The sequence below is a fragment of the Roseateles sp. GW821-FHT09B06 genome (assembly GCF_059418245.1).
In genome coordinates this window covers 54,663-109,785 of record NZ_JBWKPM010000012.1, presented here as the reverse complement: position 1 = coordinate 109,785, position 55,123 = coordinate 54,663, and the positions used below count along the sequence as shown (strand labels likewise).

Genomic DNA, 55,123 nt, shown 5'->3' with positions numbered 1-55,123 from the left:
GTGGGCATCACGCTGACCTCGGTGGCCAATGTGCTGGTGACCATGTCGCTGGGACCGCTGCTGACCGCGCTGTTCTCCCGCGTCTTCCTGCACCACCGGCTGCCGGCGCGCACCTGGGGCGCGATCCTGCTGGGCAGTGCCGGCATCGCCTGGATGTTCGGCCACGAGATGCGGGGCGGGGCCGGTTCGCTGCTCGGCATGGGTGTGGCCTTCGCGGTGCCGCTGGCCGCGGCCACCAACTGGACCCTGCTGCAGCATGCGCACCGCAAGGCCGCGGATGCGCAGGACGGGGGCGACATGCTGGTCGCGGTGCTGCTGGGCGCGCTGATCTCGGCCGCCGCGACGCTGCCGCTGGCCTGGCCACTGCGGGCCGGTGCGCATGACCTGAGCCTGCTGGCCGGGCTGGGCCTGTTCCAGCTGGCCTTGCCCTGCCTGCTGGTGGTGCGGCTGACCCGCGTGCTGGCGGCGCCCGAGATCGCGCTGCTGGGCCTGCTGGAGGTGGTGTTCGGCGTGCTGTGGGCCTGGCTGGGTGCCGGGGAAGCCCCGTCTTCCGCCACCCTGACCGGGGGTGTTATGGTGCTGGCCGCCCTGGTGGGCAACGAGGTGCTGGGTCTGCACGCCCGCACCCGCACCGCATCACGAACCGATAGGTAAACAAGAAAGCATGACTTCTGGAGTTGGCATGTCGTCCGCCGCATCGATCCCCCCGCTGCAATCCGAAGGCCAGATTCTGGCCGAGGTCAATGGCTGCCTGGCCCTCATCACGCTGAACCGCCCCGGCGCGCTGAATGCGCTGTCGCTGGCCATGATCCGCGACATCACGACGCTGCTGCGGCACTGGGCCGGCACGCCGGCCGTGCAGGCCGTGGTGGTGCTGGGTGCGGGACGCGAGGGCAAGCCGGCGGCCTTCTGCGCCGGCGGCGACATCCGCTTTTTCCACCAGGCCGCGATGGCCGGCACGCCCGAGTCGCTGGCGGAGCTGGGCGCATTCTTTGCCGAGGAATACGCGCTCAACCACCTGATCCACAACTACCCCAAGCCCTATATCGCCCTGATGGACGGCGTGGTGATGGGCGGTGGCATGGGCATCAGCCAGGGCGCCCGCCTGCGCGTGCTGACCGAGCACAGCAAGCTCGCGATGCCCGAGACCCATATCGGCCTGTTCCCCGATGTGGGCGGCGGCTGGTTTCTGGCGCAATGTCCGGGCCGCATCGGCGAATGGCTGGCCCTGACCGGCCAGGTGATCGGCGCCGGCGACGCGATCGAGCTGGGCCTGGGCGATGTGTTCGTCAAGAGCAGCGAGCTGCCGGCCATCGTCGAGGCCTTCCGTCGCTGCACCCAGGCCAGCGCCGAGCATGTGGTGGCCGAGGTGATGGAACGCGCCGACCTGGCGCCCGCCCCCGATCATCTGGAGCTGCGCGAGCGCATCGACGCGCATTTTTCCAAGCCCACGGTGGCCGGCATCATGGCCTCGCTGGCCGCGGCCGACGACGACTGGGCGCGCCATACGCTGGCGGCCCTGCGCAAGCGCTCGCCGCTGATGCTGGCCGTCACCCTGGAGCAGTTGCGCCGCGCCCGCGCCATGAGCCTGGCCGAAGATCTGCGCATGGAGCTGGACCTGGTGCATCACTGCTTCCATCTGCGTCCCGGCGCGGCCTCGGAGACGGTGGAGGGCATCCGCGCGCTCGCGGTCGACAAGGACCATGCGCCGCGCTGGAACCCTGCCCGCATCGAGGACGTGACGCCGGCCCTGGTCGAAGCCTTCTTCGCCAGCCCCTGGACGCCCGCGAACCACCCGCTGCGCGAGCTGGCCTGACCCATATTCCCGCTGCGCAAGCTCCGCCGACAGGTGGAGCGCGAAGGGGGAGGCGTCCCTGATTGCCGATCTGCGCGGCCGCATCCGCGGCCCGGGGTCCGGCCATGTGGCATCCGGAGCTGTTTGCCGCCCGGTCCCGAGCGCATGTGGGGCAGCGTTCGGTCCTCCGCGAGAGGGTCGGTGCCGGTGTGGATGCCGGTTTGGATACGCCCCCTGGTGCTTAATACATTCTGTTAACCGATGCGCCGCGCCCGATACACCTGAGGCGCCCGAGGATTTGTAACATCGCCTTGCAGTCACCGATTTTCTCCGGCTGATTGCGCGATAGCCGCCGTCACGATCTGTCAATCTGACGGCGCTTTCGATTTTTGAACCACGATCTCTTCCCGACAAAGGCAAAGCCCGAGCAATTGGGCGGCGCAAAGCCACGGGTCCAGCCAAGGCTGGATAGCCGGGTTACCGAAGGAAGACCACAGCGCAACCCCGGTGCTGAAGGGCGGAGGTCTGGACCTGAACAGGACCCCAGATGTACCCCTGCGCCACTCACATTCCCACGCCCACCTCGAATCGATCGCTGCTGCGCAGCTGCTTGACCGCCCTCGTGCTCGGCCTCGCTGCGCTGGGGAGTCAGGCTGCGGGTCAAACGCCCGCAAGCCGCGCCACCGCTGCGGTCGAGGGAACGCTCGAAATCCAGGTTGAAGACCATCCCGGCGGCGGGCATGTCCGGCATTACCTGAAGACCGCCGACGCTCGCCTGGAACTGCGGGCCCAGGGCAAGGCGCTGGCCAAGCTGCGCAGCGGCACGCGGCTGCGGGTGCGCGGCCAGCTGAGCGGCAATGTGCTGGCGCTGAGCAGCACCGACAGCGGCGCGGTCACGGTCACCGCAAGTGCACCGCTCTCGAACACCTTGGGCGAGCAGAAGGTTGCGGTCCTCTTGGTCAACTTTGCCGACGACACCCGGCAGCCCTATACGCTGGCCCAGGCGCAGGACGTGGTTTTCAACCAGGTGAACGGCTTCATGCGCGAGAACTCGTTCCAGAAGACCTGGCTGTCGGGCAACGCCCATGGCTGGCTCACGCTGCCTATCGCCAAGACCTGCCTGACCACCGACATCGCCGACGCGGCCAAGCTCGCCGCGGCCAATGCCGGTATTGCGCTCGCCGGCTACAGCCGCGTGGTCTATGTCTTCCCGCGCAACGACAGCTGCGTGTGGTCGGGGGTCGGCACGGTGGGCGGCCTGCCCTCGAGCGCCTGGATCAACGGCCGGATGGACATCAAGGTCGTGTCCCATGAGCTGGGCCACAACCTCGGCCTGCAGCACTCGCATGCATCGGATTGCGACGCCACGCCCTTCGGCCCCAACTGCGTCGTGCAGGACTACGGCGATGTGGCCGACGTGATGGGCAACACGACGGCCTCGCACTTCAACACCTTCCAGAAGGAGTGGCTGGGCTGGCTGAACGGCAGCGCGCAGCCGACCATCACCACGGTGACGACGAGCGGCTCCTACACCATCGGTGCCTACGAGAGTACCACCGTCGAGCCCAAGGCTCTGAAGATCCTGAAATCCGTCGACCCGGTGAGCGGTGCCAGGTCCTGGTACTACGTCGAGTACCGGCGCCCGATCGGCTATGACAGCGCGCTGAGCACGGTCTATGCCTCCAACCTTGCCAATGGGCTGCTGGTGCGCACCGGCACGGACGGCGACGTGAACAGCAGCTTCCTGCTGGACATGACGCCCGGCACCGTGCCGACCTTCGACATGGGCGATGCCGCCCTGGTCTACGGGCAGGCCTTCAGCGACCCGCAGAGCGGCGTCATGGTGACGCTGGACGCCGCCGCCGAAACGAGCGCGCGCATCAGCGTGACGACAAGTGCGGCCGCCGCCTGCGTGCGGGCGGCGCCGGCCGTGAGCCTGAGCGGTGGCGGCACCGCGGTGAGCGCGGGCGCGTCGGTGGTCTACACCCTGTCGGTCGTCAACAAGGACAGCAGCACCTGCGCGTCGACCGGCATCACGCTGCAGTCGACCAAGCCCGCGGGCTGGAGCGGCACGTTCGCGAACCCCAGCCTGACGCTCGCGCCCGGTGCCACGGCCACGACCACCCTGACGGTCACCTCGCCGGCCACGGCGGTCGCCGGCAGCTATGCGATCACGGCCGGCGCGACCAATGCCGCGAGCACCAGCCTGGTCGGCACCGCGGGCGCCAGCTACACGATCGGCGCGAGCGCGATCAGCGCTGCGGCCGCGACGAACAAGAGCGTCTACGCGCGCAACGACACGGTGCGCATGACGGCGAACGTGAGTTCCGCCGGTCTGCCGCTGGCCAATGCGGCCGTGAGCTTCACCCTCGTCAAGGCCGATGGCACGCAGGTCACGCAGAATGCATCGACCGATGCCAGCGGCGTTGCCAGCTCGTCCTACCGCCTGAGCCGCAAGGACAGCGCCGGGGCCTGGCAGCTGCGCATCAATGCGAGCCGCGGCGGGGCGAGTGCCAGCGCGAGCAGCGGCTTCTCGGTCCAGTGAGCGAGCGCAAATAAAAAGGGCGGGGAGTGATCCCCGCCCTTGGCTTGATGCAGCAAACCGGCGTGCTTAACGCTTCCTGATCAGGCTGCTGCTGGTGGCGCCGGTCGAGGCCGGGCAAACGCCACCCGGGCAGGCGTCAGGCGAGCAGGTCGGGCAGAGCGTGCATTCGGCGGTGGCCGTGTCGGGCTGGACGACGAAGCCCAGCGGGGCCGTGCCGGTCGCGGTGACCGTGTCGCTGAAGCGCGCCAGACCCGGCACCAGCGTGCTCGTTCCCGGTTGCAGGCGGTTCTCCGCCGTCGACGGGAAGTACGAGGTGCTGAAGCTCTTGCATGCGCCCGCGGATCCCGGCAGCGTCAGCGTCTGTGGCGAGCCAAGCAGATTGCCCGCCACGTCGGTGTCGGTGACCGACACGTTCGACAGCACGGTGTCGCCGATGTTGCACACCGAGCCCTCCACCAGCACCTTGACGACCAAGTAAGGCGCGGCCTGGAACAGGGTCGTCGAGCAACTCTTGGTGACATCGAGCGCCGGCGAGAGCTGCAGGTTCGGGCAGTCGGCCCCGGCCTGGGCGGTGACGCTAGCACTGCCGGCGTTGGCCGTGGCGGTGATGGTGTCGTTCTCACCGTTCACCGGCGTCGTGAAGCTGGACTGGTAGCACACCGAAGTCAGCGGGTTCAGCGATCCGCCGAAGGAGATCGGGTTGCCCGTCGGCAGGCCACCGGCGTCGCAGTTGAAGTAAGACACCGGGCCGAGTGGTCGCGGCGCGTCGCTGAGCTGCAGATTGGTCACCGTGCCGAAGCCGGTGTTCTGCACCTGTCCGCGCACCGTGTAGCCGATGGTCGTGCTGGAGGCCAGGATCGGGTTGACGCATTGCTTGGTCACGGCGATGCCGCAGACCGGGAAGCTATGCAGCACGAAGTCCTTCAAGGTGGCGCTCACCGACGATGCGGCGCGCGTCTCGGCCATGAAGGTCGAGAAGCAGGGCGTGCTGCCCGCCCCCGCGGCCGCGAACACGTCGGTGATGTTGATGCCGATCTCGAAGAAGGTCGCGGCCGGGAAGGACGACGAACCGCCCTTGGACAGATAGGTCCAGGGCGGCGTTTCGCCGGCTGTGGTGTTGGTGATGCCGCAGAACAGGTCGTTGGTCAGGCCGCCCGCGCAGGTGGCCGACGTGCCGCCGGCGATGCCGGCGATGCGCTGCAGCGTGCCGTTGACATTGCCGCCGCTGCCGACCCACTTCAGCACCTCAATGTTGACGGTGGTGCCGCCGCCGGTGAAGTTGGCCAGCACCAGCACGTCGCCGACCGCATGCTGGCCGGTGAACGGGCCGGAGTTGCCGGAAACCGGGCCCAGGCCGACCTGGTTCTGGAAGAACCAGAAGCCCATGAACGCGTCGCCGCTGTTGTCGAAACGGTCGGCGCCCGCGTAGATCACCAGCTTGCCATTGACGTTGTAGGCCACGGCATAGGCGTTGGTGATGTCGTCCTTGTCCGGCACGGAGCCGTCCTTGTACTTCCATCCGCCGGCGCCGGACAGCGGGCCGTTGAGGTCCAGATCGTCCTTGGAGCCACCGCCGGTGAAGATGCTTTGAGGCGCCGGATCCGCGGCGACGCCGGTGCGCGCGAGGATGTTCGAGGACCCGCCGGTGGGATTGACGACCGTGGCCCAGTCGTCGCCGCCGCCCGCGGCATCGGCGACATTGCCGTCGAGTTCAAAGGTCAAGATGTCGTGAACGGACCAAGCGATTGGGATCACGAGCACGAAGCCGGCGAGCGCAAGGGCGCATGCGGTCGCCAAGCCGGTGATTGGCTTGCGCAACATAGGACCTCCTCATGGCTGAGGGAATTTTCGAACACAAGTGATCACATCGAGTCAAGCGGTTAAACCCGAATAAATATGAGCACGCGTTCAAAAGATACGACGCGCCCAATCGTTTACAAGCTGATACGCCCCCTACGGTAGGGGGTGGGGCGCGCCGGCGGCTAGGCCCGATCGAAGCGGCAGCGGCTGATGCGGATATCGCCGTTGTGCGAGCGCTGGTAGGTCACTTCGATCAGCCCCGACGAGCCATCGCTGCGCTCGCCGGAATTCAGCACCAGGGTCTCGACGGTCTTGCTGTCCGCACTGCGGCGGCTCAGCTCCAGCCCGACATGCCCCAGTTCCACATCGGCGATCTGCACGCCGTGCACGGCCCGCTCCGGCGTCTTGGCGCCCGCATCGTCGGATTCGACGCTGATTGCATCGCGCGTGCGTCCGAACCTGAACTGGCCTTGCGTGGCCGCGATGCGCAGCGAGCAGGTCTCGGCGCCCATGCCCATCCCGACATACTGTCCGGCCAGGCAATCGATGAGGCTCGGCGAGCGGTTCTCGCCCGTCTTCAGCACCCTGGAGACGCGCTGCATGCAGGAATGCGCCGGCTGGGCGACGGCAACGGCGTTAACGGCATTGGCGACGGTGGCGGCAGCGTTGACGGCGTTGACGGCTTTGGCGGCGTCGGCAGCCTTGGTAGCGGCGGTGGCAGCGGGCGCCGGAGCGGCCTGGGCTTCCCGCTCGCTGAGCTCGTCCATATCCTCGCCGCCGCCGCATGACAGGAGGGCGGCGATGCCGGCGAGCGCCGCGACGCGCGTCGGCCATGACGCGGCAAAAGAGGCGATTCCCTTGCATCGTGTGTCCATGGCGAACCTTCCACTGCAGCAGGCGCTGCAGAACAACTATCGGCCAGCCGCGGGGAAGCGCAAGCCGGGTGGACACCCTTCACCTAGGACTAGGGGCCGCGGGCCGGCCGTCGGCATCCGGCGCCGCTGGCGGCCAAGTCCTGGCATGCGGGCCGGAAACCGGGCTTTGCGATAATCGCCCCGTGCAAACCCCGATCACGACAAACCCCTGGCGCCTGTCGGTCGCGCCGATGCTGGACTGGACCGACCGGCATTGCCGCTATTTCCACCGCCTGCTGAGCCGCCGCACCCGCCTGTACACCGAGATGGTGACCACCGGTGCGCTGCTGCATGGCGACCGGCCGCGCCATCTGGACTTCAACGAGGAAGAGCATCCGGTGGCGCTGCAGCTGGGCGGCTCGGAACCGGCCGATCTGGCGGCCTGCGCCAGGCTGGCCGAGCAATGGGGCTACGACGAGGTCAACCTGAACTGCGGCTGCCCCAGCGAGCGGGTGCAGCGCGGCGCCTTCGGCGCCTGCCTGATGGCCGAGCCGGCCCTGGTGGCCGAGGGCATCAAGGCCATGAAGGATGCGGTGTCGCGCATCCCCGTCACGATCAAGCACCGCATCGGCATCGACAGGGTCGAAAGCTACGAGTTCGTGCGCGACTTCGTCGGCACCATCGCCGAGGCCGGCTGCGAGGTCTTCATCGTCCATGCCCGCAATGCCTGGCTGCAGGGCCTGAGCCCGAAGGACAACCGCGAGATCCCGCCGCTGCGCTACGCGCTGGTGCATCGCCTGAAGCGCGAGTTCCCGCAGCTCACCATCGTGATCAACGGCGGCCTGAAGGGCGACGCGGAGATCGCCGAGCAACTGCAGCATGTGGATGGCGTGATGATGGGCCGCCAGGCCTATCACGAGCCCTGGCAGATGGCCGGCTGGGATGCGCAGTTCTTCGATGCCGCGAACCCCGCCGATCCCGAGAACGGCCGCGAGCAGGTGGAAATGCAGTGGCTGCGCTATCTGGAGGCGCAGCTGGCGCAGGGCCGGCCCTGGTCGCAGGCGATGCGCCATGCGCTGGGCCTGTGGAACGGCGCGGCCGGGGCGCGGCGCTGGCGCCAGATCTGGTCCGACCACAAGCTCAAGCATCTGCCGCCGGCCGAGGTGGCCGCGCTGGCCACGCGCGCGCGCGCGGGCATCGCCCGGCATGTCGCGGAACATCAGGCCGAGCATGCCGCGGTGCTGACGGCGGCCTGAACGGCCATGTCCCCCGTTTTCTTCTTCCACTGCTACGAGACGCCGCTGGGCTGCTGCGGCATCGCCTGGAGCGAGCGCGGCATCGTCGGCTCGCAGCTGCCGGAAGAAAACGCCGGCGCCACGCGCGACCGCATGCGCGCGCGCTTCCCGGCCGCCCGCGAAGTGCCGGACCTGGAGGCCATCCCGGCCACCGTGCTGCACGCGATGCAGGGCGTGCGCGCCCTGCTGGCCGGTGAGCCGCGCGATCTGCTGGAGGTGGTGCTGGACGAGCGCGGCGTGCCCGAGTTCAACCGCCGCGTCCATGAACTGACGCGCCACATCCCCGTCGGCCAGACCCTCAGCTACGGCGAGGTGGCCGCGCGCCTGGGCCTGCCCGGCGGCGCGCGCGCGGTCGGCCAGGCCGAGGGGCACAATCCCTTTGCGCCCATCGTGCCCTGCCACCGCGTGCTGCCCACACCCGGCAGCGGCAGCCGTGGCGGCTTCTCGGCCCATGGCGGCCTGGCCACCAAGCAGCGTATCCTGGCCATCGAGGCGCGCGCCACCGGCCAGCTCGGCGGCGAGCAGGGCAGCCTGTTCGGCTGAACGCCTGGCGCTTACACCTTCTTTTCCTTCTCCGATCCTCTCCATGTCATTTGCTCCCCTGGGCCTCGCGCCTGCGCTGCTGAAGGTCCTGTCCGAGCTCGACTATCAAGACCCGACCGCGATCCAGCACGCCGCGATCCCGCCCGCGCTGGCCGGCCGCGACCTGCTGGGGCTGGCCCAGACCGGCTCGGGCAAGACCCTGGCCTTCGGGCTGCCGCTGCTGCAGCGGGCGCTGGAGGGGGCGGCGCAGGTGGGGGGTGAGGGGCGCCGACTGCGCTCGCTGGTGCTGGCGCCGACGCGCGAGCTGGCCTCCCAGATCGCCGAGGCGCTGCGCGACATCGCGCGGCTGCTGCCGGGCAAGCTGAAGATTTCCGTGGCCTTCGGCGGCGTCTCGATCAACCCGCAGCTGATGGGTCTGCGCGGCGGCTGCGATGTGCTGGTGGCGACGCCGGGCCGGCTGCTGGACCTGGTCGAGCACAACGCCGTCAAATTCGACGCGCTGCGGCTGCTGGTGCTGGACGAGGCCGATCGTCTGCTGGATCTGGGCTTTGCCGAGGAACTGCAGCGCATCCTGGCCCTGCTGCCGGACGCGCGCCAGAACCTCTTCTTCTCGGCCACCTTCGCGCCGGCCGTGCAGGCCCTGGCCGATGGCCTCTTGCGCGAGCCGCTGCGCATCGAGATAGCGCCGGCGGAAGCGCCGCCGGACATCCGCCAGCGCGCGATCCGGGTCGACGAGGCCAGGCGGACGCCGCTGCTGCGCCATCTGCTGCAGACCGAGGGCTGGGAGCGGCTGCTGGTCTTCGTGGCCACCAAGTACGCGACCGAGCTGGTGTCGGACAAGCTCTGGAAGGCCGGCATCAAGGCCGCGGCCCTGCATGGCGAGCTGAGCCAGGGCACGCGGCGCGAGGTGCTGGCGGCGCTGAAGAGTGGCGAGGTGCAGGTGCTGGTGGCCACCGATCTGGCGGCGCGCGGCCTGGACATCCCGGACCTGCCCGCGGTCTTGAACTACGACCTGCCGCGCGCCGCGGCCGACTACACCCACCGCATCGGCCGCACCGGCCGGGCCGGCGCCAGCGGGGTGGCCCTGAGTTTCGTGCCGGCCGCGGCCGAGGCGCATTTCCGTCTGATCGAGAAGCGCCAGGGCCAGCGCGTGGCGCGCGAACAGATCGCCGGTTTCGAGCCCAAGGAGCTCGCCACGGCCGAGGCCGCTGAGCCCGGCGTGGGCGGCATCAAGAGCCGGACCCGCAAGAGCAAGAAGGACAAGCTGCGCGAGGCCGCGGCGGCGGCCAAAGGGGCATCGAATGGGTCTTGAGATCGAACGCAAGTTCCTGGTGGCGAGTGGGGGCGGGAACGAGGGCTGGCGGCAGCCGCCCGAGCGCCAGCAGCGTTTCAGCCAGGGCTATCTGAGCCGCGACCCGGCGCGCACGGTGCGCGTGCGCCTGGCCGGCGAGAAGGCCTTTCTGACCATCAAGGGCCAGACCGTCGGTGCCGCGGGTATGAGCCGCGCCGAGTTCGAGTACGAGATCCCGCCGGCCGACGCGCAGGCGCTGCTGCAGCTCTGCGAGGGACCGCTGATCGACAAGACCCGCCATCTCTGCGAGTTCCAGGGCAAGACCTGGGAGGTGGACGAGTTCTTCGGCGACAACGCCGGCCTGGTGGTGGCCGAGATCGAACTCGGCTCGGAGGACGAGGCCTTCGCCCGGCCGGATTGGTTGGGCCAGGAGGTCACCGGCGACGCGCGCTACTACAACGCGAATCTGGCGGTGACGCCGTACCGGGCCTGGTAGCTCAGGCCCAGGGCGGCGTGTCGTCGGCCATGGCCGGCGTCTGGTCCAGATCCAGCACCGTCACGTCCGGCGGGATCAGTTCGGACACCGGGGCCGAGCCCAGGAAGTCGTGCTCGCCGCCCAGCCCTTCGATCAGCGCCGGGATCAACTCGCCAAGCTCGCCGGCGGCGATCACGGCGTCGGCATCGAACTGCTCGTCCTGCTCGGGCTTGTCGTGGCCCTCGAACACCAGGTCCAGGAAGGCGATCTTCTTGATCTGCAGGGTATCGGTCAGCACGAAGGAGACGCGGTCCTTGTAGCTCATCGCCAGCTTGGTCGGACGCTTGCCGCTCGTGAGGTGCTGGCGCACCTCCTCGATGTCCAGCGCATGGCGGGCGTAGCGCACCACCGACTTCATCTCGTCCTCGCTCTTGAGCTCGCACTCGCGGTCGATCGTGAAGCCCTCCGGCGGCTGGCCGTCCATCAGCCAGGCGGCCATGCAGGCGGCCGGCGTCTCGGCGCTCTGCACCAGGTGCAGGGTTAGGCCGTCCAGGGCCTTGATCAGGAGGCTCACCACCTCCTCGCAGCGCGCCGGGCTGGAGGCGTCGATCATCAAGAGGCGCTGCTCGGGCGCGATCCAGACCCTGATGCTGCTGCGCTTCTTGAAGCACAGCGGCAGCAGCTCCTGGGTGGCCTGTTCCTTCAGGTCCTTCAGCGCCTTCTTGCCGGGCTTGCGGCCGGTCTGCTCCTCGATCTGGGCGGCGATCTCGTCGACCCGCTCCTTGACCACCGAACCCGGCAGCACGCGCGATTCGATCTGCAGCTTCAGGTGCAGATGGCCGTCCACCACCTCCACCAGCGGCGCATGCTCGATGCCGCGCGGCGGCACCCAGCCGACGGACAGCGGCTCGCTGGCGCCGCAGGGCTGGAACTGGCCCTTGGCCAGCGCGTCTTCGACCTCTTCTCGGCCGGGCTGCCAGCTGGCGCCCACGCGGTAAATCGTCAGATTCTTGAACATCGTGCGTCACAAAAAGAAGCGCCCCGGGAGCGGGGCGGCGTCGTTGCGGCTATTGTCGCTCAGGCCGGGCTGGCGGCGATCTGGCGCAGCGCTTTCTCGAAAATCTCGGGCGGCTGGCCGCCGGAGATCAGGTGGCGCCCGTTGATCACGACGGCCGGCACCGAATGGATGCCCTGCTGCTGGTAGAAGGCCTCGGCCTCGCGCACCTCCGGCGCATAGCGCTCGCTCTGCAGCACGGCGCGCGACTCGTCCGCGTCCAGGCCGACGGCGGCGGCGCGCTCCAGCAGCAGTTCATGGCTGCTGGGGTCCTTGCCGTCGGTGAAATAGGCGCCGAACAGGGCCAGCTTCAGATCGCGCTGGTAGCTGCTGCCTTGCAGGCCGGCCCAGTGCAGCAGGCGGTGGGCGTCGAAGGTGTTGTAGATGCGGCCGCGGGCCCCGGGCGTAAAGGTGAAGCCCACCGAGGCGCCGCGCTGGCGTATCGCCTCGCGGTTGAGCTCCAGCTGAGCCGGCGGCAGGCCGTATTTGCGGCCCAGGTGCGCGTCGATGTCCTCGCCCTCGGGCGCCATCTGCGGGTTCAGCTCGAAGGGCTGGAAGCGCAGCTCCACCGGCAGCTCGGGCAGCCGCGCCAGGGCCTGTTCCAGGGACTTGAGGCCGATGGCGCACCAGGGGCAGGAGACGTCGGAAACGAAATCGATCTTCATCATGCGGCCAGTCTAGCCAAGCCGGCGCTGGCTTGCTCGCGCCAGGTAAAACCACTCGCTGCCCGGCTGGGCATTGGCGGCCGGAAAGACGATGCGGCCGTCGTCGGGCGCCAGCACGGGCCTGCCGTCGTGACGGGTGCCGATGGGCTGGCCTTGCGTGACCGGATCGAAGCTGGCCCAGGCTTGCACGAAGCTGTCGCCCTCGTGCTCGCGGTCGATCACCTCGTAGAGCTGCAGCAGCTCGGGTTTCGCGGCCGGGCGGGGTTCGACCACCGAGGGCTCGACCATGCCCAGCAGCACCAGGGTGCGCAGGATCGCCTTGTAAGCGAACTCGGGCGCGTCCGGATCCTCGTGCTGGCCGCATTCCAGCGTGATGCCGTAGCCGCCCTGGGAGCGCATGTACTCTGTGGTGCCGACGCCGTAATGCGGATCCTGCTGCAGCGCTGCGCGACGCGAGCCGTCGCCGGCCTTGGCGGCACGCCGCTGCAGGCCCAGCGCATAGGTGGAGAGCCAGCCCTCGACGATGCGTTCGGTGCCCACGCAGGCGGCCAGCAGGCCCTCGGCCAGCTCATGCGCAAAGGGCTCAAGCTCGCCGCGGTTGTCGCGCGGGCCCAGCATCGCGAAGGGCTTGCCCTGGCCCTGGAAGCTGTGCAGATCCAAGAGCACCTCGTGATCGGCCAGCCAGTGGCACAGCGGCCCGGCGATGCGGTCCTCGAAGTCCTGCGGCACCACCGGCGGGCGCAGATTGCGGTTCAGGTTGCGCTCGCCCTCGCGGCGGCCGAGCCGGTGCGCCAGCGGGTTGACGATGGGGATGAAGCTCAGCGTGCCGCCCAGCAGCCGCAGCCGGCCGCTGTCCAGCTCGTCGATGACGCGCCGGATCGCGGCCACGCCGCAGATCTCGTTGCCATGCACGGCGGCGCTGACCAGCAGGCGCGGGCCGGGCAGCAGGCCGGCGAACTGGTGGATGCGCAGGAAGGAGGGAGGGTTCATCACGCTCACAGGGGGATCTCACGGGGGCATCAGGTCCGCAGCCAGCGGCCGTCGAGGGCGGCATCGGCCGGGCACAGGCGGGGGCTCAGATCTTGTTGGGGGACACCGCGCTCCCAGCGGGTCAGGCGGTACAGGGTCGCGAAGCCATAGGACGGCACGGCGCTGCCGGCGCCGGCGATCAGTTCGCCGCCGCGGCGCACGCCGTCGGCCAGCCAGGCCGGCAGGCGCAGATGGTAGGGGTTGCGTTCGATCTCGCCGCGATGGCAGGCCAGGGCCTGCACCAGGCGGGCGGTGTCGGCCACGCCGGTCTCGACCATCCAGTTGGGGGCGGCCATCGTGGCCCAGAACTCGGTCTCGGCCAGCACGCAGGACAGGCCTGTTTCGCGCAAGGCCTGGCTCAGCAGCTTGTGCACGCCCTTGTGCGTCGGGATGCCGTCCTCGGCATGCGGGGCCAGCAGCAGCGTGGGACGCTCCTCGTCCAGCAGCTCGGCCACGCAGCGCAGATGGGCGCACCAGAGCTGGGGCGAGCGGGCCTCGGTCTCGGGCTTGACCTGCGCCAGGCCATGCTCGGCCAGACGGATATTGTCGAAGCCCAGCAGGTCGCAGGCCGCCTCCAGCTCGCGCCAGCGCGGCTCGCGGCGTTCGGCCTTGCTGCCCAGCGTGACGGCGATATTGGTGACCCGCCAGTCGGCCTCCTGGCGCAGGCGCAGGGGCAGGGCACCGACGATGCATTCGTCGTCCGGGTGGGGTGAGAACACCATGCAATGGCCGGGCTTGGCGGCGCCGCGCGTGGCCGCGGCAAGAGGCCGTTCGGCCGGTACCTGCAGCAGGGCGGCGAAGCTGGCGACCCAGGCGCGCCAGCTGGCGAAGTCGGCGTCGGGTGTTGGGGCGGGAATGGATGCGGGCAACATGCGCGTGCAATGGTAGGGCATTGGTATGGCCGGGTCGGGCCGCCGGGGCATAGCTTTTGTTGCGGGCCTTATGCCTTCCCTGAGGCCCTTCCTGATGCCGTCCCTGATGCTGCCCCAGGTGCCTTCTTGCCCGGGGCCGTGGCCAGCAGCACGCCGGCCAGCGCCAGGCCGTAGGCCAGCAACTGCAGGCCGCTCAGGCTCTCGCCCAGGAAGAGCAGGCCCATCAGAGCCGTGGCGATCGGCAGGAAGACCATGAAGACGCCCGCCTGGGCCGCCGGCACCCGGGCCAGACCGGTCATCCACAGCCAGACCGTCACCATGCTGGCGGCCGTGGCATAGAAGGCCAGCAGCCCCCAGTGCGCGGTCGCGGGCAGGGCGAAGTCAAAGCTCAGCGCCTGCCACAGGCCCAGCGGCGTCACCAGCGCCAGGCCCCAGAGATTGATCAGGCTGCTGATGCGCTTGGCCGAGATCTGGGCGGTCAACTGCTTGCCGATCACCACATAGCAGGCCTCGCAGAACACGGCGGCCAGCAGCAGGGCCGCGCCGAGCGGCGAGGTCGCGCCGCCATCGCGCCCGAGCGCCACCAGCGCGATGCCCAGCACGCAGCAGGCGATGCCGGCCAGCACGCGCCGCGCGATGCGTTCGCCCAGCAGCAGCCAGCTCAGCAGGGCCACGGCCGCCGGGATGCCCGCCATGATGACCCCGGCCACCACGGCCGAACTGCGCTGCAGGCCGAACAGCAGGCAGATCGAGAACAGGAAATTGCCGATGAAGGATTCGAGGAACAGCAGCCGGCGCGAGCGCGCATCGAGCCGTGGTTCATCGGCGGGGCGCCTGACCCAGGGCAGCATCAGCAGCGCCGCGATGCCGAAGCGCAGCCAGGCCAGCAGGAAGACCGGGAACACCGCCAGCAGCAGCTTGGACAGGCCCACATAGCTGCCGACCAGGCCGGTGCTGAGGGCCAGGCAGGCATAGGCCAGCCAGGGGATGGGATGGGGGCGGTGCAAGGCGGTGGTGGGGCGGTGGGCCATGGCGGCGAAGCCCGCATCATGCCCGCAGTTCGCGCCGCCCATGGCTGACCGGCATGGCCGTTTGTCCTACAGGCAACCGCGCCGCCGGCCCACAAGGGGGGCGTAGCAGCATGCCTAGACTGAAGTCAGCCGATTCAAAGCGATCGGTTTTTCCATTTCCTACGCCCCTATCGGGGCCCAACCGCAGGAGTAAGACATGACGACATCCAAGTCTCTCAGCGCCGGTCTGACCGCCGCCGCCCTGATCGGCGCGATCGGCTTTGCCTATGCCCAGTCCAGTACCGATGCCGCCGCGCCGGCCAGCCAGGACATGACGCAGCAGCAGCAGCAGCCAACCCAGGAACAGAGCATGCCGCAGCAAAGCACCCAGCCCGAGCAGGGCTCGACCGTGCAGCCCAGCGACAGTTCGGCTCAGGGCAGCACGCCGAGCCCGAGCAGCGGCACGGACACCCTGCCGTCCGAACGTGCACCGCAGGCCGACCGCAACTGACGAACCTGCATGACCCCGGCCCCCTGGTGCCACCCGGTGCCAGGGGGCTTTTCAAGCGCCGAGCGACACCATGAGCCTTGCCTTGCAGCGACCCGCGTCCTTGCCGGAATGGCTGGATGGTCTCAAGCCGGGCCTGCTGCTTGGTGCCGCCGTCCTGACCCTGCTGATTCCGCCGCGCCCCAGCATCGCGCCCCAGGCACCGCTGCGTCCGGCTCAGACGCGAGCGGCCGCGGAGCCACCTCTGCAGCGCCAACTGGAGCTGGCCGGTACGGCGGTCTCGCCCGCGGCGCGGCGGGTGGCGCAATGGGTGGTGGATGCGGCCGACAATGGCACGCGGCCGTTTGCCATCATCGACAAGCGCCGGGCCCAGGTGCTGGTGTTCGAACCGGACGGCCGGCTGCGCGGCGCCACGCCGGTGCTGCTGGGCTATGCGGCCGGCGATGACAGCGTGGTCGGCATCGGCCAGCGCCCGATCGAGCAGGTGCGGCCCGAAGAGCGCACCACGCCGGCCGGCCGTTTCATGGCCGAGCCCGGGCGCAACTCCCTGGGCGAAGAGGTGGTGTGGGTGGATTACGGGGCGGCGGTGTCCATGCATCGCGTGCGCCTGACCGACCCGCGCGAACGCCGGGCGGAGCGTCTGGCCTCGCCCTCGCCCAAGGACAACCGCATCAGCTACGGCTGCGTCAATATGCCGCCCAACTTCTTCGAGCAGGTGCTCTGGCCGAGCTTCCGCGGGCGCGGCGGTCTGGTCTATGTGCTGCCCGAGGTACGCCCGCTGGAGCAGGTGTTTCCGGCGTTGGCCGGCACGGTTACAGCTTCGCGCTGAGAAGCGTCACTTATTGACGGGGCAAGGCCCGAATTCGGGGCTTTTCCAATCCTTGCAACCGAGAGATTTCGGTAGCATCTGCTTGCAGAGCCTGGCTATCGCGTCCGGCTTCGGCTGGACACGAAGGCGGCAGGCAGTATGGCTTCTTGGATTCGGTGGGCGCACGGCGCCTGGATGGCGCTGGGTTGCGCGGCGGCGCTGGCGCAAGGGGGACTTCCCGCCGGCGCGGCGGCTCCCGATTTTCTGGGCGAATCGGCTTCGGCCGAGGTGCGGCGCACCGCCGACCAGGCCCTTGGCGGCGGCGATGCGGGCGGGCGGCCCTTCGCGATCGTCGACAAGAAGTCGGCGCGTCTCTACGTCTTTTATGCCGATGGCCGCCTGGCCGGCGCCAGCGCCGCCCTGCTGGGCCTGGCGCGCGGCGACGTCTCGCCAGCGGGCATCGGCCAGCGCGTGCTGAGCGGCATCGCGCCGCAGGAGCGCATCACGCCGGCCGGTCGCTTCGACTCCGAACCCGGCCGCAATCTGAAGGGCGAGGCCATCGTCTGGATCGACTACGAGGCCGCGGTGGCCATCCACCGTCTGCGCCCGGCCCCGCCCGCCGAGCGCCGCCCGCAGCGCCTGGCCTCCGACAGCGCCGGGGAGCGGCGCATCTCGCTGGGCTGCGTGGTCGTCAGCGCCGAGTTCTACGACGAGGTGGTGGCCCCGCTGCTGGGGCGCCGACGCGGGGTGGTCTATGTGCTGCCCGAGATGAACGCGAGCAGCCTGGCCGGCACCGTGGCCGACAGCGGCCGGTCGCTCTGAGCCGCCCGATGTCCGCTCAAGCCGTCTGCAGTGCCCGGCCGGCGCCGGCCGACATCTGTTCGCTCTTGTGCTGCAGATAGCTCAGCAGGCGAAAGCGCCGGAAGGTGCGGCGGATGTCGGTGCTGACCGCGTTGACATAGCGATGCGGCTTGTTGCCCAGCAGGTGGCGGCTCGGTTGGGTGGTGGTCATGATGGGCTTCCTTTGAGTTAGTGGCGGACCATGCGTCGGGCCCGTGACTCAACGATAAGGGCGATGGCCGGCGCAAAAAATGGCCGGCTCGGCAAGTGACCGTTTGTGTTTTTGCAATGACGGCCGACGCGACCGCGACATCCGGGTCTCAGCCGGCGCTGCCGTTGATGCGCAGCCAGGTGGTCTTCAGCTCGGTGTATTTGTCGAAGGCGTGCAGGGACTTGTCGCGGCCGTTGCCGCTCTGCTTGTAGCCGCCGAAGGGCACGGTGATGTCGTCCTCGTCGTACTGGTTGACGTGCACGGTGCCGGCCTTCAGCGCACGCGCGACCCGATGCGCCCGATCGATGTGGGAACTCCAGACGCTGGCCTGCAAGCCGTAGCTGGAGGCGTTGGCCTGGGCCACCGCGTCGGCCTCGTCCTTGAAGCGCAGCACGCTCATCACCGGGCCGAAGATCTCCTCGCGGGCGATCTTCATCTCGCCGCTGACGCCGTCGAACACCGTGGGCTCGACATAGAAGCCGCCGCTCTCCAGGCGCGCCTGGCGGCCGCCGGTCACCGCGCGCGCGCCCTCGGCGCGGCCGCTCTCGATATAGCCCATCACGGTGTTCAGCTGCACCTCGTCGACGATGGCGCCCATCACGGTCTCGGCGTCCAGCGGGTCGCCCGGCTGATAGCGCGGCGCCTGGGCCGCGACCAGTTCGACGAACCGATCGGCGATGCTCTCGTGCACCAGCACGCGCGAGGGCGCGTTGCAGCTCTCGCCCTGGTTGAAGAACATCGAACCGGCCACGGTCTTGGCGGCGCGCGCCAGGTCGTCGAAGTCGGGGAAGACGAGGACGGCCGACTTGCCGCCCAGCTCGTTGTAGACCCGCTTCAGATTGGAGCGGCCCGCGTACTCCAGCATGCGCCGGCCGGTGCGGGTGGAGCCGGTGAAGCCGATCGCGTCCACGTCCATGTGCAGGGCCAGGGCCTCGCCGGCCTCATGGCCATAGCCGGGCACCACGTTGAACACGCCCTCGGGGATGCCGGCCTGCAGCGCGATCTCGGCTAGGCGCAGCGCGGTGAGCGGCGATTTCTCGCTGGGCTTCAAGACCACCGAGTTGCCGGTGGCCAGGGCCGGCCCCAGCTTCCAGGCGGCCATGATCATCGGGTAGTTCCAGGGCACGATGACGCCGATCACACCCATGGCTTCGCGCTGGATCAGGGCCAGGGCGTTCGATCCGGTCGGCGCGATCTCGTCGTAGACCTTGTCGATGGCCTCGGCGTACCAGGCGATGCAGCGCGCCGCCGCCGGCACATCGACCGCCAGCGCGTACTGGATGGGCTTGCCCATGTCCAGGGTTTCCAGCAGGGCCAGCTCGTCCTTGGCCGCCAGGATCAGTTCGGCAAAGCGCAGCAGGGTCTTCTTGCGCGCCGCCGGCGGTTTGCCGGCCCAGCGGCCCTCATTGAAGGCGCGGCGCGCGGCGGCCACGGCCGCGTCGATGTCGGCGGCCCGACCGCGGGCCACCGCACCCAGCAGGCGGCCGTCGATCGGCGAGCGTTTCTCGAAGCTCTGGCCGTCCGCGGCGGCAATGCGCTGGCCGGCGATGAAGGCACGGCCGTCGATGGCCAGCTCGGCGGCACGCTGGTGCCAGGTCTTGTCGTTCATAGCAGTTGTCTCTCTCTCAGTTCCGTCCAGGTCAGGTCCAGGCAACGCCGCACCAGGGCCAGCATCTCATCGATCTGGGCATGCGTCATCACCAGCGGCGGCGCGACGATCATGCGGTCGCCGACGGCGCGCATGATCAGGCCTTCGCGGAAACAATGGGCGCGGCACAGCATGCCGACCGCCAGTTGCGGGTCATAGCTTGCCAGGGACGCCTTGTCCCGCACCAGTTGCAGCGCGCCCATCATGCCGCAGCTCTGCACCTCGCCGACCAGCGGGTGTTCGCTCAGCGCGGCCAGGCCGCGGGCCAGGTAGGGGCCGCTGTCTTCACGGACCTTGCGCACCAGATCCAGCTCGCGGATCAGGCGCAGATTGGCCAGGGCCACGGCGCAGGCCGTGGGGTGGCCGGAATAGGTGAAGCCATGCTCGAACTCGCCGCCCTGGTCGATCAGCGCGCGCGCGACGCGCTCGCCGACCAGCACGCCGCCCAAGGGGATGTAGCCCGAGCTGACGCCCTTGGCGAAGCTCATCAGGTCGGGTCGGAAGCCCTGGGTCTCGCAGCCGAACCAATGGCCGTTGCGGCCGAAGCCGCAGATCACTTCGTCGCTGACGACGAGGATGCCGTACTTGTCGGCGATGCGCTGGATCTCGGGCCAGTAGCTGGCCGGCGGCACGATCACGCCGCCGGCACCCTGCACGGGCTCGCCGATGAAGGCGGCGACGTTCTCGGGGCCGAGTTCCAGGAGCTTGGCCTCCAGCCAGCCGGCGGCCTGCAGCCCGAAGTCCTCGCGGCTCAGGGCGCGGTCCGAGCCGAACCAGTGCGGCTGGTCGATATGGTGGATGCCCGGGATCGGCAGGCCGCCCTGGGCATGCATCGCGGCCATGCCGCCCAGCGAGGCGCCGGCCATTGTCGAGCCGTGGTAGCCGTTGATGCGGCCGATGATGACATGGCGCTGCGGCTGGTCTTGCAGGTCCCAGTAGCGCCGCACCATGCGCACGACGGTGTCGTTGGCCTCGGAGCCGGAACAGGTGAAGAACACATGCTCGAAGCCCGGCGGCGCAATCTCGGCCAGCAGTTCGGCCAACTGGATGGCCGGCGGCGTGCTGGTCTGGAAGAAGGCGTTGTAGAAGGGCAGCTCCTGCATCTGGCGCGTGGCGGCGTCGATCAGGGCCTGCTGGCCGTAGCCGAGGTTGACGCACCACAGGCCGCTCATCGCATCGAGGATCCTGTGGCCCTCGCTGTCCCAGAGGTAGATGTTGTCGGCGCGCTCGATGATGCGGGCGCCGCGCTGTCCGAGGGCCTGGTAGTCGGTGAAGGGGTGGAGGAAATGGCTGCTGTCGGCGGTCTGCCAGTCCCGGGTGCTGCGCTTCTCGATCTGGGCGGTGTGGTTCATGGTCGTCCTCCTCAGACATGCAGCAGCAGATGCTCGCGTTCCCAGGGCGAGATCACCTTCATGAACTCGGCGTACTCGATCTCCTTGATCTCGGTGTAGACGGTGACGAATTCCCGGCCCAGCACCGCCGCCAAGTCGTCTGCGGCACGCAGCTGTTCCAGCGCCTCGCCCAGGCTGCGTGGCAGCTGGTAGTCGCCGAGATAGGCATCGCCCTTGCACTCGGGTGCCGGCTCGATGCGGTGCTTCAGACCGAGGTAGCCGCAGGCGAGCGTGGCGGCCAGCGCCACATAGGGGTTGGCGTCGGCGCCGATCACGCGGTTCTCGATGCGGCGATTCGCCGGTGGCGCCACCGGCGCGCGGATGCCGACGGTGCGGTTGTCCGTGCCCCATTGGATATTGATCGGTGCGGCGGTGAAGCGGGCCAGGCGCCGGTAGCTGTTGACATAGGGCGCAAACAGGGCCATCGCGGTCGGCACATATTTCTGCAGCCCACCGATGAACCAGTAGAACTCGCGGCTGGCCGAGCCGTCGGCGTTGCTGAACAGATTGAGCCCGCTGGCCAGGTCCAGCACGCTCTGGTGCACATGCATCGCGCTGCCGGGCTCGCCGGCGATCGGCTTGGCCATGAAGGTGGCGAACATGTCGTGGCGCAGCGCCGCCTCGCGCACCGTGCGCTTGAAGAAGAACACCTCGTCGGCCAAGGCGAGCGGGCGGCCGTGGAAGAAGTTGATCTCCATCTGGCCGGCACCGATCTCGTGGATCAGGGTGTCCACGTTCAGCTCCATCTTCTCGCAGTAGTCGTAGACATCCTCGAACAGCGGGTCGAACTCGTTGACCGCATCGATCGAATAGGCCTGACGCGAGGTCTCGGCACGGCCGCTGCGGCCCACCGGCGGCTTCAGCGGCATGTCGGGATCGGTGTTGCGCGCGACCAGGTAGAACTCCAGCTCGGGCGCGACCACCGGGTCCCAGCCCTCGGCGGCATAGAGTTCGCAGACGCGGCGCAGCACCGAGCGCGGCGCAAAGGGCACGAGCTTGCCGTGCCGGTCGAAGCAGTCGTGGATGATTTGCGCGGTGGGGTCGGCAGCCCAGGGGACGATGCGCGCGGTCGTCGGGTCGGCGCGCAGATGCATGTCCATGTCGTTGGGGCTGATGACGTCGTAGTAGGGCCCCTCGTCGGGAAACTCACCCGTCACGCCCATCGCGACCACGGCCTCGGGCAGGCGCATGCCGCGATCCTCGGTGAATTTCTCGCGCGGCAGGATCTTGCCGCGCGCCACGCCGGTGAGATCGGGCACCAGGCACTCGATCTCGGTGACGCGATGCTCACGGAACCATTGTTCCAGCGCGCTGAAGGTGAACTCGTCTCGGGCCGCCATTGCTTGCTCCTCATCTTGCTGAAGGAATCGGGAAGGGTGATGGGGCCTGGGCGCTAGGTCTCCGGATCGCGCTGCCGATAGTCGTGGCAGGCCCGGCCGAAGGCCTGGAGCAGGCGCATCGACACCGGGTTGCCGGCGGCCTGCCACTCGGGATGCCATTGCACGCATAGCGCGAAGCCTGGGGCGGACTCGACGCTGAAGGCCTCGACCAGACCGTCCTCGGCGCGGGCCTCGATCCTCAGGCCCGGGGCCAGGCGCTTGATGCCCTGGCCATGCAGGGAGTTCACCGCGATGCGCTCCCGGCCGTCCAGCAGCCGGGCCAGCGTGCCGCCCGGCAAGACCTGGACCTCGTGGGCGAAGTCGTACTGCTGCTCGGGCGTGCCGGGGCCGGCGCGATGGTCGTTGAGCCCGGGCTGTTCCTGCACCGCCTGGTGCAGGCTGCCGCCTAAAGCGACATTTGCCTCCTGGAAGCCGCGGCAGATGCCCAAGAGCGGCATGCCCAGCGCCAGGGTCTTGGGGATCAGCGGCAGCACCCATTCATCGCGCACGCGATCCTGGGGCAGACTCTCATCATGCGTGCGCTCGCCGTAATGGCTGGCGTGCACATTGCTCTTGGAGCCGGTCAGCAGCACACCATCGGCCAGGGCCAGCAACTCGTCCAGCTCCTCGGGTGAGGAACTCGGCACGATCAGCGGCAGGCAGCCGGCCAGGCGCACCGCGTCGAGGTACTTCTTGCCGGCCATGTGGAAGGGGTGCTTGCCCATCATGCGGTTGCAGGCCGGCACCAGCACCACGGGTTTATTGCGATCGGATCTGCGGCTCGTCATAGACAACCAGGGCCAACATCGTTGACCCCATCATGCACCGAAATCAGGCTGCCCGTTTCAAGGCGCCGCGCAAGGTATCGATGATCTGGTCGATATGCGAGCGCTCGATGATCAGCGGCGGCGAAAGCGCGACGGTGTCGCCGGTGGTGCGGATCAGCACGCCTTTCTCCCAGCAGTCCAGGAAGATGTTGAAGGCGCGCTTGGCCGGCTCGCCGGGCAGGGGGGCGAGCTCCACGCCGCCGACCAGGCCGATATTGCGCACGTCGATCACGTTGGGCGCATCCTTCAACGCATGCAGGCACTCTGAGAAATAGCCCTGCAACTCGGCCGCGCGCGTCAGCAGGCCTTCCTCGGCATAGGTGTCCAAGGTGCCCAGGGCCGCGGCGCAGGCCAGCGGATGGGCCGAGTAGGTGTAGCCATGGAAGAACTCGATCAGGTGCTCGGGCCCGTTCATGAAGGCGTCGTGGATCTTGTTGGACGCAAACACCGCGCCCATCGGTACGCAGCCATTGGTCAGGCCCTTGGCCACGGTCATCAGGTCGGGCGTGACGCCGAAGGTCTGGGCCGCAAACGGCTTGCCGGTGCGGCCGAAGCCGGTGATGACCTCGTCGAAAATCAGGAGGATGCCGTGCTTGTCGCAGATCTCGCGCAGGCGCTGCAGATAGCCTTGCGGCGGGATCAGCACGCCGGTGGAGCCGGCGACCGGCTCGACGATCACCGCGGCAATGGTGCTGGCGTCATGCAGCGCGATCAGGCGCTCCAGGTCGTCGGCGAACTCGGCGCCATGCGCGGGCTGGCCGACCGTGAAGGCATTGCGCGCCGGGTCGTGGGTGTGGCGGATATGGTCGACGCCGCCCAGCATGGTGCCGAACATCTTGCGGTTGGCGACCATGCCGCCCACCGAGATGCCGCCGAAGTTGACGCCGTGGTAGCCGCGCTCGCGGCCGATCAGCCTTGTGCGCGCGCCCTCGCCGCGCACCCGGTGGTAGGCGATCGCCATCTTCAGGGCCGTGTCCACCGACTCGGAGCCCGAGTTGGTGTAGAACACCTTGTCCAGCCCCTCGGGGCTGATCTTGGCCAGACGCTCGGCCAGCTCGAAGGCCTTGGGGTGGGCCATCTGGAAGGGCGGCGCGAAATCCAGCTCGGCCGCCTGATCCTGGATCGCCTTGACGATCCTGGGCCGGTTGTGGCCGGCATTGACGCACCACAGGCCCGCGATGCCGTCCAGCACCTGGCGGCCCTTGTCGTCGGTGAAATACATGCCGTCGGCACGGGTCAGGAGGCGCGGCGCCTTCTTGAACTGGCGGTTGGCGGTGAAGGGCATCCAATACGCGTCGAGTTTGGCGTCGAGTTTGGCGTCGAGCTTGGTGTCGGTCATGGCGGGCTCCTGAAGATCGCTCCAGTCTAGGCAAGCGCGCGCGCAATGTGCATGCGTCCCCGGGCCGCGTAAACCCGAGGTTTTGCATCTTCATGCGATAGTCCGGCGACTCAATCGCAGGAAATTCGAACGATGGGCTCGGAAGTGCAACTGGATGCGATCGACCGCGGCATCCTGAACGAACTGCAGCGCGACGGGCGCCTCTCCAATGTGGAGCTGGCGCAGCGCGTGCACCTCAGCCCCTCGGCCTGCCTGCGGCGGGTCAAGCAGTTGGAGGAGGTCGGGGTGATCGCGCAATATGTGGCGCTGGTGAACCCCAAGGCCGTGGGCCGGCCGGGCACCAGCTTCACGATCATCAATCTGGAGCGCACCACCCCCCAGGTGCTGGCCGCCTTCGAGCAGGCGGTGCGCGACGTGCCGGAGATCCTGGACTGCTTCTTCGTCGCCGGCAGCAACGACTACCTGGTGCGCTTCGCCTACAAGGACGCCGAGGACCTGGAGCGGGTGCATGGCGAGGTGCTGATGCACCTGCCGGGCGTGGCGCGGGCCAACTCGATGCTGGTGCTGCGCACCGTCAAGAAGACGACAGGCTTCGAGCTCTGATGCCCTGCCACAAGGGCAGCAGCTGGATCAGCAGCATGCTGCCGAGGATCAGCGCGCAGCCGGCCAGCCCGGCGGCATTCAAGCGGTCGCCCATCATCAGGTAGCCGAAGATCGCCGCGAACAGGGTCTCGGACGAGAGGATGATGGCCGCGTCGGCCGCATGCGCATAGCGCTGGGCCACCACCTGGGCCGTGAAGGCCACGCCCACCGACAGCACGCCGGTGTAGACGATCGGCAGGGCCGCCGCCTGCAGGCCTTCCCAGGACATCGGCTCGAAGGCCAGCGCATAGGCCAGGGCCAGCAGCCCGCAGACGAGGAACTGGCCGCCGGCCACCAGGAAGGGCGCGGCCATGCGGTCGGCCACCCGGCCGACCAGCAGCACATGCAGGGCCCAGGGCAGGGCCGAGGCGATCACCCAGGCATCGCCCGGGCCGATGTTCAGCTCATGCGCGCCTGACAGCAGGAAGGCGCCCACCAGGCAGGCCAGCGCGCCCGGCCAGACCGACCAATGCGGCAGATGCCGCATCAGCAGCCAGCCCAGCACCGGCACCAGGGGCACGTACAGGGCCGTCAGGAAGCCGGCATTGGTGACCGTGGTCGAGACGATGCCGATCTGCTGCATCGCCGCGCCCAGCAGCAGCAGAGCGCCCAGGCCGGCGATCTTCAGGCCGTCGCCGCGCCGCAGCGGCCGCCTTTGACCCTGCAACTCCTGCCGGGACTTCTTCCATTCGCACCACATTAGCGGCGCTACCACCAGGGCGCCGATCAGGAAGCGCACGCCGGTGAAGGCCATCGGACCGATGTCCGCCATGCCCTGGCTTTGCGCCACAAAGGCCGAGCCCCAGATCAGGGCGATGACAACGAGCAGCAGATTGGCTTGGACGCGGGACAAGGTGGCACCGGATTTGCGGGAAAACCCGCGATTCTACGGGCGACCTGGCTCGGGCTACTCGGCCTGCAGATAGGCCAGCTCCTCGGCGCTGAAGCCGGCCGCATGGCGTGCGGCGAGGTTGAAGGGCGGCCGCAGGCGCGGCGCCTCGTACCGCTTGACCAGGCCCGGATAGATGGCCACCGGATCCAGGCCGCGCTGGCGGCATAGATGCCGGTACCAGCGGTTGCCGATCTCCACATGGCCGATCTCGTCGCGCAGGATCACGTCCAGGATCTCGACCGCGCGCTGGTCGCCGGCCTTGGCGAGCTTGGCCTGCAGCGGCGGCGTGGCGTCCAGCCCGCGCGCCTCCAGGGTGCGCGGCACCAGGGCCATGCGGGCCAGCACGTCGCCGGCGGTACGCTCGGCCATGGTCCAGAGGCCGTCGTGGGCGCCGAAGTCGCCATAGGCAAAGCCCAGGCCCTGCAGATGCTCGTGCAGCAGGCCGAAATGCAGCGCCTCCTCGGACGCGACCCGCAGCCAATCCAGATAGAACTCGCGCGGCATGCCGGCGAAGCGCCAGACCGCGTCGAGCGCCAGATTGATCGCGTTGAACTCGATATGCGCGATCGCATGGATCAGGGCGGCGCGGCCCTCGGTCGTGAAGGGCGAGCGCTTGGGCACCTGCAGCGTGGGCACCAGCAGCGGCCGCTCGGGCCGGCCCGGCAGGCCGTCCGGGCGTTCGATCGCGCGCTGCGGATCCGGCGCGCAGGCAGGGCTGCCGTCGGCATGCAGCGCCCGGGCCGCCGCGGCTTTCTCGGCCGGGTCGCGCAGGCAGAGGATGCGCAGGGCTGCGGTGCGGAGCTCGCTATCGTTCATGGCAGGGGCGGGATGATACGCCGGCCGCCCCTGCCGGGGCGAACCGCCCGGCGTCAACGCAAGTCGCCCCAGGGCCTCAGCGCAGCTCGCTCCAGGCCTTGGTGCTGCGGGTCTCGAAGTTGCCATCGCCGTCGGCGTCCAGCTCCAGCAAGGCCTGGGCGGCGTTCTGGGCGCTGAGACGCAGCTTCGAGCCGTTCGCGCCGCTGATCAGCATCTGGCCGCTGGACGGAAATTCGGCATTGGCCGTGGTCACGAAGGGGGTGGGGGTGTCGATGCGCACGCTCTTGCCGTCCAGCAGGCTGCTGGTCACCGTCGCGCTGGTGCTGCTGGTGCTGCCGCCGGCGGCGGGGACGCGCAGGCTCAGGCGCGTGTCGCGCAGGCTGTGGCTGAAGGGCTGGCCGGCCTCGGTGCCGGCAATGGTGAAGGCGTCCACCACCAGGGTGAACTCGGTCGTGCCGCTGGCCACGCTGAGCAGCATGTCCAAGCTGCCGTTGCCGGTGGCGGTGTCGCTGCCCTCGGTCACGGTGAAATCGCCCAGGGTCAGTTGCAGCGTGGCACTGTAGCTGCTGCTGCCGAAGCTGCCGCTCAGGGCCTTGGTGTTCAGCCCCAGCTTGCCCTGCAGGGTCAGGCCATCCTCGCGGCAGCTGCGGGCTTCCGCGCTGAGGCTGTCGCCCACGTCCCAGTTGGCGTTGTTGTTCTGGTCGTTGAAGCTGACCAGCAGGCTGCCGCCCTGCGAGCAGGCGAGGGTGTCGCTGCTCACGGCGGCGGGACGCACCTGCTGCGCCTTGGCCAGGCGGCTGTTCTGCCGCGCGGCGGCGCTGCCGGGCTGCTCGCCGAGCGCGAAATCGCCGGTGTCCAGCAGATAGCCGGACGAGGACACCACGACCCGGGCCACCTGCTGGTAGTTCGCCGCGCCGATGCTCAGGCTGCTGGCGGGGGCGGGCGAGCTGGGCGTGCCGCTGTCGCCGCCCCCGCCGCCGCAGGCGGCGAGCAGGCTCAAGCCCAGTGCGCCGAGGGCAAGGCGGATGGCGTGGTGGCGGCCTACGGCCCGTTTCGGCTGCTTCGATGTCATGTTGCTTCCTCCCTTGTTGATGCGCTCGCCCGGCCGCGGGGCGGCCGCTTTGGCGCGGTTTGGCGCGGTTTATAGCACCGGCCGAAGGGCGCATACGAGCCCCCGAGGGGGTGAAGGACAGCCCCCTTAAAATCCGCTATTGCCACAAAATTCGGGAGCCTCGATGGCCATCTATCAACTGGGCGAGCATGTGCCCGATGTCGCGGACTCGGCCTGGGTGGCCGAATCGGCCCAGGTGATCGGCCGGGTCAGCTTGGCCGAGGACTGCAGCGTGTGGTTCAACGCCACCTTGCGTGGCGACAGCGAGCACCTGACGATCGGCCGCGGCACCAACATCCAGGACGGCTCGGTGCTGCATGCCGACGCCGGCTTCCCGCTGGTGCTGGGCGAGGGCGTGACCGTCGGTCACCAGGTGATGCTGCACGGCTGCAGCGTGGGCGAGAACTCGCTGGTCGGCATCGGCGCCGTGGTGCTGAACGGCGCCAGGATCGGCAAGAACTCGCTGGTGGGCGCCGGCGCCCTGGTGACCGAGGGCAAGGAATTTCCTGACGGCGTGCTGATCGTCGGCAGTCCGGCCAAGGTGCTGCGCGAGCTCAGCCCGGCCCAGATCGAGGGTTTAAAAGCCAGCGCTCGCCACTACATAGCGAATTCGCGCCGCTACGCGGCGGACCTGAAAAAGATTGCTTGAGATCCCCAATGAGTGAACTGCACAAATTCCTGTTCGAGGGCCTGCCGGTGCGCGGCATGCTGGTGCGCCTGACCGAGGGCTGGCAGGAGGTGCTGAAGCGCCGCGCCAGCCGCGAGGCCTACCCGGCCGAAGTGCGCCAGCTGCTGGGCGAGATGGCGGCCGCGGGGGTACTGATGCAGTCCAACATCAAGTTCAACGGCGCCCTGGTGCTGCAGGTGATGGGCGACGGCCCGGTCAAGCTGGCCGTGGCGGAGGTGCAGCCGGACCTGGCCTTCCGCGCCACCGCCAAGGTGGTGGGGGCGGTGCCGGAAGGCGCCAAGCTGGAGGCGATGCTGAACGTCCATGGCCGGGGCCGCTGCGCGATCACGCTCGATCCCAAGGACAAGTTTCCCGGCCAGCAGCCCTACCAGGGCGTGGTGCCGCTGCATGGCGACCAGCGCGAGCCGCTGCAGAAGGTCTCCGAGGTGCTGGAGCATTACATGCTGCAGTCGGAGCAGCTCGACACCAAGCTGGTGCTGGCCGCCAACGACGAGATCGCCGCGGGCCTGCTGATCCAGCGCCTGCCGGTGCAGGGTGAGGCCAATCTGGAGGGCCGGGCGCCCAGGAACGAGGACGACATCGGCCTGTCGGATGCCTTCAACCGCATCAGCATCCTGGCCGCCACGCTGACCACCGAGGAACTGCTGACGCTGGACGCCGACACCATCCTGCGCCGCCTGTTCTGGGAGGAGACGGTGCGCCGCTTCGAGCCGCACAAGGGCGAAAACGGGCCGCGCTTCGCCTGCAGTTGCTCTCGAGAAAGAGTCGGTCAGATGCTCAAGGGCCTGGGCCGCGAGGAGGTCGATTCGGTGCTGGAAGAACGCGGCCAGGTCGAGATCGGCTGCGAGTTCTGCGGCCTGCAGTACCACTTCGATGCGGTGGACGTGGGCGGGCTGTTCACCGCCGGGCTGCAGCAGCAGCCCAGCAGCGACACGTTGCAGTAGCCGGCCTGCCGGCGCTGGCCGGCGCCATCCCCCCGGCTGCGTAGGCCGAAGCGGCTTTCCCCATCCTGCACGATGACCGGGGCGAGCCGAGCTGCCAGTTTCCGAGCCAAGCCCATGGCGCCGCGGTGCCATGGCCTGCGATGGCGATGCGCGTGTGCGCATGAGGACGCGGGAGCTTGGCATGTCGGACGGTCGTGGCACCTCATTTCCCTGGGCCAGCATGGCGGTGCTGGCCGCCTTTGTCACCAGCACCCAGCTGGTGCCACAGGCTTTCGAGCAGTTCCGCCCGCCGGAGAAGGAACGCGGCGTCAGCAGCAGCAGCGTGATCGACCAGCAGATCGATGCCCGGCTGTGGGAGGACCCCTTCCTGGCGCTGCGGCGCTTCGAGTCCGAATGGCTGGAGCGCTGCGAGAAGCGCGACAAGGAGGCCCGCGACTTCCAGGCCTGCAAGGACCGCGCGCTGCGCGGCCGCAATCAGGTAGACGATCTTCGCGCGAGCCTCGACCTGGCGAATGATGGCCCGCAGGACGACAGCCTGGTGGTGGCCGTGATGATGCCCGGCAACCCCTTCGTCGGCGCCGAGGAGAGCCGCCGGCGCAGCCGCTATGCGGTGCTGGCCGGCCTGCAGGCCCAGGGCTATGTGCCGCGCCAGGCCGAGCGCCTGGGGCTGCTGCGCGTCGAGCTGGCGAGCCTGTCGGCGTCCGCGCCGCAAGGGCCTGCGGCCACCTCGGCCGCTGCCCCGTCCACCACAGCGCCATGTCCGTCGGCGATGCAGCCGGCCATGCCGCCGCCTGCTGCTGCTGCGTCGGCGGCGGCGTCGGCGCCGCGTCAGCCGATGTTCTATCTGCCCTACGAGCTGCTGACCGACGGCGCGCCGCCGAGCCCCGGCCAGGCCAAGACGCGCTACCGTCGCATGCTGCTGCTGTGGCTGGACGAGACCGCCATGCCGGCCCCCAGGCTCGATGCGCTGGCGCTGCTGTTCCAGCAACTGCTGATCACCCATGCGGATCCGCCGGATCACAAGCATGTCTGGCCGCGGCTGCCGCGGCTGGCCGTCATCGGCCCCTCGTCGACCGACGCGCTGCGCAATGCCCTGGCGGACCTGAAGCGGGTGGCCGCGCTGTGTCCCTCGCCGGCGCGTGCCGAGCCCCGCCGCACAGATGGCAGCCCGACCGAGGTGCCCGAGGCGATCCATCGGCGCGGCACGCTGGTCGAGGGCTACTGGCATCTGTCGCGGGCCGAATTCCTCAGCCCCGCCTCGACGGCCCCGAACAAGCTCCTTGAGGAGCTGGACACGCAGCGCCTGCCGCAGTTCCTGAACACGCAGTTCGAGCATTTGCTGCATCCCCATGCGCCGCCGGAGATCGACTTCAAGCGCACGATTGCCACCGACAACAAGCTGATCGGCGAGTTGCTCGATGAGCTGCGCCTGCGTCTGCCCGAGCAGGGGCCGCGCCGGGTGGTGCTGGTGGCGGAGCGCGATTCGCTGTACGCGCAGGCGCTGGTGAGCGAGTTCAGGCAGCGGCTGGAGGGCGATGCGAACCTGCGGGTCGAGCCGGCCTACTTCTTCCGCGGCGTCGACGGCGTGACCGTGCGCGAGGGGGGCGCCAAGGAGGGCGCGGTGCCCGCCGCGGGCACGGCGCGCGCGCCGGATGCCGACCGGCACATCGAGTGGCCGGAGTCGCGCGATCAGCTCGACTATCTGCGCCGCCTCTCGCAGTCCCTGCAGCGCAGCGAGCTGGAGGTGGGCCGGGTTCCGATCGGCGCGATCGGCGTGTTGGGCAACGACGTGCACGACAAGCTGCTGGTGCTGCAGGCCCTGCACGACAGCTTCCCCGACAAGGTTTTCTTCACGACCGACATGGATGCGCGCTATCTGCATCCGCGCGCGCGGCCCTTCACGCGCAATCTGGTGGTCGCCAGCAGTTTGCCGCTGGAGCTTCCCAATGGGCTGTCGCCCGCGGCGGGCACGGACCTGCAGGCCGGCACACCGCCCTTCCGCGATGTCTACCAGGCTTCCATCTACCTGGCCGCGCGCCGCGCGGCCTGCCGCAGCGAGGACTGCAAGAGCACCGAACTGCGCGCCGCCAAGCCGCTGCTGGACCGGCCCTCGCTCTATGAGGTGGGGTTGAACCGTGCGGTGCCGCTCGGCGGCTATGCGCGCGAGCAGGCGCCGCCGCGCTTCACGACCCAGGGCCTGGTGGCGGCCCTGCTGGCGGCCGCGATCAGTTCGGCCCTGCTGCTGTGGCCCTCGACGCCGGCGCTGCGCCGGGCCCGTCAGGCCCTGCTGAACCGGCCCGGCGCGGACGAATGCCTGGACCTGCCGAGCCTGGGCCTGGTGGCCTTGCATCTGGCCCTGCTGGCCTATGCCCTGGGTACGCTGGTCGAGCTGGTGCGGCCCGGACGCCTGGAGTTTCTGCATATCCTGCTGATGGCGGCCATGGCGGCCGTCGTGGCGCTGCTGGCCTTGGCCTCGCGCTTGTGTGGCGCGTCGCGCCTGCCCGCCGTGCCGGCGCCGACGGCGGCGCGCGACTGGTTCTATCCGGCCGTGCTGACTTGCGTGGCCGTGGCGGTGCTGGGCATGGCCTGGCCGCGCGCGGACGGCATGACCTGTCCCGAGTGCGAGCCGGTGGCCTGGCTGGAGGGCGTCAGCGCCTGGCCCTCGCAACTGCTGCACCTGCTGGCGCTGCTGGCCATCCTGGGCACGCTGGACCATGTCTGGGCGGCCTGCCTGCACGGCCAGGGTGAGGATGAGGCCTGGCTGGGTCTGGCGGTGTCCCGCGAGGCCGACGAGGAAGCGGATGCGATGCGGCCCGGCGTGACACGCTGGTTCCGGCATTTCACCGTGCTGGGCTGGCGGGTGCCGGCGCGGACGCAGCGTTTCGTCGAGCTGTGGCGGCAGTACCAGCGGCGCGGCGCCAGCCGGCCGCGGGTGCTGCGCACGCTGGCCGGCTATCTGCTGACCGTGCTGCTGGTGTCGGCGCTGTTCCTGGCAATGAGCGGCGGTCAGGTGCCCGAGGTGCCGGTGCGCGGTCACGAGCATCGCCAGCTGGTGCGCTGGACGCTTTACGCCATCCTCTTGCTGCTGCCCTTGGCGGTGGTGGCGGTGGCCGACGCCACGCTGCTGCTCTACCGCTTCGTCCACCATCTGAACAGCCGGCGCAGCGCCTATCCGGCGCCGGTGCTGCGGCGCTTCGCCGACGAACTGGGTGCGGCACATGGCCCGCTGTGGTGCACGCCGCTCGCGGCCGCGCCGGCTGCGCGCCATGACGCGAACGCCGCGGGCGAGCACAGCCTGCTGGACAACTGGATCGATGTGGCCGTGGTGGCGCGCCTGAGCGAGCGCATCGCGCCGCTGGTGATCGGGCCCTTCGTGGTGCTGGCCCTGCTGCTGGTGGCACGCAGTCGCCTGTTCGACAGCTGGGCGCTGACCGTACCGATGGCGGTGGCGGCCAGCGTCTTCCTGCTGGGGCTGCTGGTGCTGGCGGCGATGCTGAAACTGACGGCCGAAAGTGCGCGGCGCTGCGCCCTGATCAGCATGGAGGCGGATCTGCGCTGGCTGATGGGCAGCGACAACAAGGAGCTGCTGGTGCTGGTCGAGCCCTTCAAGCGCCTGATCCTGGCGGTCGAGCACAACCGCCGCGGCGCCTTTGCCGATTTCTTCGACCAGCCGCTGCTGAAGGCCCTGCTGGTGCCGCTGGGCGGGGCCGGCGGCGTGCAGCTGTTCGACTACATGATGCTGGCGCGCTGATGAGTCCCGGGCGGGGTCAGTTCAGGCGCTGCACCCGGTCCAGCGCGGCGGGCTGCAACTGGGGCCTGGCCCTGATGTAGAGCTCCAGCGCGTCGACATCCATCGGGCCGATCAGCGGATCCCTGCCTTCGGTGAAGACGCGGAAGGCATCGCCGCCGCTGGCCACGAAGCTGTTGATCGTCACGCGATAGCTGGCCGCCGGGTCCAGCGGCTGGCCCTTGAGCCTGATGCTGCCCGGCACGACGCGCGCGCCCAGCGGTGCCCTGGCGTCCCAGGTGTAGGCAAAGCCCTCGGAGACCTGCAGGATCTGGTTGCCCTGGCCCTCGGAGCGGAACTGCTGCTCGAGCACGCGGCGGATCTGCTCGCCGCTGAGGCTGAGCGTCACCAGGTTGTTGGAGAAGGGCTGGACCGAGAACACATCGCCATAGGTGATCTCGCCGCCGGGGCGGCGCGTCAGGGCCTCGCGCACGCCGCCGATGTTCATCAGCGCGATCACCGCGCCGCCCTTGTCGGGGCCGCTGCTGGCCGCCAGCTGGGCGTCGGCCACCAACTGGCCCATCGCGGTGGCGCCGGCGGGGCTCGGCTCGCGCGAGATGGTGGCGCCGAGGCTGCCCACCACGCGGCCGGCCAGCGGCGCGGCGAGCTTCTCGTAGGTGGCGATCAACGCGCTCTGGGCCGGGTCCTTGGCGTAGCGGTCCAGGCGCACCACCACGTTGTTGGCGCGCGCGCCGATCACGTCGCGGCTCTTGGGGTCGAGCTGCAGGTCGATGTCGGTGACCAGGGTGCCGTACTTGTCGCCGCTGGTGACCAAGCGGCCGTCGATCTGACAGGTGTAGGCGCGGTGCGTGTGGCCGCTGACCACCAGGTCGACGGCCTTGTCGAGCTTCTTGACGATGTCGACGATGGGGCCTGAGATGCCCGGGCATTCGTTGGGGCCGCCGGTCGGCACGCCGCCCTCGTGGATCAGCACCGCGATCGCCTCGATGCCCTTGGCCCTGAGCTCGGGCACCAGCTTGTTGACGGTCTCGGCCTCGTCGTCGAAGCGCAGGCCGGCCACGCCGGCGGGCGTGACGATGTCCGGCGTGCCCTTCAGGGTCAGGCCGATGAAGGCCATCGGGATGCCCTGGAAGTGCTTGACGTAATAGGGCGGCAGCACGGTCTTGCCGGTCCGGGTGTCCCAGGTGCTGGCGGCCAGGTACCGGAATTGCGTGCCCTTGAAGCGGGTCGGGCCCCGGCAACCGTCCTTGGGATGGCAGCCGCCGTACTGCTTGCGCAGCAGCTCGGCGATGCCGCCGTCGAATTCATGGTTGCCCACGGCGGCCACGTCCAGGCCCATCAGATCGAGCGACTCGAGCGTCGGCTCGTCATGGAACAGGGCCGACAGCAGGGGACTGCCGCCGATCAGGTCGCCGGCGGCGACGAAGATATGGTTCGGGTTGGCGCGGCGCAACTCGGCCACCGCGGTGTGCAGGCTCTCGGCGCCGCCGGCCGGCACGACGACCAGCTTGTTCGGATCGGCCGGGTCTTCGCCCTTGAGCCGGATGCCGCCGGGCGAGGGCCTCAGGTTGCCGTGGAAGTCGTTGATCGCCAGCACCTTGACCGAGACGGGCCCGGTGGGCGTCGGGGCCTGCGTGGCGCAGCCGGCGAGGAGCAGGGCGCTGGCGACAACGGGAAGGGTGCGGCCAAGGGGACGGGTCTTCATTGGAGTTCTCGGAAGTGCGGGCGGGATGGCCGCAAACTATAGCTGGCAAACGTTTGCTGCCGCAAAGCAGGAAGGCCCGGATTCAGCGCAGGCGTGCGCGCAGCAGGGTGGCATGCTCGCATTCCGGCACATCGCAGTCCTGGCAGAACCAGGCTTGCTCGGGCAAGCCGTCCTGGCGCGCCTGCAGCCGGGTGAAGAGGCCGCCCGAACGTTGGCCCGGCGGGGTGCGGCGTAGCAGCAGGGTTGTGATGGCATTCAGCGCGGATTCCAGCCGGGCGCCGTCGCGGCCGGTGACGCTGCTCCAGCCCAGGCCGGCGCCCAGCAGGGCGCTGCGCAGTGCGGCATCCACCGGCTGCTGCACCTGCGGGCCGTCGCGCTGCAGGCCGTCGGCGACCCAGGGCAGGTCCAGCGCGGTCAAGAGGGTCAGCGCGCAGCGGCGCTGGAAGGCCAGGGCCTCGGCGGCGAGGCTGGTGTCGCCGAACAGCAGCTGGCTGTAGACGGCGGTCATCAGCGGCGTGGTGTCGCAGATCACGAGCTCGTGGGCCTGCGCCGCGGCGTCGATCCGGCGGGCCTGTTCGGCGGCGATGGCCGCCTGCTCGTCGGCGCGCGGCGTGCGGCCGTGCTGCTCGCACCAGGCGCGCAGGTACTCGGGCACGACGCTGCAGGAGAGCCCGGTGTCGGCCGCAAGGCGCAGGGCCAGGTCTTGCGCCAGCCGGCTCTTGCCGGTGCTTTCGGCGCCGACGATGGCGATCTTCACGCGCGAGCCCTGGCGGGCGCCAGCTGCCGCTGCCAGGCGCGCCAGCCGGCCACCGACATCGGGATGAAGACCGCGTAGAGCAGCACCGTCAGCCAGTAACCCTTGTAGGCGAACAGCGCGACGCTGACCGCATTGACCAACACCCAGACGCTCCAGTTCTCCTGGTACTTGCGGCCCAGCAGGTACTGGCCCAAGAGGCTGGCGACCGTGGGGAGGGCGTCCCAGTAGGGCAGGGGCGAATCGGTCTGGCGGTCCAGCAGCAGGCCCAGCAGCGGCCAGGCGGCCAGCACGGCCACCAGGGCCAGCCAGCGGCCGCGCGGGCTGAGCAGGCGCACATGCAGCTTCTGTCCGCTGGCGTCGCGGCCGCGCAGCCATTGCCACCAGCCCCACAGCGCCAGGCTGGCGAACACCAGCTGCAGCGAGGCCTCGCCATAGAGCTTGCCGTCCCAGAACAGCAGGAAATAGAGCAGGGAGCTCAGCAGTGCCAGCGGCCAGGCCAGCACATGGACGCGCATATTGCAGATCACCATCCAGACCGCCAGGCCGAAGGCCAGGATCTCGGTCCAGGTGATGGGGCTGCCCAGCAGCTCGAAGGCGGGGACGAAGAGGGGGTGCAGCAGCTGCAGCAACGCGTCCATGACTATCGGAGTTTGCCTTCCCAAGCGACGCTCGAGGGTCCGGCTTTGCCGGCCCTACGGGCGTGCCCCCTTGAGGGGGTGCGCGAAGCGCGTAGGGGGTGGGCCATCAATGCCGGACCTGGACGTAGATCTCGTCGGGCTTGATCATGCCCAGCTCGGAGCGGGCCTTTTCCTCGACCATCTCCAGGCCCTCGCGCAGGTCGCGCAGCTCGGCGTCGAGCTGGGCGTTGCGCGCGCGCGCACGATCGTTGGCGGCCTGCTGCTCGGCCAGCTCGGACTTGAGCTGGGCCACGCGTGCGACGCCCCCCTTGCCCAGCCAGAGCTGGGCCTGGATGGCGAGCAGGAACGCCGCGAGGATCAGGCCGATCAGTTTCACGCGCGCAAGTGTAGCGGCAGCGCCCGCGTGGCCGCGGGCGCGAGCCGGCTTACTTGAGGTTGTAGAAGGCTGCGCGGCCGGGGTACACGGCCACGTCGCCCAGGTCTTCCTCGATGCGCAGCAGCTGGTTGTACTTGGCCATGCGGTCCGAGCGGCTCAAGCTGCCGGTCTTGATCTGGCCGGCGTTCAGGCCCACCGCGATGTCGGAGATCGTGGAGTCTTCCGTCTCGCCCGAGCGGTGCGAGATCACGGCGGTGTAGCCGGCGCGCTTGGCCATTTCAATCGCGGCGAAGGTCTCGGTCAGGGTGCCGATCTGGTTGATCTTGATCAGGATCGAGTTGGCGATGCCCTTGTCGATGCCTTCCTTCAGGATCTTGGTGTTGGTGACGAACAGGTCGTCGCCGACCAGTTGCACCTTCTGGCCCAGCACCTCGGTGATGTGCTTCCAGCCGTCCCAGTCGCCCTCGGCCATGCCGTCCTCGATCGAGATGATCGGGTACTTGTCGACCCAGCTGGCCAGCATCGAGGTCCATTCCTGGGCCGTCAGCTGGATGCCGCCTTCGCCTTCCAGCACATACTTGCCGTCCTTGTAGAACTCGCTGGCGGCGCAGTCCAGGCCCAGTGCGATCTGCTCGCCGGCGGTGTAGCCGGCCTGGTCGATCGCCTGCAGGATCAGCTGGATCGCGGCCTCGTGGCTCTCGACGCTGGGGGCGAAGCCGCCCTCGTCGCCGACCGCGGTGGAGATGCCCTTGTCGTGCAGGATCTTCTTCAGCGCGTGGAACACCTCGGCACCCCAGCGCAGCGCTTCACGGAAGCTCGGCGCGCCGACCGGGATGAGCATCAGTTCCTGCAGGTCCAGCGAGTTGTTCGCGTGGGCGCCGCCGTTGATCACGTTCATCATCGGCACCGGCAGCTGGTTGCCGCCCATGCCGCCGAAGTAGCGGTACAGGGGCAGGCCGCTTTCCTCGGCGGCGGCGCGGGCCACGGCCATCGAGACGGCCAGCATCGCGTTGGCGCCCAGGCGGCTCTTGTTCTCGGTGCCGTCCAGGTCGATCAGGGTCTTGTCCAGAAAGGCCTGCTCGGAGGCGTCCAGGCCCAGCACGGCTTCCGAGATCTCGGTGTTGATGTGCTCGACGGCGCGCAAAACGCCCTTGCCCAGGTAGCGGCTCTTGTCGCCGTCGCGCAATTCGATCGCCTCGCGCGAGCCGGTCGAGGCCCCGCTCGGCACGGCCGCGCGGCCCATCACGCCGGACTCCAGCAGCACGTCGCATTCGACGGTGGGATTGCCGCGGCTGTCGAGGATCTCGCGGCCGACGATGTCAACAATGGCGCTCATTCAAAAGTCTCCGGGGGAAAGTTGGGAATTCTTCGGCGCGGATGGTGCCGGGTTTTCGTTTCCTGCGCTGAACAAGAGGACCTGCGTTCAGACGCCTTCGATCAGCACCATGCGCATCACGGCCGCACCCTGGCGCGCGGCGCGCGCCAGGCCGTATTCGGGCGAATCGTTGAAGGCGCGGGCGGCCTCGACCGAAGGGAACTTCAGGAGCACCACACGCTCCGGCGTCCAGTCGCCTTCCAAGACCTCGACCTTGCCGCCACGCACGCAGACCTCGGCGCCATGCCGCTGCATCGCCGCGCTGGAGAGCTTCTTGTACTCCTCGTACTGCGCGGGATTCGTGACCTGGACATGGGCGAGGATGTAGGCGCTGGGCATGAGGTTCAGCAGGAAAAATCGTTCTCGAGCAGGGGCTGGGTCTTGACCACGCGGTCCAGCGCGACCAACTGCTCCAGCAGCGTCCGCATATGCCGGAGAGGCACGGCGTTGGGGCCGTCGGACCAAGCCTCGGCCGGGCGCGGATGGGTTTCCATGAAGAGACCGGCCACGCCGGCGCCCACACCGGCGCGCGCCAGTACCGGCACCATCTCGCGGGCGCCGCCGCTGCTGGTGCCCTGACCGCCGGGCTTCTGCACCGAGTGGGTCACGTCGAACACCACGGGCGCGCCGGACTTGCGCATCTCGGCCAGGCTGCTCATATCGGCCACGAGGTTGTTGTAGCCAAAGCTCACGCCGCGCTCGCAGGCCAGGAAGCGGTCTTCCGACAAGCCGGCTTCGCGAGCCGCTTCGCGCGCCTTGTCGATGACGTTCTTCATGTCCCAGGGCGCGAGGAACTGGCCCTTCTTGATGTTCACCGGCTTGCCCGACTTGGCCACCGCGCGGATGAAATCGGTCTGGCGGCACAGGAAGGCCGGGGTCTGCAGCACGTCGACCACGGCGGCCACATCGGCCACCTGGGCTTCGTCATGCACATCGGTCAGGATGGGCAGCTGCAGCTGGCGGCGCACCTCGTCGAGGATCTTGAGGCCGGCCTCCATGCCCACCCCGCGCTTGCTGCTGCCCGACGAGCGGTTGGCCTTGTCGAAGGAGCCCTTGTAGATCAGGGGGATGCCCAGGGCGGAGCAGGCCTCCTTGAGTCGGCCCGCCACATCCAGCGACATTTCCAGGCTCTCGATCGAGCAGGTGCCTGCGATCAGGAAGAAGGGTTGGTCGATCCCGACCTCAAAATCGCATAGCTTCATGGCAAGTGGTCCTTCAGGCCTGTTTGTGATCCAGCGCCGCCTTGATGAAGGCGGTGAACAGCGGATGGCCGTCCCAGGGCGTGGACTTGAACTCGGGGTGGAACTGCACGCCCACATACCAGGGGTGCGCTTCGCGCGGCAACTCGACGATCTCGGTCAGCTTCTCGCGCTGGGTGATGGCCGAGATCACCAGGCCGGCCTCCTGCAGCTTGTCAAGGTAATGCTCGTTGGCCTCGTAGCGGTGGCGATGCCGCTCGGTCACCACATCGCCGTAGATGTCGTGCGCCAGCGTGCCGGGCTTGACGTCCGAGCTCTGCGCGCCCAGGCGCATGGTGCCGCCCAGATCGCTCTTCTCGTCGCGCTTCTGGATGGTGCCGTCGGCGTCCTGCCATTCGTCGATCAGCGCGATCACCGGATGCGGCGCATCCGGTGCGAACTCGGTGGAGTTCGCGCCGGGCAGGCCGGCCATATTGCGGGCGTACTCGATGGTCGCGACCTGCATGCCCAGGCAGATGCCCAGGTAGGGCAGCTTGTGCTCGCGGGCGTATTTGGCGGCCAGGATCTTGCCCTCGACGCCGCGCTTGCCGAAGCCGCCGGGCACCAGGATGGCGTCGTACTGGGCCAGTTGCTCGACGTTGTCGGCGCTCAGCAGCTCGGAGTCGACATACTCTATCTTCACGCCGGCATGGTTGTGAATGCCGGCATGGCGCAGCGCCTCGTTGAGCGACTTGTAGGAATCGCTCAGGTCGGTGTACTTGCCGCACATCGCGATCGTGACGTTCTTGGCCGGGTGTTCGACCTCGTGCACCAGGGTGTCCCAGCGCTTCAGGTCGGCGGACTTGGTGTTCAGCTGCAGCTTGGTGCAGATCAGCTGGTCCAGGCCCTGCTCGTGCAGCATGCGCGGCACCTTGTAGATGGTGTTCACGTCCCACATCGAGATCACGCCGTACTCGGGCACGTTGGTGAACAGCGAGATCTTCTCGCGCTCGTCGTCCGGGATGCGGCGGTCGGCGCGGCACAGCAGGGCGTCGGGCTGGATGCCGATCTCGCGCAGCTTCTGCACCGTGTGCTGGGTCGGCTTGGTCTTCAGTTCGCCGGCGGCGGCGATCCAGGGCACGTAGGTCAGGTGCACGAAGGCCACGTTGTTCGGGCCGGCCTTCAGGCTCATCTGGCGCGCGGCTTCCAGGAAGGGCAGGGACTCGATGTCGCCGACCGTGCCGCCGATCTCGACGATGGCCACGTCCACCGCCTCCGGCGTGCCCTGGCCGGCACCGCGGCGGATGAACTCCTGCATCTCGTTGGTGATATGCGGGATCACCTGCACGGTCTTGCCGAGATAGTCGCCGCGGCGCTCCTTCTCCAGCACCGACATATAGATCTGGCCGGTGGTGAAGTTGTTGCTCTTCTTCATCCGCGTGGTGATGAAGCGTTCGTAGTGGCCCAGGTCCAGGTCGGTCTCGGCGCCGTCGTCGGTGACGAACACCTCGCCATGCTGGAAGGGGGACATCGTGCCCGGATCGACGTTGATGTACGGATCCAGCTTGATGAGGGTGACTTTGAGGCCGCGCGATTCGAGGATGGCAGCCAGAGAGGCCGATGCGATGCCCTTGCCGAGAGAGGACACCACACCGCCGGTGACGAAGACGTACTTGGTCATTGTCTTGCAGCGCTCCCGGTTCTATTCAAGAACGCTGTGGTGGTAAAAAGTGATTATAGCGAGGTCGCCCCGGCCGGGCTCGGCCTGGGCTGCTGCAGGGCCGTCAGCAACTGCAACACCAGGGCAGCCGTCTCGTCGGGGCGCTCGAAGGGGTAGAGGTGCGAACCCTCCATCCAGTGGAAATGCTGGCGTGCCAGCGCCTTGGAGGCCGCCGCGCCCGCATGGCGCAGCTCCTCGGACTGGGTGCCGGCAATGAAGCCCACCGGGCAGCGCAGCGGATGGCGGCGCAGCACCCGGTCCAGATGATGGGGCAGGGTGTCGTAGATGCGGGTCTCCACCTCGCGCGCGAAGCGCAGATGGGTCTTGCCGTCGTCGCGCTCCTCGAAGCCGCTGGCCACATAGTCGGCCAGCACGCGCGGGTCCCAGCGGGCGAACTTGTGCTTGGCGGCGAAATGTTCGTGCACCGCCTCGCGCGCCGGCCACTCATGGCGGCGCTGGCGCGAGATCTTGCCGGGCGAGACCTTGGGCATCAGGCGTGTGGCCTTCATCACCTGCACGCTGTGGGCGCGCCAGCCGCTGATCACCGGCGAGTCCAGCATCAGGAGGCCCTGGGCCAGGTCGGGCCGGCGGCTGGCGGCCAGCAGGCTCAGCATGCCACCCAGCGAATGGCCGACCAGCATCACCGGCGCATCCTCTTGCATCCGGGGTTTCACCTCCCGCTCGATGAAATGGATCAGCTGGTCGCGCAGATGCGGCCAGTTGCTGGTGACCGGATAGGCCGGGTCGTGGCCGAACTGGGGCAGGGCGTGGACCTCCCAGCCGGCCTTGCGCCAGGCCTCGAACAGCACGCGATAGCAGCCGGCGCCGAAGCCGTTGGCGTGGGAAAAGACGATCGTGGCTTGATTCATGTTCAGCGAGTCTTTCGCCAAAAGCCCGGGGCACCTGGGATCATGACTTGCCCAGCTTCTTCAGTCGATACAGCGTTTCCAGCGCCTCGCGCGGGCTGAGCGAGTCGGGGTCCAGGTCCCGCAGCGCCTCGAGCGCGGGGTGATCGGCCTCCGCGACGGCGGCAACGGGCTCGGGCGGCGGCGCAAACAGGTCGATCTGCGCCTCGCCCTCGCTGGCCTTGGCCTCCAGGGCCTCCAAGGTCGAACGGGCCTGGCGCACCAGGCTGGCCGGCATGCCGGCCAGGCGCGCCACCTGCACGCCATAGCTGCGGCTCGCCGGGCCGGGCTGGATCTCGTGCAGGAAGACGATGTCGTCGCCGCTCTCGACCGCCGAGACATGGTGGTTCTGCGCCTGGCCATGCCTGGCCGGGAACTCGGTCAGCTCGAAGTAATGGGTCGCGAACAGCGTGAAGGCGCGGTTGCGGTCGTGCAGATGGCTGGCGATCGCGCCGGCCAGGGCCAGACCGTCGAAGGTGGAGGTGCCGCGGCCGATCTCGTCCATCAGCACCAGCGACTGGTCGGTCGCGCCATGCAGGATCGCGGCGGCCTCGGTCATCTCCAGCATGAAGGTCGACTGGGCATTGGCCAGGTCGTCGGCCGCGCCGATGCGGGTGTGGATCGCGTCCATCGGGCCGAGGCGGCAGCCGGCGGCCGGCACATAGGAGCCGATCGCCGCGAGCAGCGCGATCAGCGCCACCTGGCGCATGAAGGTGCTCTTGCCGCCCATGTTCGGGCCGGTGATGACCAGCAGCTTGGTGCGGGCATCGAGCCGGCAGTCGTTGGCCATGAACTCGCCGCCGCCGGTTTCGCGCAGGCGCATCTCGACCACCGGATGGCGGCCGGCCTGGATCTCGATGCAGGGCTGGGGCACGAAGTCGGGCCGGCACCAGTTCAGGGTGGCGGCGCGCTCGGTCAGGGCCGCCAGCGCGTCCAGGCTGGCCAGCGCGCGACCCAGGCGGGTCAGCGGCTGCAGCTCCTCGACCAGATGGTCGATCACCAGCTCGTAGAGCAGCTTCTCGCGCGCCAGCGAGCGCTCCTGGGCCGACAGCGCCTTGTCCTCGAAGGCCTTCAGCTCGGGCGTGATGTAGCGCTCGGCATTCTTCAGGGTCTGGCGGCGCTGGTAGTCCATCGGCACCTTGTCGACCTGGCCCAGCGTGACCTCGATATAGAAGCCGTGCACCTTGTTGAACTGCACGCGCAGATTGGCGATGCCGGTGCGGGCGCGCTCCCGGGTTTCCAGGTCGAGCAGGAAGGCGTCGCAGTTCTGCGCGATGCCGCGCAGCTCGTCCAGCTCGGCATCGAAACCGCTGGCGATCACGCCGCCGTCGCGCAGCAGCACGGCCGGCTCCTCGGCGATCGCGCGCTCCAGCAGCTCGCGCACATGGGGCGAGGCCGCGAGGCCCGCGGCCAGTTCGTCGATCAGGGCCGCGCCGCCCGGCAGGGTCTCGCGCAGCTCGGGCAGGGTCTGCAGCGTGGCGCGCAGCCCGGTCAGCTCGCGCGGCCGCACCTGGCGCAGCGCCACGCGGGCGGCGATGCGCTCGACGTCAGACACACAGCGCAGCGCCTCGCGCAGCGGTTCGAAGCCGGCGGCCATCAGCGCGGCCACCGCATCGTGCCGGGCCAGCGCCTCGCCGCGTTCGCGTTTGGGATGCATCAGCCAGTGGCGCAGCGCACGGCTGCCCATGCCGGTGCGGCAGCTGTCCAGCAGCGACAGCAGGGTCGGCGAGCTCTCGCCGCGCAGGGTCTGGATCAGCTCCAGATTGCGCTGGGTGGCCGGCGGCAGGTCCAAGAGCTCGCCGCCGCGCAGCACCTGCAGGCTCTTCACATGGGCCAGGGCACGGCCCTGGGTGTGCTCGGCATAGCTCAAGAGGGCGGCGGCGGCGGCCTGGGCCGCCGTCAGCGCCTGGGCGTTGAAGCCGGCCAGGCTGGCCACGCCCAGCTGCTCGCAGAGCTTGCGTGTGCCCAGCAGGGTGTCGAACTGCCAGCCGGGCCTATTGGTGATCGGCAGCCGCGCCGCCAGCACGGCCGGGGGCTGGCGCTCGCGGTCCACCAGCACCTCGGCCGGACTCATGCGGGCCAGGAAGGAGGGCAGCTCGCGTTCGCTGCATTCGGCCAGGCCCAGCTGGCCCTGGGTCAGCGACAGCCAGGCCAGGCCCAGGACGGGATTCGACTTGGAGCCTTGCTGCACCACCGACAGCAGCACCGAATCCTGCTTGTCGGCCAGCAGCTCGGTGTCGGTGACCGTGCCCGGCGTGACCACGCGCACGACCTTGCGCTCCACCGGACCCTTGGCGGTGGCCACATCGCCGACCTGTTCGGCGATCGCCACGGCCTCGCCCAGCCTGATCAGCTTGGCCAGATAGCTTTCCAGCGCATGCACCGGCACGCCGGCCATCACGACCGGTTGGCCGGCGCTCTGGCCGCGCGTCGTCAGGGTGATGTCCAGCAGGGCATTGGCCTTGCGCGCATCGTCGAAGAAGACCTCGTAGAAATCCCCCATGCGGAAGAACACCAGCACATCGGGGTGTTCGGCCTTGATGCGGAGGTATTGCGCCATCACCGGCGTGTGGGCGCTGAAATCCGGGGTCGCTGCGGGTGCTTGGCTCATGGACGAAGGCGGGCTGAAAACGAACAAAGCCCTCGGGCGAGGGCTTTGCTGAGGCTGGGAGCGGAGTTTAGCGTCAGGCGGCGCTGTTGCCCCCGATATCGCCCTCGGCGTCCGCCTTCTTGATGCGCACCGGGCCGCGCTTCCTGGGAGCGGCGGCCTCGGCCACGGCATCGGCGGCCGTCGCGGCCGTCGGCTGCTTGGCCTCGGTGGCCGGTGCGGCCTCGTCCGCGGCCTTGATCACGCGGGTGTAGGGGCTCAGGATCTGCACCAGCTGGCCGTAGATCTTGGGGCTGCCCGCCACCACCTCGCGCTGGTTCAGGAAGTCGGCCTCGCCGGTGAAGTTGCCGATCAGGCCGCCGGCCTCGGTGATGATCAGCGAGCCCGCGGCCACGTCCCAGGGGTTCAGGCCGGTCTCGAAGAAGGCGTCGTAGTAGCCGGCGGCCACGTAGCAGAGGTCGAGTGCTGCGGCGCCCGGGCGACGCAGGCCGGCACATTGCTGCATCACCTCCTCGAACATCTTGACGTAGCGCTTGAAGTTGTCGCCGCGGCGGAAGGGGAAGCCGGTGCCGATCAGGGCGTCGCTCATGCGGGTGCGCTTGGAGACGCGCAGGCGCTTGTCGTTCAGGAAGGCGCCGCGGCCCTTGGTGGCGTAGAACAGATCGTTGCGGGTCGGGTCGTAGACCACGGCCTGCTGCACCACGCCGCGGTGCGCCAGCGCGATCGACACGCAGTAGACCGGGAAGCCGTGGATGAAGTTGGTCGTGCCGTCCAGCGGATCGATGATCCAGACGAACTCGGAATGCTTGGCGCCATGCGCGCGGCCCGATTCCTCGGCCAGGATTCCATGGTCGGGATAGGCCTGCAGCAGGGTCTCGATGATGGCGTTCTCTGCGGCCTGGTCCACCTCGGTCACGAAGTCATTGGGCGACTTGGTGTTGATCTTCAGGATGTCGAGGTCGAGCGACGCGCGGTTGATGAGGGAACCTGCTGCACGGGCCGCCTTGATGGCGACATTGAGCATGGGATGGAGAGCGGCTTGCGTCATTGCGGTGAACCTGCAAACGAGAAGAGGGTGGACTGGCGAAGGCAAAGAACGGGCGGCTGTACCCAGACAACGGGGTCTGGCCGCGGATAATCCAGCATTTTAGCCGATGCGGCCAAGGCCTTCAGTGGATTCCAGCACACGTTTCATCCTGATCCAGACCAGCCACCCCGGCAATGTCGGCGCCGCGGCGCGTGCGATGAAGGTGATGGGCTTCTCCGAACTGGTGCTGGTGCGGCCGCGCTTTGCCGATGTGCTGTCCCAGGAGGAGACCATCGCGATGGCCAGCGGCGCCGCCGACATCCTGGCCCGTGCCCGCATCGTCGACACGCTGGCCGAGGCGCTGGACGGCGTCACCTTTGCCTGCGCGACGGCGATGACGCCGCGCGACTTCGGCCCGCCCACCCGCGAGCCGCGCGCCCTGTTCGCCGAGCTGGCGGCCGCCCCCCCATCGTCTGCGCACAAGATCGGCCTGATATTCGGCTCCGAGCGCTATGGCATGAGCAACGAGGACGTCTACCGCTGCCATGCGGTGCTGTCGATTCCGACCCATCCGGACTACGGTTCGCTGAACCTGGCCCAGGCGGTACAGCTGCTGGCCTACGACCTGCGCCAGGCCCTTGGCGGTTTCGCGGTGCAGCCGCGCACCGCCGATCCGAACCTGGCCGACGGACTGGCCGTGCAGGGGCTGCTGGGGCACCTGGAGCGGGCCCTGACCGAGATCGGCTACCTGGACCCGGCGGCGCCGAAGAAGCTGATGCCGCGCCTGAACCAGCTGTTCAACCGCGCGCAGCTGACGGCCGAGGAGGTGCACATCCTGCGCGGCATCGCCCGCGCCATGGCGAAGACGGCGAAGGCCCGCGCCGGCGAGGGTTGATCCCCGCGGCTAAACTGGCCGCCCCCTATCGTTTCTTCAGCCCCATGTTCCAGCGCCTCCGCGAAGACATCGCCTGCATCCTCGAGCGCGATCCGGCCGCCCGGTCGACTTGGGAGGTGCTGACCTGTTATCCGGGGCTGCATGCGCTGGTGCTGCACCGCCGCGCGCATTGGTGCTGGACCCATGGCCTCCGGTGGCCGGGACGCTTCATCTCGCACCTCGGCCGCTGGCTGACGGGCATCGAGATCCATCCCGGCGCCACGATCGGCCGCAAGGTCTTCATCGACCATGGCATGGGCGTCGTGATCGGCGAAATGGCCGAGATCGGCGACGGCTGCACGATCTACCAGGGCGTGACCCTGGGCGGAACCTCCCTGGTCAAGGGGGCCAAGCGGCATCCCACGCTGGAGGCCGGCGTGATCGTCGGTGCCAATGCCTGCGTGCTGGGCGGCTTCACGGTGGGCGCCGGTGCCCGGGTCGGCTCGCTGGCGGTGGTGACCAAGCCGGTGCCGCCGGGGGCCACCGCGGTGGGCAACCCGGCGCGCATCATCGAGGCCAGGGCGGATGCCGAGCGCGAGGCCGCCGCGGCCAAGATGGGCTTCTCGGCCTATGGCGTGACGCAGAGCGACGACCCGCTGTCCCAGGCCCTGCGCGGCCTGATCGACAATGCGGCCGGGCAGGAGCACCAGATCGCGCTGCTGTGGAACGCGATCGAGACCCTGTCGAGGAAGGCCGCGGCCGAGAAGGACTGCCTGCCCGCCGATGCGGCCCGCGAGGAGAACTTCGAAGCCTCGAAGTTCAATCAGCTGGTCGGGAAGTAGTGGCAGGTCAGCCGGGCCATGCGAGACATGGCCCGGCCTTCGACGGGCGTCGGCCGGTCCGCAGGGACCGGCCTCGGTCCCGTCTCAGTGATGATGCCCATGGTCGCCGTGGGCGTGACCATGGGCCAGTTCCTCGGCCGATGCGGCGCGCACCGAGACGACCTTGAGCGTCACGGTCAGGCCCAGGCCGGCCAGCGGGTGGTTGCCGTCCAGCAGCACCTGGTCGCCCTTGATCTTGACGACGTTGAAGAGCTGGAACTGGCCGCTCTCGCTGTCGCGGATCTCCAGCTGGCCGCCGACCTTGACGCCGGGCGGGAAATCCTTCTTGGCGATGCTGCGCAGCAGCTTGTCGTCGCGCAGGCCGAAGGCGGTCTCGGGCGTCAGCGTCAGCATGGTCTGGAAGCCGGCCTCCTGGCCTTCCAGCGCGGTCTCGATGGCGGGCAGGGTATTGCCGTAGCCGCCGATCAGCACGGCTGCCGGTTCCTTGGCGTCCTCGATCAGGCGGCCGCTGGCGTCGGCCACCTTGAGCTTCAGGGTGGCGATGGTGTCTTTCGTGATTTTCATGAAGGGCTCAGTTCTTGGGACGGAGGGCGGACTTGGGACGGAAAGCCTTGCAGACCTCGTCCCGCGTCTCGAGATAGGGGCCGCCGATCAGGTCGAGGCAGTAGGGGACGGCGGCGAAGATGCCGCTGGCCTTCTCATGCCCGGCCAGGGTCTCGGCGATGGCCTTGGGCTGGCCCGGCAGGTTGATGATCAGGGCGCGGCCGCGGATCACCGCGACCTGGCGCGACAGGATGGCGGTGGGCACGAAATGCAGCGAGATCTGGCGCATCTGTTCGCCGAAACCGGGCATCTCGCGCTCGGCCACGTCCAGGGTCGCCTCGGGCGTGAGGTCGCGCGGCGCCGGGCCGGTGCCGCCGGTGGTCAGCACCAGGTCGCAGCGCGCCTCATCCACCAGCTCGCGCAAGGTGGCGGCGATGCGGGCGCGTTCGTCGGGAATCAGGCGCGGCTCGAAGCTGATCGGGTTCAGCAGCGCGCCCGACAGCCATTCCTGCAGCGCCGGCAGACCCTTGTCCTCGTAGACCCCGCCGGAGGCGCGGTCGCTGATCGAGACGATGCCGATGCGGACGGAATCACTCGACATCGCCCGGCTCCTGGCGCAGCTGCTCGGACTTGATCAGCTGGAACAGCTCGCGGAAGGCGCGGCCATGGCGTGAATCCTGCTGCTCGGGCTTGGCGGCCGCGGCGTCCTTGCGGGCCGCGCGCACCAGGCTGCGCAGCTGCTGCACATCGACCTGCGGATGCTCGGCGATGAAGGCCTGCAAGGCCTCGTCGTTGTCCAGCAGGCGTTCGCGCCAGCGTTCGGACTCGTGCAGGGCCAGGCTGTCCTTGGCATGGCCCAGCTTGAAGGCGGCCACGGCCTCGCGGATGGGCTCGGGATCGACCTTGCGCATCAGCTTGCCGATGTACTGCATCTGGCGGCGCTTGCCTTCGAAGTTGGTGATCTTCTTGGCCGCCTGCAGCGCGTCCAGCAGGATCTCGGGCAGGTCCAGCGGCTCGACGCGGCTGGCCGGCAGGGCCAGCAGGTCCTCGCCCAGGGCCTGCAGCTCGTGCATATCGCGTTTCTTCTGGCTCTTGCTGGGACGCTCATCGAAGTCGGCGTCGAAATCGTCGGGAAAATCGCTCATAAGTATGATTGTCGCCCACTCCGACTCCAGAGCCTCGCCTCATGCCTATTCGTTCCGCCCCCGCTGCCACATCCGACGCCGGCCCGGTCGAGACCGCCAGCGGTTTTGCCTACAGCCAGGAGCGTTTTCGCGAGCTGGTGGAGACGGTGCTGGCCGAGGCCGGGGCCCTCGGCGCCAGCGACGCCGGCGCCGAGGTGTCGGAGGGCTGCGGGCTGTCGGTCTCGGTGCGCCGCGGTGCGGTCGAGAATGTCGAGCGCAACCGCGACAAGTCGCTGGGCATCTCGGTTTATCTCGGACAGCGCCGCGGCAATGCCAGCACCTCGGACTTCTCGCCGCAGGCGCTGAAGGACACGGTGCGCGCGGCCTACGACATCGCGCGCTTCACCGCCGAGGATCCGGTGGCGGGCCTGCCGGACGCTCAGGATCTGTCGCTGGACCCGGCGGCGCGACCGGCGCTGGACCTGTTCCATCCCTGGGCCGTCGATGCCGAGGCGGCGGCGGCGCTGGCGCTGCGCTGCGAGGACGCGGCCTTCGCCACCGACAAGCGCATCACGAACTCGGAAGGCGCGGCGGTGTCGGCCCAGCAATCGCATTTCTATGCGGCCAACACGCGTGGCTTCGGCGGCGGTTATGCCAGCTCGCGCCATTCGGTCTCGGTGGCGCCGATCGCCGGACGCGGCGCCGGCATGCAGCGCGATGCCTGGTACAGCTCGATGCGCGACGCACACGATCTGTCCGCGCCCGAGGCCGTGGGCCGCTATGCCGCCGAGCGTGCGCTGTCGCGCCTGAAGGCGCGCAAGGTGAAGACGGCCGAGGTACCGGTGCTGTTCGAGAGTACGGTGGCGGCCGGCCTGCTGGGCGCGCTGGTGCAGGCCACCAGCGGCGGGGCGCTGTACCGCAAGGCCAGCTTCCTGCTGGACAGCCTGGGCCAGCCGGTGCTGGCACCGCATATCGACATCCACGAGGATCCGCATGAGCGCAAGGGCAAGGGCAGCGCCCCCTTCGACGACGAGGGGGTGCTCACGCGCGCGCGCAGCGTGGTCGAGGCCGGCGTGCTGCAGGGCTATTTCCTTTCCACCTACTCGGCGCGCAAGCTGGGTCTGCGCACCACCGGCCATGCCGGCGGTTCGCACAATCTGCGCATGACGAGCCGCGTCAGCGCGCCCGGCGACGATCTGCGGACCCTGCTGCGCCGCCTGGGTCGCGGCCTCTTCGTCACCGAGCTGATGGGGCAGGGCGTCAACTACGTGACCGGCGACTACTCGCGCGGCGCCAGCGGCTACTGGGTCGAGAACGGCGAGATCGCCTACCCGGTGCACGAGGTGACGATCGCCGGCAATCTGCGCCAGATGTTCCAGGACATCGTCGGCATCGGCACCGACACCTATACCCTGGGCAGCAAGACCATCGGCTCGGTGCTGGTGGCGCGCATGAAGCTGGCGGGCAGCTGAGAGGCCGTCGTGCCTTCATTGTGCGAACGTCGTTGCCGTGATGCTCCATTTCGGGTGTCGGCGTCAGCCTGCTGAAAGCCAAGGTAGGGTCGTATTTTTGCTACCCTGAAGATGGCCGTTTGTCACTCTGGTTTTCACGGGTTTCTCCCGGTCAGCCTCTCTAAGTCGACTCCTAGAATCGGTGCGCTCTCAAGCATTCATCAATACGAGGAGATCAACTGATGGAGCGTCGTTCCTTTGTCAAGCAGGCCGGTCTGGCCGGCGTGCTGGCGGCAGGTGCTGCCCCGGCCTTTGTGCAGGCCCAGGCGAATGTCCGCTGGCGCTTGGCTTCCAGCTTCCCGAAGTCGCTGGACACCATCTACGGCGGTGCCGAGGTGTTCGCCAAGGCCGTCAAGGCCATGTCGGGCGGCAAGTTCGAGATCTCGGTGCATGCCGGCGGCGAACTGGTGCCGCCCTTCGGCGTGGTGGACGGCGTGCAGAACGCCACCGTCGAGATGGCCCACACCGTGCCTTACTACTTCTACGGCAAGAACCCGGCCTTCGCGCTGGGCTCGGCCATCCCCTTCGGCCTGAACTCGCGCCAGATGACGGCGTGGATGATGCACGGCAACGGCCGCAAGCTGATGAACGAGTTCTATGCCGGCTACGGCATGCTGAGCTTCGCCGGCGGCAACACGGGCTGCCAGATGGGCGGCTGGTTCCGCAAGGAGATCAAGTCGCCGGCCGACTTCAAGGGCCTGAAGATGCGCCTGGGTGGCGGTCTGATCGGCGAGGTGATGCAGCGTCTGGGCGCGGTGCCGCAGAGCATTCCCGGCGGCGAGATCTACCAGGCGCTGGAGAAAGGCACGATCGATGCGGCCGAATGGGTCGGCCCCTATGACGACCAGAAGCTGGGCTTCAACAAGGTGGCGCCGTTCTATTACTACCCTGGCTGGTGGGAAGGCGGTCCCGAGGTGGATTTCTACATCAACCAGAAGGCCTTCGACGGCCTGTCCGCCGAGTACAAGGCCATCATCGAGGCCGCGGCGGCCCATGCTCACACGGACATGCTGGCCAAGTACGACGCGCTCAACCCCACCGCGCTGAAGCAGCTGGTGGCCGCCAAGACCAAGGTGCTGCCCTTCTCGCAGGCCGTGCTGGACGCTTCGTTCAAGGCCTCGATGGAGACCTTCGAAGCCAACGGCGCCAAGAGCCCGGAATGGAAGAAGATCTACGCCGACCTGCGCGCCTTCCAGCGCGATCAGGTGCTGTGGTTCCGCTTTGCCGAAGGCCGCTTCGACTCCTTCATGGCCGCGCAGAAGCTGTAATCGGCGCTTCTCTCCTGCCATGACAAAGGGCGCCCCGCGGGGCGCTCTTTTTTTGCGAACGTTCCTCGCTGTTTGCCGCGAGGCGCCTGACGGGCCGCGCGGCTTTTGCAGCTTTCGCGGAAGGGCCGCTCGCTACTTCTTCTCGCCGGACATCGAGTCCTGCAGAGCCTTCAGCGGGTCGTCCTCGGCCGGCTGGGAGGCGGCGTCTTCCGCGTCGGGGGCCGAGGCGTCGGGCAGCGGCGGCGCGCCGGTGTCCGCCGCAGGCATGCTGGCCTCCATTTCCCGCTGGACCTTCTCCAGGTCATAGACCTCCTTCTTGTCGAGGCCGCTGGAGACGATGCCCGGGAAAGCGATGATCAGGCCCACCATCGCGATCTGGATCAGCACGAAGGGCACGGCGCCCCAGTAAATCTGGGTGGTCTTGACCGGTTCGATCGGCTTCTTGGTGATCTTGTCGGTGTAGGCCTTGTCCGGCGCGACGCTGCGCAGATAGAACAGCGCGAAACCGAAGGGCGGGTGCATGAAGGAGGTCTGCATGTTCACGCCCAGCAGCACGCCGAACCAGATCAGGTCGATGCCCAGCTTCTCGGCCACCGGTGCCAGCAGGGGCACGACGATGAAGGACAGCTCGAAGAAGTCCAGGAAGAAGGCCAGCACGAAGATCAGGATGTTCACCGCGATCAGGAAGCCCAACTGGCCGCCCGGCAAGCTGCCCAGCAGGTGCTCGACCCAGCGCGGGCCGTCCACGCCCTGGAACACCAGGCTGAACACGGTGGAGCCGACCAGGATGAACACCACGAAGCATGACAGCTTGGTGGTCTGGTGCAGCGCCTGCTTCAGCAGGCCGAAGCTCAGGCGGCCGCGTGCCATGGCCATCGCGAAAGCCCCCATCGCGCCCATCGCGCCGCCCTCGGTGGGGGTGGCGATGCCCAGGAAGATCGTGCCCAGCACCAGGAAGATCAGCAGCAGTGGCGGGATCAGCACGAAGGTGACGCGCTCGGCCATCTTGGACAGCAGGTTGAGGCGCGTGATCTTGTTGATCACCGCGATCACGAAGGCCAGCATCACGCCGGCGCACAGCGAGACGACGATGGTCTCGTCCGTCGCCACCTGAGTGATGGTCTCGCCCTTCCACCAGCTCTGCACGTCGGCATAGTGCTCGCCGAAATACACCGCGATGGCGGTCGAGGCGATGGTCAGCAGCAGCAGCGAGACGAGGCCGCTCTTGCCGTTGTCCTCGCGGATGGTGCGCGCCTCCATCGGCAGGGCCGGCACCCATTTGGGGCGGAACACGGCGATCGCCACGATGTACAGGCAGTAGAAGCCGGTCAGCACGAAGCCGGGGATGAAGGCGCCCTTGTACATGTCGCCGACGCTGCGGCCCAGTTGGTCGGCCAGGATGATCAGCACCAGGGACGGCGGGATGATCTGTGCCAAGGTGCCCGAGGCCGCGATCACGCCCGAGGCGACGCGCCGGTCATAGCCATAGCGCAGCATGATGGGCAGCGAGATCAGGCCCATCGAGATCACCGACGCCGCCACGACGCCGGTGGTGGCCGCCAGCAATGCGCCGACGAAGATCACCGCGAAGGCCAGGCCGCCGCGGATCGGGCCGAACAGCTGGCCGATGGTGTCGAGCAAATCCTCGGCCATGCCCGAGCGTTCGAGGATCAGGCCCATCAGGGTGAAGAAGGGGATGGCCAGCAGGGTGTCGTTGCGCATGATCCCGAAGATGCGCAGCGGCAGGGCCTGCATCAGCGAGGCTGGCAGCACGCCCAGCTCGATGCCGATGAAGCCGAAGAACAGGCCGCAGGCGCCGAGGCTGAACGCCACCGGGAAGCCTACCAGCAGAAAGATCACCAGGCCCGCGAACATGATCGGGGCCAGATTGGTCGCTAGAAATTCCATGCGTTGTACCTCAGGCCTTCTTGTTCTCTTTTTCGGCCAGCAGGCGGATGGCTTCGGCCAGCTCCTCCTCGGCGCTCTTGCTTTCGGTCTTCTTGGTCGGGTCGTCGATCAGCCCCTGCAGAAAGGCCAGGCGCTTGATCAGTTCGCTGATGCCCTGCAGCAGCAGCAGCGCGAAGCCCAGGGGCATCAGCATGTAGACGGGCCACAGGATCAGGCCGCCGGCATTCGACGACATCTCGTTGGAGCGCCAGCCCTGCAGGAAGAAGGGCACGCTGTAGTACAGCACCACGCTGCACAGCGGCAGCAGGAAGACCGCAAAGCCGAACACATCGATCCAGGTTTGCACCCGCTTGGAAAAGTGGCTCACCACCACGTCGATGCGCACATGCTCGTTATTCAGCAGCGTGTAGCCGGCCGCCAGCAGGAAGGAGCCAGCGAACAGATACCACTGCACCTCGAGAAAGGCGTTGGAGCTGTAGTTGAAGACCTTGCGGATGACGGCGTTGACGGCACTGATCAATGTCGATGCCAGGACGAGCCAGATGACCCATTGGCCGATCCAGCGGTTCAAACCGTCGATCAGTCGGGATAGCGGGAGAAGGGGTGACACAAGTACTCCTGGATTCATATCTGCAAATCGGTTTGCGCTCCTTTTTCGAAGGCGCAAAACCGGCAGCGTGGAATGTAAGAGACTTGTGCTGACTTCAGGCTGAATTCGGACCGAACAAAGGCCCATCCTAGGGCATGCCCTAGGAAAAGGCCGCACCGCGCTGGTGCTGTTAGAGCTGGCTGGCGGCCGTGAACAGCTTGGTCGAGCGTGCGCCGGAGCGGCAGAAGGCCAGGATGGGGCGTGGCAGGCTGTCGATCAGCTCGCGGAATGCGGCGATCTCTGCGGGCGACTGATAGGCACCGTTGACCGGCAGGTACCGGTATTCCAGACCGGCGGCGCGCGCCGCGGCCTCGATCTGGGCACTGGTGGGTTGATCGGGGCCGCCCTCGTAGTCGGGGCGGTTGTTGATCACGCTGCGGAAACCGGCGGCTGCGGCTTCGGTCATCGCGCTGGGATCCAGCTGCGGCGCGACGCAGAACTCGGGATTCAGGGTTTGCAGGGGCAGGCTCATGGCAGACCTCGCGCTTGCGTTCAGGGGTTGAGGGCCTTCTTAACCGCGGCCGAGACCAGGCCCATATCGGCCTTGCCGGCCAGTTGCGCCTTGACCGCGCCCATTACCTTGCCCATGTCGCCCGGACCCTTGGCGCCAAGTTCAGCGACGATGGCGTTCACCGCGACCTGGATCTCATCGGCCGACAGGCGTGCGGGCAGATAGGCCTCCAGCACCGTCAGTTCGGCGTTTTCCTTGTCGGCCAGATCCTGGCGGCCGGCGGCGGCAAACTGGCTGATCGAATCCTTGCGCTGCTTGATCAGCTTGTCGACGATGGCTACCAGGGCGACGTCGTCCACCACGATACGCTCATCCACTTCTTTCTGCTTGACGGCGGCCAGCAGCATGCGGATGGTGCCCAGACGCTCGGTCTCCTTGGCACGCATGGCGTTCTTCATGTCTTCGGTGATGCGGTCTTTCAGGCTCATGGCATGGTTCTCGTTGGGGGACGGACGATGAAATGGAAAAAGCCCGCGGCAGCGTCCTGCGCGGGCTTTCTCGGGCTGTAATCGGTGGCTGCCTGGCAGCCCGCGAAATCAGTACAGCTTCTTGGGCAGCTGCATGCTGCGCACGCGCTTGTAGTG

The 55,123-nt window shown here is 68.6% G+C and carries 53 protein-coding genes and 1 riboswitch (2 of these 54 only partly in view); of the genes, 18 read left to right on the top strand and 35 right to left on the bottom strand.

Annotation, left to right across the window (positions count from 1 at the left end; translation table 11 throughout):
* The 3 genes from AC07OQ_RS12880 to AC07OQ_RS12870 form a co-directional block, all read left to right on the top strand.
* Positions 1-654 carry the 3' portion of a DMT family transporter gene (locus AC07OQ_RS12880; protein WP_495053528.1) on the top strand. 255 nt of this gene lie to the left of the window's left edge, so 654 of the gene's 909 nt are visible here — the last part of the coding sequence; its start codon lies off the left edge, out of view; it ends in the stop codon at positions 652-654.
* Positions 655-682: 28 nt separating this feature from the next.
* The gene (locus AC07OQ_RS12875; RefSeq protein WP_495053527.1) at positions 683-1,816 is read left to right on the top strand and encodes an enoyl-CoA hydratase/isomerase family protein; all 1,134 of its coding nucleotides are present in this window, start codon (positions 683-685) and stop codon (positions 1,814-1,816) included.
* A 384-nt stretch (positions 1,817-2,200) separates the two neighbouring features.
* Positions 2,201-2,280: riboswitch (cyclic di-GMP riboswitch) on the top strand.
* Between the two features lie 137 nt (positions 2,281-2,417).
* Positions 2,418-4,340 carry an NEW3 domain-containing protein gene (locus AC07OQ_RS12870; RefSeq protein WP_495053526.1) on the top strand — a complete coding sequence of 641 codons (1,923 nt, stop codon included), beginning with the start codon at positions 2,418-2,420 and terminating at the stop codon, positions 4,338-4,340.
* A gap of 66 nt (positions 4,341-4,406) precedes the next feature.
* Here the strand turns inward: AC07OQ_RS12870 and AC07OQ_RS12865 are convergent, their stop codons facing one another.
* A complete protein-coding gene (locus AC07OQ_RS12865) occupies positions 4,407-6,062 on the bottom strand; it encodes a hypothetical protein (protein WP_495053525.1) in 1,656 nt (551 codons plus the stop codon).
* A 260-nt stretch (positions 6,063-6,322) separates the two neighbouring features.
* A complete protein-coding gene (locus AC07OQ_RS12860; protein WP_495053524.1) occupies positions 6,323-7,015 on the bottom strand; it encodes a hypothetical protein in 693 nt (230 codons plus the stop codon).
* A gap of 230 nt (positions 7,016-7,245) precedes the next feature.
* Between AC07OQ_RS12860 and dusA the strand changes: the two genes are divergently transcribed.
* From dusA to AC07OQ_RS12840, 4 genes are read left to right on the top strand one after another with little or no spacing between them, the layout of a single operon-like run.
* Positions 7,246-8,250: a tRNA dihydrouridine(20/20a) synthase DusA gene (dusA, locus tag AC07OQ_RS12855; protein ID WP_495053553.1), complete on the top strand. Its 1,005-nt coding sequence runs from the start codon at positions 7,246-7,248 to the stop codon at positions 8,248-8,250.
* 6 nt (positions 8,251-8,256) lie between these two features.
* Entirely contained in the window at positions 8,257-8,832 is a 576-nt protein-coding gene (locus AC07OQ_RS12850; RefSeq protein ID WP_495053523.1) for a methylated-DNA--[protein]-cysteine S-methyltransferase, read from the top strand.
* A gap of 43 nt (positions 8,833-8,875) precedes the next feature.
* On the top strand, positions 8,876-10,144 hold the full coding sequence (locus AC07OQ_RS12845) for a DEAD/DEAH box helicase (protein WP_495053522.1): 1,269 nt from the start codon (positions 8,876-8,878) through the stop codon (positions 10,142-10,144).
* A complete protein-coding gene (locus AC07OQ_RS12840) occupies positions 10,134-10,619 on the top strand; it encodes a CYTH domain-containing protein (RefSeq protein WP_495053521.1) in 486 nt (161 codons plus the stop codon). The genes AC07OQ_RS12845 and AC07OQ_RS12840 overlap by 11 nt, the downstream gene beginning before the upstream one ends.
* Position 10,620: 1 nt before the next feature.
* Here AC07OQ_RS12840 and AC07OQ_RS12835 read toward each other — a convergent pair whose 3' ends face one another.
* The 5 genes from AC07OQ_RS12835 to AC07OQ_RS12815 all read right to left on the bottom strand — a co-directional run bounded on the left by AC07OQ_RS12835 (position 10,621) and on the right by AC07OQ_RS12815 (position 15,249).
* The gene (locus tag AC07OQ_RS12835) at positions 10,621-11,616 is read right to left on the bottom strand and encodes a recombination-associated protein RdgC (RefSeq protein WP_495053520.1); all 996 of its coding nucleotides are present in this window, start codon (positions 11,614-11,616) and stop codon (positions 10,621-10,623) included.
* A 59-nt stretch (positions 11,617-11,675) separates the two neighbouring features.
* Positions 11,676-12,320 (bottom strand): DsbA family oxidoreductase, encoded by a 645-nt coding sequence (locus AC07OQ_RS12830; protein ID WP_495053519.1) that lies wholly within the window; start codon positions 12,318-12,320, stop codon positions 11,676-11,678.
* A 9-nt stretch (positions 12,321-12,329) separates the two neighbouring features.
* Entirely contained in the window at positions 12,330-13,307 is a 978-nt protein-coding gene (locus tag AC07OQ_RS12825; protein ID WP_495053518.1) for a succinylglutamate desuccinylase/aspartoacylase family protein, read from the bottom strand.
* A 29-nt stretch (positions 13,308-13,336) separates the two neighbouring features.
* Positions 13,337-14,218, bottom strand: a complete 882-nt coding sequence (locus AC07OQ_RS12820; protein WP_495053517.1) for a PIG-L deacetylase family protein — start codon at positions 14,216-14,218, stop codon at positions 13,337-13,339.
* A gap of 68 nt (positions 14,219-14,286) precedes the next feature.
* On the bottom strand, positions 14,287-15,249 hold the full coding sequence (locus AC07OQ_RS12815; protein ID WP_495053516.1) for a DMT family transporter: 963 nt from the start codon (positions 15,247-15,249) through the stop codon (positions 14,287-14,289).
* Positions 15,250-15,445: 196 nt separating this feature from the next.
* On the opposite strand from AC07OQ_RS12815, the gene AC07OQ_RS12810 reads away from it, so the two are divergent.
* From AC07OQ_RS12810 to AC07OQ_RS12800, 3 genes are all read left to right on the top strand, one after another.
* Complete coding sequence (locus tag AC07OQ_RS12810; protein ID WP_495053515.1) at positions 15,446-15,739, top strand: hypothetical protein; 294 nt, start codon at positions 15,446-15,448, stop codon at positions 15,737-15,739.
* A gap of 70 nt (positions 15,740-15,809) precedes the next feature.
* Positions 15,810-16,565, top strand: coding sequence for a hypothetical protein (locus AC07OQ_RS12805; RefSeq protein WP_495053514.1), 756 nt, complete (start codon positions 15,810-15,812; stop codon positions 16,563-16,565).
* A 138-nt stretch (positions 16,566-16,703) separates the two neighbouring features.
* On the top strand, positions 16,704-17,366 hold the full coding sequence (locus AC07OQ_RS12800) for a hypothetical protein (protein ID WP_495053513.1): 663 nt from the start codon (positions 16,704-16,706) through the stop codon (positions 17,364-17,366).
* A gap of 16 nt (positions 17,367-17,382) precedes the next feature.
* On the opposite strand, the gene AC07OQ_RS12795 is transcribed toward AC07OQ_RS12800, so the two are convergent.
* The 6 genes from AC07OQ_RS12795 to aptA form a co-directional block, all read right to left on the bottom strand.
* The gene (locus AC07OQ_RS12795; RefSeq protein ID WP_495053512.1) at positions 17,383-17,556 is read right to left on the bottom strand and encodes a hypothetical protein; all 174 of its coding nucleotides are present in this window, start codon (positions 17,554-17,556) and stop codon (positions 17,383-17,385) included.
* Between the two features lie 148 nt (positions 17,557-17,704).
* A complete protein-coding gene (locus AC07OQ_RS12790; protein ID WP_495053511.1) occupies positions 17,705-19,204 on the bottom strand; it encodes an aldehyde dehydrogenase in 1,500 nt (499 codons plus the stop codon).
* The gene (locus AC07OQ_RS12785) at positions 19,201-20,595 is read right to left on the bottom strand and encodes an aspartate aminotransferase family protein (RefSeq protein WP_495053510.1); all 1,395 of its coding nucleotides are present in this window, start codon (positions 20,593-20,595) and stop codon (positions 19,201-19,203) included. The genes AC07OQ_RS12790 and AC07OQ_RS12785 overlap by 4 nt, the downstream gene beginning before the upstream one ends.
* Before the next feature lie 11 nt (positions 20,596-20,606).
* Positions 20,607-21,974, bottom strand: coding sequence for a glutamine synthetase family protein (locus AC07OQ_RS12780; protein ID WP_495053509.1), 1,368 nt, complete (start codon positions 21,972-21,974; stop codon positions 20,607-20,609).
* A gap of 53 nt (positions 21,975-22,027) precedes the next feature.
* Positions 22,028-22,801 carry a gamma-glutamyl-gamma-aminobutyrate hydrolase family protein gene (locus AC07OQ_RS12775; protein ID WP_495053508.1) on the bottom strand — a complete coding sequence of 258 codons (774 nt, stop codon included), beginning with the start codon at positions 22,799-22,801 and terminating at the stop codon, positions 22,028-22,030.
* A gap of 43 nt (positions 22,802-22,844) precedes the next feature.
* Complete coding sequence (aptA, locus tag AC07OQ_RS12770; RefSeq protein ID WP_495053507.1) at positions 22,845-24,179, bottom strand: omega-aminotransferase AptA; 1,335 nt, start codon at positions 24,177-24,179, stop codon at positions 22,845-22,847.
* A gap of 132 nt (positions 24,180-24,311) precedes the next feature.
* Here aptA and AC07OQ_RS12765 point away from each other — a divergent pair, with 132 nt between their 5' ends.
* On the top strand, positions 24,312-24,782 hold the full coding sequence (locus AC07OQ_RS12765) for an Lrp/AsnC family transcriptional regulator (RefSeq protein WP_495053506.1): 471 nt from the start codon (positions 24,312-24,314) through the stop codon (positions 24,780-24,782).
* Here the strand turns inward: AC07OQ_RS12765 and AC07OQ_RS12760 are convergent.
* From AC07OQ_RS12760 to AC07OQ_RS12750, 3 genes are all read right to left on the bottom strand, one after another.
* Positions 24,754-25,674, bottom strand: coding sequence for a DMT family transporter (locus AC07OQ_RS12760; protein WP_495053505.1), 921 nt, complete (start codon positions 25,672-25,674; stop codon positions 24,754-24,756). The genes AC07OQ_RS12765 and AC07OQ_RS12760 overlap by 29 nt on opposite strands.
* A gap of 54 nt (positions 25,675-25,728) precedes the next feature.
* Entirely contained in the window at positions 25,729-26,529 is an 801-nt protein-coding gene (locus AC07OQ_RS12755) for a ferritin-like domain-containing protein (RefSeq protein WP_495053504.1), read from the bottom strand.
* A gap of 76 nt (positions 26,530-26,605) precedes the next feature.
* Complete coding sequence (locus AC07OQ_RS12750) at positions 26,606-27,529, bottom strand: hypothetical protein (RefSeq protein WP_495053503.1); 924 nt, start codon at positions 27,527-27,529, stop codon at positions 26,606-26,608.
* A gap of 235 nt (positions 27,530-27,764) precedes the next feature.
* Between AC07OQ_RS12750 and AC07OQ_RS12745 the strand changes: the two genes are divergently transcribed.
* The 3 genes from AC07OQ_RS12745 (at position 27,765) to AC07OQ_RS12735 (ending at position 33,023) form a co-directional block, all read left to right on the top strand.
* A complete protein-coding gene (locus tag AC07OQ_RS12745; RefSeq protein WP_495053502.1) occupies positions 27,765-28,289 on the top strand; it encodes a gamma carbonic anhydrase family protein in 525 nt (174 codons plus the stop codon).
* An 8-nt stretch (positions 28,290-28,297) separates the two neighbouring features.
* Positions 28,298-29,272, top strand: coding sequence for an Hsp33 family molecular chaperone HslO (gene hslO, locus AC07OQ_RS12740; RefSeq protein WP_495053501.1), 975 nt, complete (start codon positions 28,298-28,300; stop codon positions 29,270-29,272).
* Positions 29,273-29,453: 181 nt separating this feature from the next.
* Positions 29,454-33,023, top strand: coding sequence for a hypothetical protein (locus AC07OQ_RS12735; protein WP_495053500.1), 3,570 nt, complete (start codon positions 29,454-29,456; stop codon positions 33,021-33,023).
* Between the two features lie 16 nt (positions 33,024-33,039).
* On the opposite strand, the gene AC07OQ_RS12730 is transcribed toward AC07OQ_RS12735, so the two are convergent.
* The 11 genes from AC07OQ_RS12730 to AC07OQ_RS12680 form a co-directional block, all read right to left on the bottom strand.
* Positions 33,040-34,725, bottom strand: coding sequence for a bifunctional metallophosphatase/5'-nucleotidase (locus AC07OQ_RS12730; protein ID WP_495053499.1), 1,686 nt, complete (start codon positions 34,723-34,725; stop codon positions 33,040-33,042).
* Between the two features lie 82 nt (positions 34,726-34,807).
* On the bottom strand, positions 34,808-35,482 hold the full coding sequence (locus AC07OQ_RS12725; protein ID WP_495053498.1) for an AAA family ATPase: 675 nt from the start codon (positions 35,480-35,482) through the stop codon (positions 34,808-34,810).
* Positions 35,479-36,120: a nicotinamide riboside transporter PnuC gene (gene pnuC / locus AC07OQ_RS12720; protein ID WP_495053497.1), complete on the bottom strand. Its 642-nt coding sequence runs from the start codon at positions 36,118-36,120 to the stop codon at positions 35,479-35,481. The genes AC07OQ_RS12725 and pnuC overlap by 4 nt, the downstream gene beginning before the upstream one ends.
* Positions 36,121-36,226: 106 nt before the next feature.
* Positions 36,227-36,496: a cell division protein FtsB gene (gene ftsB / locus AC07OQ_RS12715; RefSeq protein ID WP_495053496.1), complete on the bottom strand. Its 270-nt coding sequence runs from the start codon at positions 36,494-36,496 to the stop codon at positions 36,227-36,229.
* A 49-nt stretch (positions 36,497-36,545) separates the two neighbouring features.
* Positions 36,546-37,832 (bottom strand): phosphopyruvate hydratase, encoded by a 1,287-nt coding sequence (gene eno / locus AC07OQ_RS12710; protein WP_495053495.1) that lies wholly within the window; start codon positions 37,830-37,832, stop codon positions 36,546-36,548.
* A gap of 87 nt (positions 37,833-37,919) precedes the next feature.
* On the bottom strand, positions 37,920-38,210 hold the full coding sequence (locus tag AC07OQ_RS12705) for a DUF1330 domain-containing protein (RefSeq protein WP_495053494.1): 291 nt from the start codon (positions 38,208-38,210) through the stop codon (positions 37,920-37,922).
* 5 nt (positions 38,211-38,215) lie between these two features.
* The gene (gene kdsA, locus AC07OQ_RS12700; RefSeq protein WP_495053493.1) at positions 38,216-39,073 is read right to left on the bottom strand and encodes a 3-deoxy-8-phosphooctulonate synthase; all 858 of its coding nucleotides are present in this window, start codon (positions 39,071-39,073) and stop codon (positions 38,216-38,218) included.
* Positions 39,074-39,086: 13 nt separating this feature from the next.
* Positions 39,087-40,730 (bottom strand): CTP synthase, encoded by a 1,644-nt coding sequence (pyrG, locus tag AC07OQ_RS12695; protein WP_495053492.1) that lies wholly within the window; start codon positions 40,728-40,730, stop codon positions 39,087-39,089.
* A 53-nt stretch (positions 40,731-40,783) separates the two neighbouring features.
* Positions 40,784-41,638, bottom strand: coding sequence for an alpha/beta fold hydrolase (locus AC07OQ_RS12690; RefSeq protein ID WP_495053491.1), 855 nt, complete (start codon positions 41,636-41,638; stop codon positions 40,784-40,786).
* Between the two features lie 40 nt (positions 41,639-41,678).
* Positions 41,679-44,285, bottom strand: coding sequence for a DNA mismatch repair protein MutS (mutS, locus tag AC07OQ_RS12685; RefSeq protein ID WP_495053490.1), 2,607 nt, complete (start codon positions 44,283-44,285; stop codon positions 41,679-41,681).
* 73 nt (positions 44,286-44,358) lie between these two features.
* The gene (locus tag AC07OQ_RS12680) at positions 44,359-45,330 is read right to left on the bottom strand and encodes an inositol monophosphatase family protein (protein WP_495053489.1); all 972 of its coding nucleotides are present in this window, start codon (positions 45,328-45,330) and stop codon (positions 44,359-44,361) included.
* Between the two features lie 106 nt (positions 45,331-45,436).
* Between AC07OQ_RS12680 and AC07OQ_RS12675 the strand changes: the two genes are divergently transcribed.
* Complete coding sequence (locus AC07OQ_RS12675; RefSeq protein WP_495053488.1) at positions 45,437-46,204, top strand: RNA methyltransferase; 768 nt, start codon at positions 45,437-45,439, stop codon at positions 46,202-46,204.
* A gap of 44 nt (positions 46,205-46,248) precedes the next feature.
* Positions 46,249-47,025, top strand: coding sequence for a serine O-acetyltransferase (gene cysE / locus AC07OQ_RS12670; protein ID WP_495053487.1), 777 nt, complete (start codon positions 46,249-46,251; stop codon positions 47,023-47,025).
* An 84-nt stretch (positions 47,026-47,109) separates the two neighbouring features.
* On the opposite strand, the gene AC07OQ_RS12665 is transcribed toward cysE, so the two are convergent.
* From AC07OQ_RS12665 to yjgA, 3 genes are read right to left on the bottom strand one after another with little or no spacing between them, the layout of a single operon-like run.
* Positions 47,110-47,589, bottom strand: coding sequence for an FKBP-type peptidyl-prolyl cis-trans isomerase (locus tag AC07OQ_RS12665; protein ID WP_495053486.1), 480 nt, complete (start codon positions 47,587-47,589; stop codon positions 47,110-47,112).
* Between the two features lie 7 nt (positions 47,590-47,596).
* Positions 47,597-48,169, bottom strand: coding sequence for a molybdopterin adenylyltransferase (gene mog / locus AC07OQ_RS12660; protein ID WP_495053485.1), 573 nt, complete (start codon positions 48,167-48,169; stop codon positions 47,597-47,599).
* Entirely contained in the window at positions 48,159-48,713 is a 555-nt protein-coding gene (yjgA, locus tag AC07OQ_RS12655) for a ribosome biogenesis factor YjgA (RefSeq protein ID WP_495053484.1), read from the bottom strand. Before yjgA ends, mog begins: the two co-directional genes overlap by 11 nt.
* A gap of 41 nt (positions 48,714-48,754) precedes the next feature.
* On the opposite strand from yjgA, the gene pmbA reads away from it, so the two are divergent.
* Both pmbA and AC07OQ_RS12645 read left to right on the top strand, forming a co-directional pair.
* The gene (gene pmbA, locus AC07OQ_RS12650) at positions 48,755-50,164 is read left to right on the top strand and encodes a metalloprotease PmbA (RefSeq protein ID WP_495053483.1); all 1,410 of its coding nucleotides are present in this window, start codon (positions 48,755-48,757) and stop codon (positions 50,162-50,164) included.
* Positions 50,165-50,385: 221 nt separating this feature from the next.
* On the top strand, positions 50,386-51,471 hold the full coding sequence (locus AC07OQ_RS12645) for a TRAP transporter substrate-binding protein (protein ID WP_495053482.1): 1,086 nt from the start codon (positions 50,386-50,388) through the stop codon (positions 51,469-51,471).
* A 132-nt stretch (positions 51,472-51,603) separates the two neighbouring features.
* Here the strand turns inward: AC07OQ_RS12645 and AC07OQ_RS12640 are convergent, their stop codons facing one another.
* The 5 genes from AC07OQ_RS12640 to rpsU form a co-directional block, all read right to left on the bottom strand.
* Positions 51,604-53,379 (bottom strand): TRAP transporter large permease, encoded by a 1,776-nt coding sequence (locus tag AC07OQ_RS12640; RefSeq protein WP_495053481.1) that lies wholly within the window; start codon positions 53,377-53,379, stop codon positions 51,604-51,606.
* A gap of 10 nt (positions 53,380-53,389) precedes the next feature.
* Entirely contained in the window at positions 53,390-53,989 is a 600-nt protein-coding gene (locus AC07OQ_RS12635) for a TRAP transporter small permease subunit (RefSeq protein ID WP_495053480.1), read from the bottom strand.
* Between the two features lie 169 nt (positions 53,990-54,158).
* Positions 54,159-54,500: a protein tyrosine phosphatase family protein gene (locus tag AC07OQ_RS12630; protein ID WP_495053479.1), complete on the bottom strand. Its 342-nt coding sequence runs from the start codon at positions 54,498-54,500 to the stop codon at positions 54,159-54,161.
* A gap of 20 nt (positions 54,501-54,520) precedes the next feature.
* Positions 54,521-54,967, bottom strand: a complete 447-nt coding sequence (locus tag AC07OQ_RS12625; protein WP_495053478.1) for a GatB/YqeY domain-containing protein — start codon at positions 54,965-54,967, stop codon at positions 54,521-54,523.
* 108 nt (positions 54,968-55,075) lie between these two features.
* On the bottom strand, positions 55,076-55,123 hold the 3' end of the coding sequence (gene rpsU, locus AC07OQ_RS12620; RefSeq protein WP_007833691.1) for a 30S ribosomal protein S21. The gene runs 165 nt beyond the window's last position; only the last 48 of its 213 coding nucleotides appear in the window; its start codon lies off the right edge, out of view; the stop codon is at positions 55,076-55,078.

What these genes read in the sequence shown, in the direction of transcription:
- AC07OQ_RS12875 (WP_495053527.1), top strand. Translation starts at nt 683, where the DNA reads ATGTCGTCCGCCGCATCGATCCCCCCGCTGCAATCCGAAGGCCAGATT.
- AC07OQ_RS12860 (WP_495053524.1), bottom strand. Translation starts at nt 7,015, where the DNA reads ATGGACACACGATGCAAGGGAATCGCCTCTTTTGCCGCGTCATGGCCG.
- dusA (WP_495053553.1), top strand. Translation starts at nt 7,246, where the DNA reads ATGCTGGACTGGACCGACCGGCATTGCCGCTATTTCCACCGCCTGCTG.
- AC07OQ_RS12850 (WP_495053523.1), top strand. Translation starts at nt 8,257, where the DNA reads ATGTCCCCCGTTTTCTTCTTCCACTGCTACGAGACGCCGCTGGGCTGC.
- AC07OQ_RS12845 (WP_495053522.1), top strand. Translation starts at nt 8,876, where the DNA reads ATGTCATTTGCTCCCCTGGGCCTCGCGCCTGCGCTGCTGAAGGTCCTG.
- AC07OQ_RS12840 (WP_495053521.1), top strand. Translation starts at nt 10,134, where the DNA reads ATGGGTCTTGAGATCGAACGCAAGTTCCTGGTGGCGAGTGGGGGCGGG.
- AC07OQ_RS12835 (WP_495053520.1), bottom strand. Translation starts at nt 11,616, where the DNA reads ATGTTCAAGAATCTGACGATTTACCGCGTGGGCGCCAGCTGGCAGCCC.
- AC07OQ_RS12830 (WP_495053519.1), bottom strand. Translation starts at nt 12,320, where the DNA reads ATGATGAAGATCGATTTCGTTTCCGACGTCTCCTGCCCCTGGTGCGCC.
- AC07OQ_RS12825 (WP_495053518.1), bottom strand. Translation starts at nt 13,307, where the DNA reads ATGAACCCTCCCTCCTTCCTGCGCATCCACCAGTTCGCCGGCCTGCTG.
- AC07OQ_RS12820 (WP_495053517.1), bottom strand. Translation starts at nt 14,218, where the DNA reads ATGTTGCCCGCATCCATTCCCGCCCCAACACCCGACGCCGACTTCGCC.
- AC07OQ_RS12815 (WP_495053516.1), bottom strand. Translation starts at nt 15,249, where the DNA reads ATGGCCCACCGCCCCACCACCGCCTTGCACCGCCCCCATCCCATCCCC.
- AC07OQ_RS12810 (WP_495053515.1), top strand. Translation starts at nt 15,446, where the DNA reads ATGACGACATCCAAGTCTCTCAGCGCCGGTCTGACCGCCGCCGCCCTG.
- AC07OQ_RS12805 (WP_495053514.1), top strand. Translation starts at nt 15,810, where the DNA reads ATGAGCCTTGCCTTGCAGCGACCCGCGTCCTTGCCGGAATGGCTGGAT.
- AC07OQ_RS12800 (WP_495053513.1), top strand. Translation starts at nt 16,704, where the DNA reads ATGGCTTCTTGGATTCGGTGGGCGCACGGCGCCTGGATGGCGCTGGGT.
- AC07OQ_RS12795 (WP_495053512.1), bottom strand. Translation starts at nt 17,556, where the DNA reads ATGACCACCACCCAACCGAGCCGCCACCTGCTGGGCAACAAGCCGCAT.
- AC07OQ_RS12790 (WP_495053511.1), bottom strand. Translation starts at nt 19,204, where the DNA reads ATGAACGACAAGACCTGGCACCAGCGTGCCGCCGAGCTGGCCATCGAC.
- AC07OQ_RS12785 (WP_495053510.1), bottom strand. Translation starts at nt 20,595, where the DNA reads ATGAACCACACCGCCCAGATCGAGAAGCGCAGCACCCGGGACTGGCAG.
- AC07OQ_RS12780 (WP_495053509.1), bottom strand. Translation starts at nt 21,974, where the DNA reads ATGGCGGCCCGAGACGAGTTCACCTTCAGCGCGCTGGAACAATGGTTC.
- AC07OQ_RS12775 (WP_495053508.1), bottom strand. Translation starts at nt 22,801, where the DNA reads ATGACGAGCCGCAGATCCGATCGCAATAAACCCGTGGTGCTGGTGCCG.
- aptA (WP_495053507.1), bottom strand. Translation starts at nt 24,179, where the DNA reads ATGACCGACACCAAGCTCGACGCCAAACTCGACGCCAAACTCGACGCG.
- AC07OQ_RS12765 (WP_495053506.1), top strand. Translation starts at nt 24,312, where the DNA reads ATGGGCTCGGAAGTGCAACTGGATGCGATCGACCGCGGCATCCTGAAC.
- AC07OQ_RS12755 (WP_495053504.1), bottom strand. Translation starts at nt 26,529, where the DNA reads ATGAACGATAGCGAGCTCCGCACCGCAGCCCTGCGCATCCTCTGCCTG.
- AC07OQ_RS12745 (WP_495053502.1), top strand. Translation starts at nt 27,765, where the DNA reads ATGGCCATCTATCAACTGGGCGAGCATGTGCCCGATGTCGCGGACTCG.
- hslO (WP_495053501.1), top strand. Translation starts at nt 28,298, where the DNA reads ATGAGTGAACTGCACAAATTCCTGTTCGAGGGCCTGCCGGTGCGCGGC.
- AC07OQ_RS12735 (WP_495053500.1), top strand. Translation starts at nt 29,454, where the DNA reads ATGTCGGACGGTCGTGGCACCTCATTTCCCTGGGCCAGCATGGCGGTG.
- AC07OQ_RS12730 (WP_495053499.1), bottom strand. Translation starts at nt 34,725, where the DNA reads ATGAAGACCCGTCCCCTTGGCCGCACCCTTCCCGTTGTCGCCAGCGCC.
- pnuC (WP_495053497.1), bottom strand. Translation starts at nt 36,120, where the DNA reads ATGGACGCGTTGCTGCAGCTGCTGCACCCCCTCTTCGTCCCCGCCTTC.
- eno (WP_495053495.1), bottom strand. Translation starts at nt 37,832, where the DNA reads ATGAGCGCCATTGTTGACATCGTCGGCCGCGAGATCCTCGACAGCCGC.
- AC07OQ_RS12705 (WP_495053494.1), bottom strand. Translation starts at nt 38,210, where the DNA reads ATGCCCAGCGCCTACATCCTCGCCCATGTCCAGGTCACGAATCCCGCG.
- kdsA (WP_495053493.1), bottom strand. Translation starts at nt 39,073, where the DNA reads ATGAAGCTATGCGATTTTGAGGTCGGGATCGACCAACCCTTCTTCCTG.
- pyrG (WP_495053492.1), bottom strand. Translation starts at nt 40,730, where the DNA reads ATGACCAAGTACGTCTTCGTCACCGGCGGTGTGGTGTCCTCTCTCGGC.
- AC07OQ_RS12690 (WP_495053491.1), bottom strand. Translation starts at nt 41,638, where the DNA reads ATGAATCAAGCCACGATCGTCTTTTCCCACGCCAACGGCTTCGGCGCC.
- mutS (WP_495053490.1), bottom strand. Translation starts at nt 44,285, where the DNA reads ATGAGCCAAGCACCCGCAGCGACCCCGGATTTCAGCGCCCACACGCCG.
- AC07OQ_RS12680 (WP_495053489.1), bottom strand. Translation starts at nt 45,330, where the DNA reads ATGACGCAAGCCGCTCTCCATCCCATGCTCAATGTCGCCATCAAGGCG.
- AC07OQ_RS12675 (WP_495053488.1), top strand. Translation starts at nt 45,437, where the DNA reads ATGCGGCCAAGGCCTTCAGTGGATTCCAGCACACGTTTCATCCTGATC.
- cysE (WP_495053487.1), top strand. Translation starts at nt 46,249, where the DNA reads ATGTTCCAGCGCCTCCGCGAAGACATCGCCTGCATCCTCGAGCGCGAT.
- AC07OQ_RS12665 (WP_495053486.1), bottom strand. Translation starts at nt 47,589, where the DNA reads ATGAAAATCACGAAAGACACCATCGCCACCCTGAAGCTCAAGGTGGCC.
- mog (WP_495053485.1), bottom strand. Translation starts at nt 48,169, where the DNA reads ATGTCGAGTGATTCCGTCCGCATCGGCATCGTCTCGATCAGCGACCGC.
- yjgA (WP_495053484.1), bottom strand. Translation starts at nt 48,713, where the DNA reads ATGAGCGATTTTCCCGACGATTTCGACGCCGACTTCGATGAGCGTCCC.
- pmbA (WP_495053483.1), top strand. Translation starts at nt 48,755, where the DNA reads ATGCCTATTCGTTCCGCCCCCGCTGCCACATCCGACGCCGGCCCGGTC.
- AC07OQ_RS12645 (WP_495053482.1), top strand. Translation starts at nt 50,386, where the DNA reads ATGGAGCGTCGTTCCTTTGTCAAGCAGGCCGGTCTGGCCGGCGTGCTG.
- AC07OQ_RS12640 (WP_495053481.1), bottom strand. Translation starts at nt 53,379, where the DNA reads ATGGAATTTCTAGCGACCAATCTGGCCCCGATCATGTTCGCGGGCCTG.
- AC07OQ_RS12630 (WP_495053479.1), bottom strand. Translation starts at nt 54,500, where the DNA reads ATGAGCCTGCCCCTGCAAACCCTGAATCCCGAGTTCTGCGTCGCGCCG.
- AC07OQ_RS12625 (WP_495053478.1), bottom strand. Translation starts at nt 54,967, where the DNA reads ATGAGCCTGAAAGACCGCATCACCGAAGACATGAAGAACGCCATGCGT.